Below are 42,645 nucleotides of genomic sequence, written 5' to 3' on the forward strand. Positions count from 1 at the left end.
TTAAAATTATAATTAAAAAAATTATACAGTTTTATTAAGTAGGTTTTAAAAAGTATATTAATAAAAAATAAACTCAATATAAAGAGAGTCACTCTTTTATATTGAGTTTTTTTAATTATAAAAAATTATAGTAAATAAAATTAAAGTCTTACTATATCTCTAGTTATTTCTTTTAAGCTGTGAACACCGCACATAGTCATAGCATCTTCAAGTTCTGCACCTAATTGAGCTGCATAAGATTTAACACCTTCTTCTCCTCCGCCGTAAGCAGCTATTACAAATGTTCTAGCTATAACAACACCATCAGCACCTAAAGCAATAGCTTTTAATATATCAGTACCATTTCTAATACCGCCGTCTACTAATATTTTTATTTTTCCTTTAACAGCATCAGCAATTTCAGGCAAAACTTCAGCAGTAGAAGGACATTGATCAAGTACGCGTCCTCCATGATTTGATACTATTATTGCATCAGCTCCAGCTTCAACAGCTTTTTTAGCACCTTTTACAGTCATTATTCCTTTTATAATGAAAGGTCTTTGAGCGATTTCTTTTATTTGTTTTAATTCATCTACAGTTTTGCTTCCTGCTTTTGGAGTAAGATTTTTTAAGAAAGGAAGTCCTGCAGCATCAACATCCATAGCAACAGCAAAAGCATTTGAATCTGCTACTAATTTCATTTTTTCTTTTATAACATCTATATTCCAAGGCTTAACTGTTGGTACTCCTATGCCGTTTTGTTTTTTTATCATAGTAGTTGCTGCTATCATTACATTTGGATTAGTACCGTCGCCAGTGAAAGCTGCAATTCCTGCTTCCGCACAAGATTTTACTAATATATCATTGTATTCTTCTTCTGTGTATTTATCGCCATAGTGAAGCTGAACAGCACCTACAGGGCCAGCAAATATAGGATATTTAAATTTTTTACCGAATAACTCAAAAGAAGTGTCAACATCTTCATTAGAACATATTGTGTCCATATTAAGTCTTATCTCTCTCCATTTGTCATAATTTCTAATGGCAACATCTCCTATGCCTTTTGCACCAGGTCCAGGCATACTATTTTTACATACTTTACCATTACATATTGGGCATGCTTTACAAAATCCCATACAGTCTTTTGCAACTTCTATAATTTCTTTATATGTCATAAAATTCCTCCGATATTTAATAATTAAACTGTGATAATAATTTACCGCAATAATAATACTAAATATAAAAAATAAAACAAGCAGATTATTAATATACTTTGGTTTTATAAAAATATGTTGTTTATGTAATAATTTATTATATACCTAAACAACTATATTTTGTCAGAAATAATTTTTTAAATTTTAAATATCTGCAGGGCTTTGCCCCGCACCCCACTTCTTTTGGTGGCCCAAAGAAGCAAAAGGACTATATTTTAGCTTAAATTAATAACCTATCTTACATGTAAAACAATTTTAGTATGATTTAGTACTAATTTTATACTTGCACTTTTTGGTTCTTTTTGCGGCGGGAAAAAGAACAAGAAAAAATTGACAAAGTTAAAAATTTTCAGTATATACTAAAAATTTTAGAGTTTGTCAAAAAATACAATTTTAAATTTAGGTTATTTGTGGGGACTAGCCCCCACACCCCCAGTTCTTTTGCGACCGAAGGGAGTGCCTGCGGTATTGGCACAAAGAACCAAAAAGACTGCATTTTTGACACAAATCTTGGTTTTACTTCACATTTCAAACAAAACTTAATAATATTTTATACTATTAATAAAGAAAAATTACATTTACGAAAAAGTAAAAATTGACAAAATATAATTATTTAAGTATATATTAAAATTATAATAAAAAATACAATAACCTTATATATAATTTTGTTATGTAGTTTTTAAACAAGTATGTTTTTTAATTAATTGTTTTCAAGCATTTTTATTATATTAGAATTACCTGACTCTAAAGCATAGTCTAATGCTGTAAAACCAGATATATCTGTATACTTGTATCAGCATTATGTTTTAATAATATATTTACTATTTCTTCATACCCTTTTTGAGAAGCTCTTATTAAAGCAGTACGTCCGTCATAACTTTTAACATTTATATCAGCATTATGAGCTAATAAAATATTAACTATTTCTGTGTGTCCACTTACAGAAGCCTCTATCAAAGCAGTACGGTCATTATCACATTTAATATTTACATCAGCATTGTTGTCTAATAACATATTAACTATTTCAGTATTTCCTTTTGATGAGGCAAGCATTAAAGCAGTTTGTCCGTCATAATTCTGAATATTCACATCTGCATTATGTTCTAATAAAGTATTAACTATTTTTGTGTAGCCTTTTGATGATGCCTCCATTAAAGCAGTGTAGCCGTATTCATTATCTTTCATATTTATATCAGCATTTAATTTCAATAATATATTTACTATACTTTTATGTCCTTTTTCTGAAGAAACAATTAATGCATAAGACGATGCTTCTTTATAAAAAGAACAGCTTACCAATATAAACAATAATGCTGATAAAATTAATAATAACTTTTTCATATAATACCTTTATTATTTTTATATCATCATAAAAAATAAAAATCAATATAAAATTATTATAGATATTTCATAATCTGACAATTAAAAAAGTTAATCGATAAATAATTATAAAGATATTAACAAACATCAATACGTTTTAATATTAAATTAATAAATCATATCATTTTTTTCCTATAACAGAATATATAAATCCTTTTAATTGTTTTTTCTCTATTATTTCAAATCCATTTTTAATCATTCTTTTTGATATACCTTCTTTATTTTCTGTATGACAATCACCGCTTTTCATCAAAGGAAATAAAATATTATTATCTACCCAAGCAGCTATTCCTCCTACTCCTGTATCGGATAATATATAAATACCGCCTTTTTTAAGAATACGGTGAACCTCTTTCATAGCTTCATTTGGATAAGGATAATGATGAAAACTTTGTATGCATGTTACTACATCAAAACTATTGTCATCAAATGGAAGTTTATCTGCACTGCCCAAAATAAATTCAGCATTTCTTATATTTTTAGATTTTGCCATTTTTAGCATTTCCTCTGATAAATCAAGCCCGTAAAATAATGTATTATCTTTATATTGAAGTAAATTTATTAAATACCCTGTTCCGCATCCTACATCTAAAAGTTTATGATAATCAATATTTTTTAAATATTCTGATACATAATTGCAGCTTATCTTTCCAAATTTTGAATAATATACTGTATCTTTTTCATCATAAATACTTGCTTGTTTATTAAAATGTTCTTTAGATAATCTTTCATAGTCTTTCATAACATACTCCAATCAATAGTATTTGTTAGATTATTCTAACATTTAAAATAATAAAATCAATAAATATTACAATAAATAAAATTAACTGTTATACTTGAAATAAAACTATCTGATAAAAATACAATTTTAAAGAGAATATAACATGGAAATAATTAATTTATTTGATGATACTATAATAAAGTTTGCTAATAACCTGCATACAAATTACAAGGCATTAGACTTTTTCTTTTCTGCTATAACAAATTTAGGCGAAGCATTGCCTTTAATGATTATAACTATAATATTAATATTCATAAAAAGAACAAGATTCTGCGGTATAAATATGGCAATCAGTTTATTTGTATCTATATCAATAGGAGCATTTATATTAAAGCCTCTAATAGCAAGAGAAAGACCTTTTATGGATCCAATTTATAATGAATATTGGATAGCCGTTGGAAAGCATTTAGAAACTTCTTTTTCCTGTCCTTCATCGCATACTACAGCATCTTTTGCCGCTTTATTCCCATTATTTTTAAACTTCAACAAAAAATATAGTTTTATATTTATATTGATAGCTTCATTAATAGGTTTCTCAAGAGTTTATTTAGTAGTTCATTATCCAAGCGATGTATTACTTGGAGCATTGCTTGGAATAACTGTTTCCACTATTACTTATATAGTTTTAAACAAATTGGAAGTAAAAGATAGATTAAAAAGTTTAAATATTTAAAGTTATTATAAATATATTACTGACAATTTTTAAATTTGTAAATGTATTATCAACTTTTTTGCCGCACACGCTCTGCGGACTTCGTCAAAGTTGCAAAAAGTGCAAGGATAGAATTAGTACTAAATCATACTAAAATTGTATTACATGTGAAATAATTTATTAAATTAAATCACAAATGTAGCCTTTTGCGAAGCATATACGAGTTTATCAAGGATATAGGTTCTCGCCGAAGGCGGGCTGTGCCTTATACCAATACTTTACAGTACTTCCTTCGGTCGTAAAAGAACTGGTGTTTTGCGTAAGCACGCAGAGCGGTGGGCAAAGCCCCAGATATAAAAACAAAAATATAAATTTATTTTGACAAAATATAGTTATTTAGGTATATATTAGAATTATATTTAAAATTATAAAATATCTTCTACTTCTATTACTTCACTTGATTCCATAAAATTATTAATAGTTAATAGTTTTACAGAAGAAGAACCATCATTCGATAATGCTTTTGCCACAAAAGAATAATTAACACCTTTTACAACCTGACTTGCTACATAAAGTTCTTGAGTGTATTTTATATCTTTAACAGCATTTTGAAATATTTTTATTAAATCTTTAGCTTCTTTTGAATTTGAAATATTAATCTTTGCCTCATCAGAAGAAGTACATACTATACCGCCTACTTCGCTTTGACTGCTTTCTATAATTTTATCAAGTTTAACTATAGATATTTCATTGTCAGTTGATACATTACAAATTATAATTTCATAATATGGAAGTGCTGAAGGATACACAACAGTACTTCTGCATATAAAAGCATGATTTATACCATTAACAACCTGACTTCCAAGATAAAGCATTAATTCTCTTTTTACGCCTAACAATTGTTTTGCAGCAATTGAAAAAACATCTTTTATATTATCATCTATAGAATTAGCTTGTTTCGGATTAATATCCCAAGCTCCTACCTTTACTTCAGTTTTTACATTTTCTTTCAAATTATTATTATCCGATTTTTTAGAACATGATATTAAAGATAAAATTAACATTAATAATATTATTATTTTACTCATATTTGTTTCCTTAAAATTAGTAATATATAAAACAGTTTATACAAAAAATAGAAATAAAAACAATCAAAAAAAGTTTATGAAATTATGTATTTTTTGATTATTTAATATTATTTTATCAATATATATGTATTTTATATAATAGTCAAATATGTATCGTAAAATAATAACATTATCATTAATTATTATTGCTTTCTTATATCAGTGAATGAACCGCCTAAGAAACTTGACCAAACTCCAGCATCTAAAGTATCTGCATTAGGTAGTATTAAAGTTTTAAGTTTAGTACATTCTATAAATACATCTCCTTTATGATTTATATTACTAGGGTTTGTACCTAAATAAGTTAGAGCAGTTAATTGCTGAGAAAATGCGAATGCCATACTGCCTATTGATGTTACAGAAGCAGGTATTGTAAGTTCTATAATATTACTAGAATCAAAAGCGTAATCTCCTATTGATACTAATGAAGAAGATAATTTTAATGTTTCTATTTTTGGTCCACTGAATGCCCCCATTCCTATTGATTTTACAGAATCTGGTATTATTACTTCTTTCAAGTTATGAACATACATAAATGCAAAGTCGCCTATTTCTTGTAAACCATTCCCCAATGTTAATTTTTCTATACTTTGAGAATTCTGAAACGCATTTTCTTTTATTGTGATTATAGAATTAGGCAGTCTAATTTCTTTTGTATTTCTAAAAAACTAAAAGAATCTGATTCTATAGTTTTTATCTTATTTTCTGGAAATTGAAAACTTATAACTATATTTTTATTGTCATTAGGTTCTCCAGAAAACATACGAGTTTTTACAGCACCGTCTTGAAAATCAATATTTTTTATATCCAACTCTATATTCATAGAAGAACCAATTTTTAATGCTGCTTTTAAAACTAAAGTATATAAAGACTCATTAACATCTTGAGTATAATCTTTAGGAGTTCCTGTTAATATTACTCTATATGATTTCTTTTCAGCAAAATAAGCTTTTAAATTTTCTTATATTTTTTGACTTATTACTGCATCGTCCTGACTTATATCTATGCCGTATTTTTTTACTAATTCTTCCTCTTCCTTATCTATAGCAGGAGGAGTAACTCCTGAATTATCACCGTTATTACTGCTATCAGGCGATGTAGTCTTATTTGAACATGAAGCAAATACCAAAACTGATACCAATACTAATAAAATTTTTTTAATCATCTCTATTTCAATCCTTAAATATAAATATTGTTTTAAACATAAGAAAAATTTTTCAAAATTAAAATATTTTAAATTATTTAGCTTACTATATAATTATCATAAAAATATATTTGAATAATTTTTGATAAATATTACTATTTTCTTACCTCGTTAAAACTACCGCCTAAAAAAGTCTTCCAAGCAGGATCAGCCGGATCTTCGGCATTAGGAATTATTAAAGTTGTAAGATTGACACAATCTTCAAATACATCTTTATTATTCATTATAGTATTAGGCTTCGTTCCCAAATAAGTAACAGTGGTTAAAGAACTTCCAAATGGTTTTCTGCCTAAAGAAGTAACAGATGCTGGTATTACTATTTCATTTACTTTTGCATAGGAAAAAGCATAATCTCCTATATATTCAAGTTTGCTATTTTCACTAATTGTTATTTTCTCCAATGCCTCAGATTTCTGGAAAGCAGCGGCATCAATACCAATAACAGAATCGGGTATAGTTACTTCTTTCAAATTATTATGAAGTCCATGAAAAGCAAAAGTTCTTATAGTCTTTATTTTATTTTGAGGAAATATAAAATTTAATACTGTTATTTTATTGTCAGGATTGCCTGTAAACATAGATGCTGGTATAGCTTCATTCTGGAAATCAACATCGCTTATATCTACAATAACATTTTGTGCTGAAATTTTACTGGCTTCATTAAGTACCATACCTTATACAGAAGTTGATTGAGAATAATTTTGTTTTGGAATACCTATAAATACAAGTTTATAATACCCATTATCTTTATAAGATTGTTCTAAATGTTCTTTTATTTGTGCTATTATAGCAGAATCTTCCTGTCCTACATCTATACCATATTTATTTATTTTTTCACTAATATTTGGAGATGTAATAGGTGCTGAACATGATGCAAGTAAAAATAATGGTATAAAAAATAATAAAATTTTTTTATGCATATATATACCTTAAATTAATAATCTCTTTCTATTACTTCGCTTATTGCATCATTAGTATAAGGCAAATCAAAGAAATCAACTACTTCTGAAGTTATATTATCATATACTATTATATTAACTCCATTTGTAGTTTTTCTCAAATTGCTTCTGCTTATCATTATTCTGCTTCCGCTGTCAACTACTAAATCATTATATTTATTGAGTTCCTTATGATAAAGATAATTAGTTTCACCCATTGAAGAAAATACTAATTTATTTTTATCTATAACATAAGAAACATTATTAGTATACATTTCATTAGTTATATTAAAATTAGAGTATAATCCTTTTACAACATTATCATTTGTAGAATATTCACCAAGCATATTTATAACTATAGTATAATCATTAAGATTTGTTATTTTTGTAATATAATCATGAATATTATCTACATCTCTTAAATTCATATCATAAACTTTATTATACTCATATAAAGCATTTTTCTCCCAAGTATCATAATTTGTATCGCCCCTTCTGTCAGGCAAATCAAAATTATCTTTTAAATATTTACCCAAAAAAGAAGTATATTTCTGAACTCCTTTATAATTTAAATGTCCTGAATCATTATAATCAGTCCAAAAATCTAAATCATAATCATCATAATAATGATTGAAATTCATAAAAGGAACATCATATTCTTTTGCAATCTCACCTACCCTATTAAAGTGCCTTGCCTCATCATCAGTCATAGGAAATGGAGAAGCTATTACAACAATAGGAATATTATTTGTCTTAGCTAATTCTAATATTTTTCTATAATAAGTTTCCTGCTCATCAAGTAAAGGCAAACTGTCTTTAATATTTTCTATATCCGGTCTTTGTACTGGGAATGTTTTATTATGAAAAGAATATCCCTTAAAATATTTATAATGATTATAATTATTTGCATAAGGTATAAAATCTTCATCTTTTAAATCTTTGTATCTGTTATGATATCTATACATAGGATTAATAAATTCATCAAATCTTTCTGCAGCTGTTACTTTTAGAGATTCAACTCTATTTTTTGACCATTTTAATGAATAAGTAGCTGCCACAATTTGATAATCTACAACATTAGTTCTGCTTGCTGCAACAATATAAGACTCTAATGCAATTAATTTAGGCTTTTGATATTTTAATACTTCTACTAAATGATGATAAGTACTCCAGATAGGCTGACTTCCTGAAGTAAAATTATAAGCTGCTATACCATATTCATTATATAAAATAGCAGGATTAATATTATAATGAACATGGCTGCTTCCCATAAACATAACATCTATACTGTTAGTTTTCTGTTCATAAAAACTGTCGCCTTGATATATGCCATTTTCATTTTTGAATCTTAAAACTCTGACTGAACACCAAAGTAATGTAATAAATATCACTATAAAACAAATAATTTTTATCGTATTTCTTATCATATTATAAACAGCCTATTATTAAATTATTAAACTTAATTAAAATACTCTTTACTCAATATAGAATAAATTGCAGCATCAACAAGTCCTGTATTATCCCTATAAACACTTCTTAATACACCTTATTTTTTTAATCCGCATTTTAGCATTACTTTACCAGAATTTATATTATCAACATTATGAGCAGCTTCTATTCTATTGGCTTTAACTTCTTCAAAAAAGAATTTTATTATCATTGAAAAAGCCTCCGATGTAATGCCTTTATGCCAATATTTCCTTGATATGCAATATCCTACTCTAATACAATCTATATTATCATTTGCATCAACTACTCCTATACTTCCAAGCAAAAAATTATTCTCTTTTAGTACAATAGCCCATTGATAAAAATCTTTATAACAGTATTGACTAGTCCATTCAGTTAAAATTATTCTGCTTTCCTCAACATTTTTATGAGTTCTCCAAATTAAATATTTAGTAACTTCATCATCGCTAGCCCAATTATTATACATGTCTTCTGCATCTTCTATTTTAAATCTTCTAAGTAATAATCTTTCACTTTCTAATTGTATTGTTCCTTTATAGTTCATAATTTTCTTCACAAAAAATATTTTTTATAAAATTTTTTTTATTATTTATTAAGTAATCAACCACATTATAATAATTATAAAAAACTGCATTCAAATAAAAACATATCACATTTATCATTAACTGCAATTTCCTTTTCAAAAGAAGAAAATGTTTTAACTTGAGTAAATCCAACTTCTTTTAAATACTGCTCCATTTCACCATATTTATAAAGGTGCGTCTGAAAATCCATAAACTCACTTTGAAGTAATTCAGTATTATTATACATTTCATAAATTGATGGCGAAAACTGAGTTTGATTTTGTTCTTCATAATAATTTTTTGATTTAAGCACTATTTCAAAATTTTCTCTTGTTTTAACGGATACAGCAATATTATAATCATTATCATCTATACATCTATTTTTTATTGTATCAACTGCAAAAACAAATTTACCAGTCTTTAAAAGCCAGTTCTTTATTCTTATTAGAATTTGTTTGCAAATATCAATATCTGTAAACAATGATACTGAACCTGAACTGATAAATATATAATCAAATTTTTCTTTCGGATCATATTTCATAATATCAGTATGAACTGTTTTTGCATCAGGAAATTTTAATTTTAGTTTTTGCAGCATTTCATTAGACATATCTATTCCTGTTATGTCAAACCCTCTTTCTATAAATGGAATAAGAAATCTTCCGCTTCCGCATAAAGGTTCTAAAATCTTTTTACCTTTTTCAGCATAGGATAGATAAAAGTTTAATTCATCTTCAGGTGCTCTTTCATGTAGTATCTCATACATTTCAGTACAAAGACTGCCATAATAATTTTTTCTAACTTCACTCATTCTTATAACTCCTAAAATTGGAAATATATAAACTGCTTAGGGTCAAAACCTGCACCATATTTTCCATATATTATAATAAAGAATAACAAGAAAAATATTACTGCCCATCTAAAATATAAACATTGATTTTTCAAAAATACATAAATAGTTTCCTTCTTTATATATTTTAATAAATCAACTAAAAACAGCACTATCAAAGATATTATAAGTATATTCATTTCAAAACGATCTAATCCTAGTTTGTATAATGAACCGTCAAATATACGCCATAAATCTACTTTAGTAAACATTCTCTGTATATAGTAAAAAGCATCATGTATAGTTTCTGCTCTGAAAAATATCCAGGCTAAATCTACTATTATAAAAGTACAAATTACTTCCAAAAATTTAAAGCTGAAACTTTGTACCTTTACACCTAGTTTATTTAAAATATTATTTTTGAATTTTAAAGTAAGATCTTCTATTATATGGCATATTCCATGTATGGCACCCCAAGCTATAAAAGTAAAATTAGCTCCATGCCATAATCCGCTCACTAAAAAAGTCACTAATATATTAAAACTCTTTCTAAACTTTGAGCATCTATTTCCGCCCAAAGGTATATAAAGATAATCTCTAAACCAAGTAGATAATGATATATGCCATCTCCCCCAGAATTCTTTTATGCTTCTTGCAAAATATGGAGTATTGAAGTTTTCCATTAAATCTATACCCATAACTTTTGCAGTTCCTATGGCTATAAGAGAATAGCTAGCAAAATCACAATATATTTGAACTGCAAAAAGCATTGCTGATAATACTAATTCGCTTGTATTATAAATATAATATCTATTAAATACAGTATCTACTAATATAGAAGCTCTATCTGCTATTACCATTTTTTGAAAATAACCGAAAAGCATTAAAATAAGCCCTTCTGTTATTCTTTGATAATCGAATCTTTTTATTTTATCCATATTCTGTATTTGACCAAGCAAATGCTTTGAACGCTCTATAGGGCCAGCTACCAATTGAGGGAAGAATGATACAAACAATGCATACTTAATTATATTTTTTTCAGACTTTATCTCTCCTCTATAAACATCTATAGTATAGCTTAATGCTTGGAATGTATAAAAAGATATTCCTACAGGCAGCACTATATCAAAAGGCTTTTCTATTAATTGTATATGGAATGCTGATAAAAGCATATTTATATTTAATAGAAGAAAATCGAAATATTTAAAAAATATCAGTATTGTAATATTTATTATAAAACTAAATGCCACTACTATCCTTTTATATTTTAATTTTTCTATTAAAATTCCGCTTAAAAAGGTTACAACAGTAGAAGTAGCCATTAATAAGGCATATTTAGGGTTCCAAAACATATAAAAGATATAACTTGCTATAAAAAGACAAATATATCTTAGTTTCTTTGGAAATATCCAATATAAAATAAGTGTTATAGGAAAAAATATTAAAAAATCCGTAGAATTAAACAACATTTACATAACTCATAATCATACTAAAATATAAATTTATAACTCATAAAATTCATAATTGTAATATGAATTATACAAAACTTTATAATTTTTAATAGATAGTTTTAGGTATTTTAATGAAAATAAAACTAATTATACTAAAATTAACTTTATTGTTGCAAATAAAAAAATTATAAACAATTATTAATTAATATACAAGCAAGAGTACTATTGAACATATAAAACATTGTTTAATTTTTTTATCCTATATAATATAATATTAATAAAATTTAATTATTTATATAACAAATATAAAATAAAATTAGTATCATTAATATATATATTAATTTTTAAGAAAACATTCTAAATATAATATCTTTAATAATACTATTTAGATATAATCTAAAAAATTAATAAATTGTATTTATTTAAAGGTATGATAAAAAATAAATTATGTTTACTTTAAAAGATAAAAAATATATCTTTATTATAATATTTATAATAATATCACTTATTTCATGTAAAAAAATAAATATACTTTCACCTAACAAAATTCCTCCGCCTACTGATTTTAGAATACCTGATAAATTAAAACCTACAGAGATAACCGTATCAGAAAATAATAATGATGAATCTGTAGTATTTGGAGGATTTCAAAAGAAATTCTTTTTCAGAGGAAAATGGTATATATTAGCTCAATATTCATATACCTATGATAAAAACATGAAACAATTTAATTATAAAGATCATACATTAATTTTAGAATTAGATAATGATGGTAAAATAAACATTGTAGCAAAAAATTTAGGAACTGCAGAAACTAGTCCTTGGAATTATTTATATCAAGCAAATGTTATAAATGATAATGAAATTATATTTGAGCCTTATAATTATGGAGAATTACAGTGTTCTAAAGAAACATATAAATATTTTGATAAAGCTTTAAATAAAGATGTAAATATAGAATATACCTAAACAACTATACTTTGTCAAAAGTAAAGTTATATTTTTGTTTTGATATCTGGGGCTTTGCCCCATACCCCACTTCTTTTGCGACTGAAAGGAGTGCCTGTGGTGTTGCCACAAAGAAGCCTATATCCTCGATAAACTCGGATACGCTTTGCGAAGGGCTATATTTTAGCTTAAATTAATAGTTTATATTACATGTAAAACAATTTTAGTATGATTTAGTACTAATTCTATCCTTGCACTTTTTGCAACTTTTTGCGGCGGGAAAAAGTTGACTAAAAAAATGACAAACTCTAAAATTTTTAGTATATTATAAGGAATTAATATATTCAGATATTTATTATAAAGCTACTGACTTATTAAATTGGCAGAAATATGGTCAATATCATACATATATGAATCTTCCTTCACCTACACAATTAGACAGTTCTAAACCAAAAAGCTGGCAAGGAAGATTTGGATTAGAAAGTTTAAAAATGGCATTAGTAGGTGATTATATTTATTTATATGATCTTAGAGAAACATTTTATGAAGAAAATCCAGATGGCTCAAGAATTTTACCTGATTATACTGTAAGCAAAGACAAATATTATAGAATACATAGAGATAAAGATATGTCCGATCCAAATAATTGGGAGGAAGTAGGAAAAACTCCTTGGGGAAATGTTTCTGATTTTGAGGCTAAATATAATGATGGAAAATTTTATTTGGAAAATGGAAAGCAATATATGTATCAAAAGGTTAATAATGTATGGACTCTAACATCAATAAAAAATGATGATAAATGGGTTACAGAAAATTTTATAGATTGGCAAAAATTTATAGGAGAAACTCCTAAAGATATTGACTCATATATAGATGATTTCTATGGAGATTTAGAAGTAGTTAAAAAAAGAGATAAAACTCCTACGCCTCCTAACTGGGTAGAATATTACAATAAGGTATATTATCAAACTTATAATACTTATATGGTAACATACGATTTTTACAGATACTTTCTACCTATCCCTCCTATAAATGAAATAAAAGCAGCTTTTGATAGAGGAGAAACCGACTTTGTAATAAAACCTGAACATGTAAAAAATGCTGGCAAAAATCTATTTATGGTTACAGATGTTGATCCTAGATATGCTAAAGAAAGTGATTGGAGTTTATTAACACCTATAAATTATGATGAAAAATCTATAATATGGCATTCTGGAAAAGATACTATGCTCTTTAATATTAATAATAAAATAATACAATTAGTTGATTATACTGCAATTAAATCAAGAATACAAAATTATACTATATATAATCAAGTAATAAATGAATTAATGATGTATCATCGTAATTACTATCGTAATGGTGATTATTATGAATCTATGTATTATAAGGCACAAGCTGATATGCTTCAAATGATGATGAAAAATCCTGAAACATATTTATTGCCTGATGAACCGGTAGAATCATATATAATATAGTTTAAATACCATTTTGATAAATAAAACTATAAAGCTAGCTATAAAAATTGTAGAGTTTGAAAGTTTATTTGGCATAGCCTTTTAAGTTATACACAATATAGAGCAAATAATTTTTATTATCGCTTTAAAACTTAACAATATCATTATATAAATTTTATTGATAATATTATTTAGGCGACATAGAAAAGCGGACTTCGTAGATAAGCATAACAATAATAAATAATAATAATTTTTAAATATTAGAATTAAAATATAAAAAGCGAGTCGTAGCCAGCTAGTGAGTTTACTCACTAGCTTATTGTAGGCGTAGACGAGCATAACAATAATAAAAAATAATAATTTTTAAATATTGTAAATCTAATTATAAAAATTGTGAGCCTCTGGCAAGTTTACTTGACAGAGCCTTAGAGCGAACAATTTTTATTAGCAATAATAAAAAATAATAATTTATTATTGAAAAAAATAAAATATATTATATCATTTTTTCAACTTGGGGAGCTTGAAAAGGCTGAGAGGAAGTTTGTATAATTTTATAAAACTTCGACCCTTATAACCTGTTTGGGTAATGCCAGCGTAGGGAATTATCTCTTTTATTATTTTTTATTTATACATTTAATAAAATGAGACCTTTTCTAAAGTTGGTCTTGTTTTATTAAATATCTTAATCTAAAATAAATAAACAAGACTAAAATACAATTCAATAAAACAAGACAAACGGCGTTATAAAAATCTCGCTTTTATATTTAATAATTTAAGGAGCTTTTTATGACTTCAAAACTAAAATTTATTGTTCTATTATTTTTGTTTATATTAATTATATCTTGTAAAAAAGAAATAAAAAATATCAAAGATGAAATTACTGTGAATTTAGGATATGAACTTAATACTATAGACCCAGCTTTAAATGATGAAACTTATGGATTTATTTATATCAATCATGCTTTTGAAGGACTTCTTGATAAAGATATAAACGGAAACATTGTAGGAGGTGTTGCCGACAAATGGGAAATAAGCGATGACAGCCTTACATATACATTTCATTTAAGAGATAACGCCAAATGGAGCGATGGAAAAAAAGTTACTGCAGATGATTTTGTATATTCTTATAGAAGAGCAGTTGATCCGAAAACTGCATCACCTATAAGTTATTTAATGGAATATATAAAAAATGCTAAAGATATAATAAGAGGAAAACAGCCAGTAGAAAATCTTGGAGTAAATGCTATAGATGAAAATACTCTTACAATAGAACTTGAAGCACCTACCCTATACTTTACTGATATATTAGCTTCCGGAGGAGTTTATATGCCGGTAAGAAAAGATATAATAGAAAAATACGGTGATGATTGGACTTGGAAGTCTGAAACTTATATTGGTAACGGTGCATACAAAATGGTAGAAAGAAAGCCAGATGAATTATTAGCTTTTGAAATAAATACTAATTATTGGAATTATACTAATCAAGTAGCTAAAAAAATTAATTTTGTTTTGATAGCTGATGAATATATATCACTTAATGCAGTTAGAACAGGAGATGTTGATTTTTCTATAAATGCCCCTCCTATTGGTGAAATAGAAAATTTAATAAAAGATAATTTAATGGCTGTAAGCGATATTATAGGAGTTTATTATTTGGATTTAAATAATAAAGATAAAACATTATCAGATAAAAGAGTAAGAAAAGCATTATCTCTTGCAATAGACAGAAATTACATAGTATCAAATATAGGATACGGAAAACTAATAGCTGCAGAAGCATTCGTTCCGCCTGTAGTAAAGGGACTTGAAAAATCTTTCAGAGAAGAAAGCAGTAATTATATAATAGCAAACAATTATAGTAATAATGTAGAAGAAGCGAAAAGATTATTAGCTGAAGCAGGATACCCTAATGGTGAAAATTTCCCTATACTTGAAGTAAAAGTTTCATCTGGTTTTTATACTACAGTTTTGGAAGCAATTCAGCAAATGTGGAAAAATACTCTTAATATTGATGTAATGGTTAGAACAGAAGAATCAAAAATTACTTTGCCTTTCAGAGAATCAGGAAATTACCAAATGGCTAGAACAAGCTGGACTGGCGATTATAATGACCCGCTTACAATGCTTCAAATTATGACTAGCTACAGCGATATAAATTACGGAGGATTTTCTAATGCTAGATATGATTCTTTAATAGAGTTTGCTACAACTGCAACAAATGCACAAAAAAGAATGGAGGCTTTGAAAGAAGCTGAATCAATACTTTTTGATGAAGTTCCTATTATACCTTTTATATATAGAACTGATTTCTTGATAGTGAATCCTAAATTAAAAAATTATATTGATGAGCCTTTGGGAAGATATAAATTTAACTATGCATATATAGAAGAATGATATACTGAAAATTTTTAAGTTTGTCAACCGATGCACTTTATATAGAATTATCAACTTTTTTGCCGCACAAAAAAGTTGCTGCCTACGGCACGCTTCGCGAAAACGCAATTGCTAGAACTTTATATTTTAAGAATATACATTAAATATAGTGTAATACCCTAGTTTTAGGTCAAAAATGCAGTCTTTCGCGAAGCGTATCCGAGCCTGTCGAGGATATAGGTTCTTTTATACCAATACTTACAGTACTTCCTTCGGTCGTAAAAGAACTGGGGTGTTACGAAGTACGCAGAGTGGTGGGCAAAGCCCCAGATATAAAAAAGAAACTATAATTTTATTTTTGACAAAATATAGTTGTTTAGGTATATATTATAAAAATTATGTATTTAAAAAGATATAATAGAAAAGTATAAAACAAAAAATAAATAATATAAAATTATTTCATATAAAAAATTCATATTCTTATATCATCAAAGTGAATACTTGATAATACCGATATCAAGTATTCACTTTTTTATATTGACATTTTTTTAATATATTGTATGCTATATAATCTAAAATAAGGTAGGACTTATATATTTTTTTTAGTATAAGATTTCCGATAAACTTCGATAATATCATTTACAAAAAATAAATACGAAGGCTGGCAGACATAATGGAAACAGCGAAATATTAGTAAAACAAGCTTTAACAGCAGTTAAAGATGCAGGAGCAGAGGCAATACTTATTAATCTATTTGATTATAATATAAAACCTTGTTCCGGTTGTGAATCTTGTACTATAGCTATGGGAAAAATATTCAAAGAAGGCGGAGAATATAAGGGCTGTATTTACAAAGAAAAAGATGATATGGATAAAATAGTAAATGTTATGAATGAATGTCATGGCATAATAATAGGCTGCCCTACTTATGACTTACTACCTTCATCTTTGTATTTATCATTTGCTCAAAGATTTTTAGCCTATGAATTGTCATTCAGACTTCAAATAGGACAAGTAAAAGAAGATCCTCATACAGTTGCAGGACTTATTGGAGTTGGAGGATCAAAACATGATTGGCAGACAATGTCTTTAGAAGGTTTGGCTGCTACAATGTTTACTCAATCTATGACTGTTGTAGATATGTATTTAGCTGAAAGTGTGGGAAGACCAGGAAATGTTTTACTTCATAAAGATTATTTGGACAGAGCATATCAAATGGGTAAAAATATTGTTGAGGCTATAAATACACCAGTTGAAGAAAGAAAATGGCTTGGAGATCCTAATTTAGGTTTATGTCCTAGATGTCATTCTTCTTTAATATATCCAGGCGAAGAACATTGGGACGGAGTAAAATTTAATTTTGAATGTGCAGTTTGCGGTGCAGGCGGTGATTTGCTAAAAGGAGAAGATGGAAAATATAAATTCGTACTTGCAGAAAACGGACTTATAAGAGACAGAAATATCAATGAAGCTAGGGCAGTACATTTACAAGAAATAATTCATACAAGAGATAATTTTATGTCAAGAAAACATGAAATAGAAGATGAATATAAAAAATTTAGAGAGATGAAATTCGAAACTATAAAATAGCCGTTAATAAAACTTTTTATAAATAAAAAACAGCACTATGATAATGTATTTCTATTATCATAGTGCTTTTTTATAACTTATATTAGGTTTACAAATTATTTTGTATATTTATCATTAGCCTCATAATTAGTATGTAAGAAGTGATGAGATCTTTCACCAAGAGGTTTTCCTAAAAACTCATCATAAAGTTTTTTCACATTTTCATTTTCATGAGAGCATCTATGTTTTGTAACTTTTTTATCCTCATCATATAAGCCTTTAGCTCTTTCTGTTCTAACTTCATTAGTAGGCCCATAAGGCTGACCGCCTCCTCCAACACAGCCGCCAGGACAAGCCATAACTTCTACAAAATGATAAGGAGGATTTTCGCCTTTTTCTTTAGCAGCTCTAATTTCCTGCATTACAGGATCAACATTATGAAGTCCATTAACAACAGCTATTTTTACTTCTTTATCCAATACTTTTACAGTAGCTCTTTTTACTCCTTCCAATCCTCTCACTTCTTCAAAATCAACATTTTCAAGATTAGTACCTGCTATAATATTGTAAGCAGTTCTTAAAGCAGCCTCCATAACTCCGCCGGTAGCACCGAATATAGTACCAGCTCCGGTATATTCTCCTAATATGCTGTCAGCTTCTTCAGGTTCTATTCCTGCCAAATCTATACCATAGTGTTTAATCATTCTTGCAAACTCTCTAGTAGTAAGAACAACATCAACATCTTTATATCCGCTTGAATACATAGATTCATTTTTTCTAATCTCATTCTTCTTAGCTGTACAAGGCATAATAGATACATTGAATATGCTGAAAGGATCCACATGAGCTTTATCTGAATAATATGTTTTAGTCATAGGTGCCAACATCATATGAGGTGATTTAGCTGTTGAAATATTATCAAGTAAATCTGGATAATATTCTTCTGCATATTTTACCCAGGCAGGACAGCAAGATGTAGTCATACAAGCAGTGCCGTTGCTTTCTGTAAATCTTTTAACAAATTCATTAGCTTCTTCCATAATAGTCAAATCAGCACCAAAATTAGTATCAAATATTGCATTAAATCCAATCAAACGCATAGCAGCATAAATTTTTCCTGTAATATTATCGCCTGGCTTTAATCCGAAATATTCTCCTAAAGCAACTCTTACTGCAGGAGCCATTTGAACTGTAACATAAGTATCAGCATCGTCTATAGCGTCTTCAACTTCTTTAGTTTGGTCTTTTTCATATATAGCAGCCACTGGGCAGTGAGCAGCACATTGTCCGCAGTCTACACAAGGAGAATCTTTTAATGATACTGCACTAGGAGCAAAATAAGTTTCAAATCCTCTATTTACAAATCCTAAAGCATGTACATTTTGCATTTGCTGACAAACTACAACACATCTTCCGCATTTAATACATTTTTCAGGATTAAGCACTATACTTCCTGCAGATTCATCTCTAGGGTGATTTTGTTTTATATTATCATATTTAGAATTTCTAACACCAAAATCAGCAGCAGCAACTTGAAGTTCGCATTCTCCGTTTCTTATACAGTTCAAACAATCATTAGGGTGTGCTGATAATACTAATTCTAATACCCCTTTTCTTACAGTATTAATTTCTGCATCATGAGTGATGATATCCATTCCTTCTTCTACAATCATAGAACATGATCTGACATATTTATTTCCTTGATTAGCTAATTTTACAACACATATTCCGCATGCAGATGTTGGAGGAATATCAGGGTGATAGCATAATGAAGGAATTTTGATGCCTAACTTTTTAGCTGCTTTTAATATAGTAAGACCTTCTTCTACTTCTATTTCTTTTCCATTTATTTTTATTTTAACCATAATTTATACACTCCTTAAATTTACTCTCATTAATTCTTTTTAGGAACAGGCGGAGTAAATATGCCAGCTCTGTATTCTTCTTCAAAATGTTTAAGTGTAGACATTACAGGATTTGCTGCTGTTGAACCTAAAGCACATAATGAAGCTTTTTTCATTGTTAAAGCAATGTCTTTTAATTTTTGTATATCCTCTTCTTTGGCTCTTTTTTTAGTAAACTTTTCTAATATTTTTAGCATTTGCATACCGCCGACTCTGCAAGGAACACATTTACCGCAGCTTTCATCAACACAGAAACCAAGATAGAATTTAGCAAAATCAACCATATTATTATCTTCATCAATAACTATCATACCGCCTGACCCCATCATAGAACCTAATTGAACTAAATTATCAAAGTCTATGTGAGTACCAAATAATGATTCAGGTATTATACCTCCGGAAGGGCCTCCAGTTTGAACACCTTTTACGAATTTATCATTAGGTATACCGCCTCCTATATCGAATACTATCTCTCTTATAGTTGTTCCCATAGGCACTTCAACAAGTCCTGAAACATTAATATTTCCAGTTAAAGCGAATACCTTAGTACCTTTTGAATTTTCTGTGCCAATAGATGCAAACCATTCAGCACCATTGTTGATAATAGCTGTAATATTAGCGAAAGTCTCTACGTTATTTATAACTGTAGGATGTTCAAATAAACCTTTTATAGCAGGGAAAGGAGGTCTTGGTCTTGGTGTACCTCTGTTTCCTTCTATAGAAGCTAAAAGTGCAGTTTCTTCACCGCATACAAAAGCACCGGCACCAAGTCTTATATCCAAATCAAATGAGAAATCGCTTCCTAATATTTTTTCACCTAATAATCCATATTCATAAGCCTGTTTCAAAGCTATTTTTACTCTTTCAACTGCAAGTCCGTATTCTGCTCTTATATACAAATAACCTTTGCTTGCTCCTATTGTATATCCTGCAATAGTCATAGCCTCTATTACAGAATGAGGATCTCCTTCAAGTATACTTCTATCCATATAAGCACCAGGGTCGCCTTCATCAGCATTGCATACTATATATTTCTGTTCAGATTGTACATCTTTTGTGAAGCTCCATTTTTTCCAAGTAGGGAATCCTGCTCCTCCGCGTCCTCTAAGTCCTGATATCTTCATTTCTTTAATAACATCATCTGGAGTCATTTCAAATAATACTTTAGATAAAGCTTTATAACCATCATTGCCTATATATTCATCAATATTTTCCGGGTCTATCATACCGCAGTTTTTTAATACAATTCTTCTTTGTTTTTGATAAAAATTAATTTCTTTTGAAAAATCTCTATGTTCTCTTTGCTCTTTATAAAGTATTCTTAATAACAACTCATCTTTCATAACATGTTTTTCTATTATATCTTTAGCATGTTCAGGCTGAACATGAGTATAGAAAACTCTTCCAGGCATAATTTTTACAACTGGACCCTGACTGCAAAAACCAAAACAGCCTGTTTTTACAACAAGTACTTGATCTGAAATACCATTTTTCTCAGCATACTCTCTTAAAAGTCTTACTATTTCATCACTTTTATTTGATTCACATGCAGTACCGCCGCATACAAGTATATGATATTTGTATGATGAATCTTTATTAATACCTTTTCTTAAACCTATTTCTTTAGCTTTATTAAGCCTATGTTCTTCTAATTTTTGTCTATCCAATTTTTCAACCATTTTTTGACTCCATTACTCTTTTTTATCTTCACTATTATTGATGAACTTAGCGATATCATCAACAACAACCCTTCCGGAAACTTCTCCATTAAATGTAATAACTGGAGCTAAACCGCAGCAGCCTATACATCTTACTTCTTCAAGTTTGTATTTCCTGTCAGCAGAATATTTTTGATCTCCTTTAAGGTTAAGTTTTCTTTTTACTTCTTCTACTAATTGTCCGCCGCCTTTCAAATAGCAAGCAGTACCCATACAAACAGATATATTATTCTCTGCTGGCGGCTCCATTGTGAAATAATTATAAAATGTGAGAATTTCGTATATCCTTGCAAGCGGGATATTAATTTTTTCGGATACATATTTAGCGACATTTCTAGGTACATAGCCATAATGCTTTTGAATTCCATGGAAAATCATTATAAGATTTCCTTCAGCATCTTTCCAATTATCAACCAATTCTTTTATTTCATCAGCTATTTCTTCTTCTGTTAATAAAGAAACATCTTCACTCATTATTTACCTCCATTCTTATATTTATACGATATAAATTTTTATGTAAACTGTATGGTTTTAGTATAGGAAAAAATGATTCCAAATTCAATAAATTTATAATTTTTATATTAAGAAATATAATTATTTTTGATTTTTTATTAATGAAATAATGTTCATTATTTGGTAAATAAACTGTATAATTATTTTTTATAAATTAGTTTGTTTTGTTTTCTTCTCTTTTACCAGAAGCGTATTCTAATGTATTAATATCCAAAATTTCTCTATGGGGTTTAAGTAAAGATTTCTCATATTGACATTTCCATTGAACATTTTCAAATATACTTTGTATAGTATCGCCGCTTTTTATTATGTCGCCTTTATCAAATATATATGCAGCAATATTTAACGCATGCGATATAATTTCATTAACATTTAAATCATGAAAATGGTATTGTATATCCGGCAAACCTATAGCATACATTCCTAAAGTATCAACTATAACATCTTTAGAATCTTGTACATTGAAAAGTCTTATATTAACACCTGAAAGTAAAAATCTAAAATCTTTAGGATAATTATTATTTAATATTTGCTCAGGAAGTAAAAGTTTTCCGCTTTGTTCATTATAAACTGCTACACAATTATTAAAAAGCTGTAATGATATATAAAGCCAATTATTAAGCAATGTTGTTCTTTCTTTATAATCAAGTCCTGCTGCCATAAAATCACTAAGCATTATTTCATAATTGCAATTTTTTATTAATTCTTTTGGCTCTTTTATATCCCACATTTGACTGTAATAATAATCACTTATAGAAGTATAATCAAATTCCATTGCATCAGGCATAAGTATTTGAGCTGGCACTTCTTTTTCATCTTGATACTTTACTTTTAATTCATTAATAGCAATACTGTAAATTCCATTATCAGATGATACTACATCAATATCATCATAAAATTTTCTAATCTTTTGTTTAACTAATTCTATATTAGGTAAAGTAGGTTTTTCTTCAAATAATAGTTTATAAAAATATACATGAGAAAAATTAGCTTCATCATGATTTGTGCTTTTATGATTAGGATTTGGATTAACTTCTTTTTTATCTTTCATAATTCTTACTCCTATAATATAGAATATACTGAAATTATTTTTGTGTTATAATTGTTTCATTTAATATCATTTTATAAATATTAAATAATACTTAATTACTTTATTAATTACAAATCTTTTTTCAGTATATTACTATATTTTACAATAAAAGCAATTTATTATTTTTTTACAGGAACTAAATATGTAAAGTCAAATTGCAATGTTTGATCGTATCTTATACCTATTTGATTTTTTTCATTAAGGAATAATCCATTAACAAAACCAAGTCCCAAAACTATTCCATTATCAAATACAAAGTCTTTCTTTATATTAAGTCCGAAATAGAAAGGCACTCTATAGAAAGGATCACCTTCAACACTTATAAATTTATGATTTTTATTTATATACCAGCCAGAAACAAATATTATAGGTTCTATTTCAAACCAAGTTTTAACAGGTATTGTTCCTCTCAAGAAAATACCATGTCCAAATACTCCAGGCTCATTGTCTCTGTCTGCTAAATTATAAGAAGCCATATAAAGTATAGTTAAATAATAACTATTAAGACCTATAGCACCTACATAGTTTTCAGTAATAGCTGGTGTTCCTGGTACAAATGGGTATTCATGTCCTCCATTATGCCAATAGTGAACAGCTGCATAAGGTGTTGCTATATCATGAACAAAATCCATAGCATAAGTAACACCTACATCAAATCTTTCTCTATGTTTTGCATTATGCTGTATTTGCCAATTCATATATACTTCACCTTTACCGCCTTTAAACCATTCAAAAGAAGCACCATATTCATAATAACCATGAGTAAAAGGGTCATTATATTTATATTCTTCAGGGCCTTTTGCTATTAATGTATTATCAGGTGTAGCACGAACAACTGGAGTCATATCCATTAAAGGGTCTCTTATTGGAGATGGTAAATTATGTCCGCCTGTCATTGTACCTATTCTTAAAGATATATATTCATTTGATAATTGTGTAGTTACTATAGGAAATACTCGTATACCTTGAGGAAATTCAAATGTAAATGGGAAAAATACTGAAGCTCCAACTCTCAAAGTAATAAGATCATTGAATTTTATATCGAAAGCTCCTTCTGTAAAGTTTTCAAAATATGTTAATGTTGTTCTTGTATCCTGCCATAAAGTATTTTCTGCATTATATGCATAAGAACTTGTAAATAATCTAAAGTCTACAGTTACAGCAGAATATAAGTTAAAAGATATTATTATAAAAGATATAATAAAAAATTTAATGAACGGTTTCATAATAAGCCTCTAATTATTATTGAATAATTTTTATTGAATAAAATAATATGAAGATTCATTTTAACATAGTTAACATAAAATTACAATTATGATAACTTTCATATATAATAATTGCGAAATAAAAGTTATCATAATTATGCAATGCTATAAAACTTAATAAGTAAAATTTACGGAGCTTTATTTTTTATTTGAAAAAATAAAGTTTTTATATTTAACGATTTAAATTATTTTCATCTAAGTTTAAAATATGCTATAGACTTAACTAATTCATTAGCCTCACTAAGCAAGGACTCAGAAGCAGAGGCTACCTCAGTTACTAAAGAAGCATTTTGCTGAACAGCACTATCCATATTATTAATAGCTGTATTTACCTGCTCAATTCCTTTTTCCTGCTCTTGTGCTGCTATATTAATTTTATCCATTAATTGAGAAGCATTATCCATTTGATTGGTAATATCTGTAAATATATTTTGAGATTCTTTTACACTTTCAGCAGCCAAATGTATTTTTTTGTAACTATCGGTAATTAATGCGGTAATATTTTTCACAGATTCCTGAGTATTTTGAGCTAAATTTCTAACCTCACTTGCAACAACAGCAAATCCTCTTCCCTGTTCTCCAGCACGTGCTGCCTCTACTGAAGCATTAAGTGCAAGTATATTAGTTTGAAAGGCAATGCCTTCTATAAGCTTAGTAATATCCATAATTTTAGCACTCGCCTCATATACATCATCCATTTTTTGTACGCTTTCTTCTATTATTTCTCCAGCTTTTGATATTTTATTTTTTGTATCATTAACAACATCAGCACTATTAGAAACATTTTCAGCAGATTCTTTTATGGTGCTTGCTATCTCATTCATAGAAGCTGAAGTTTCTTCTAAACTAGCTGCCTGAGATTCTGTTCTGCTGGATAAATCAGTATTACCCTCTAAAACACTATTGGCTGCATCTGAAACTCTTCCAGCAGAATTTTTTACAGTGTTTATAATGCTGTTGAAATTATCCATAGCTTTTTCCCAGCCTCTTGCTATATCTCCCCATTCATCTGTTCTTTTTGAAAATCCATTGAGAGATGATATAGTTAAATCCCCATTAGCCATATTTGACATATCCTTTGCTAATTCTCCTATAATATTAGATACTCTCATCCTAATTATAATAGGAGTAATAATAGAAGCTATAACTATTATGAATACTGATATTATAACAACAATCTTTTGAAGCATATTGCTGTCTCTATATATTGAATTATTAGAGCCTATAATTTCAAGCATCCAATGTTGACCTTCTACTATTTCTAAAGGAACAAACAAATATGAAGCATATCCCTTATAATACTCACTATAGCTCTCAAAATAAACAATATTTCCTTTTGTAACTTCTTCCGTTACATTATATTTTTTATATTGAGGGTATAAATCATATACATTTATACCTATATTGTCTAAATTACTGACGTCATAAAGTAAGTTGCCATAATTATCAAATAATAATCCCATAGAATCTGTAAATGGATTTATTGCTTTCATTGTAGGCATTAAAGTATCCACTAAAACATCGCCTGTAATAACACCAATTACCTTATTTGAAGAAATTATAGGAACAGACCAAGTATACATTTTTACCATATTATTATTTCCTAAATCAAAATCATATACCCCTGATAAATAAGTTTTAGATGTTTTTATTGGAACTGTATAATAATCTGATTTTAAATCTTCTGATGTTATAACTACCTGACTGTCTTGACCATTCACTCTTGCCATATAGTAAGTTTGCTGTCCTTTTGTATAAGGATATTCATTTATATAATTACTGTCATTTCCTATTGTGTTAGGTTCAAAAGCAAGCATAACACCTACAACAGTTTTTGGAAGATTATACAAATATTCTGCTATTATATTATCATAAGCAATTCTATCTCTGATATTATTATTATACATATTTTCTATCACGTATTTTAATGTTGTTACTGAATAATACTCCTCTTTTACTACAGATTTTAATTTATTTACTTCGCTGTTTGAAGCTTCTTCCAAAACCTTATATGACAGATCCCCGCTTATTTTTTTGACATTTATTATTGTTACAATATTTGATATTACAATCATTATTAAAATAGGAATTAATATTGAAGCAGTTATTTTCACATGAAGTCTGACTTTTTTAAACATTAATAACTCCTTTATAAACACTAATTAGAATTTTAATCAACTTTTTTTATTAAAATATAATAATCATTAATTTAAAAAAGTCAATTATAATTTATATATAAATTTAACTTTACAATAAATTCCTTTATATTATAATGAGTGAATTATTAATTAGTTTTATTAGGAGTTTATAAATGATAAAAAGAGCATTGATATCTGTATTTTATAAAGACGGAATATTAGACTTTGCTAAATTCTTGACTTCAAAAAATGTGGAAATAGTTTCTACAGGCGGAACTTATAAATATTTGAAAGAAAATAATATACCAGTTATAGAGGTTGCTGAAGTTACAGGAGCTAAAGAAATGCTTGACGGCAGAGTAAAAACTTTAGACCCAAAAATACATGGAGCAATACTTGCTATAAGAGATAACCCTACTCATATGGAAACTATTAAGGAAAGAGGTATAACTCCTATTGATATGGTTATAGTTAATCTTTATCCTTTCTTTGAAAAAGTACAAGATGATAATTTGAAATTTGAAGAAAAGATTGAATTTATTGATATAGGCGGCCCTACTATGCTTCGTTCTGCTGCTAAGTCTTTCAAAGATGTTGTTGTTATAAGCGATGTTAAAGATTATGATTTAGTAAAAAGTGAAATGGAAAAAGGCGAAGTTAGTTTTGAAACAAAAAAATATTTAGCTTCTAAAGTATTTAATTTGACTTCTGCTTATGATGCTGCAGTGTCAGAGTTTATGTTTAATTCATTAGAAAATAAAGAAGGCAAACAACTTAATTATTTAAATATGTCTTATGCATTAAAAGAAGAATTAAGATATGGGGAAAATCCTCATCAAGGCGCAAGCTATTATGTTTCTACTACAGATAAAGGCTCTATGAAAGATTTTGAACAATTAAACGGAAAAGAACTTTCATTTAATAATATCAGAGATATGGATATAGCTTTAAAAATAGTATTAGAATTTGATGAGTCTAAAAAAGAGTATGCTTGTTCTGCTATAAAACATTCTACTCCTTGCGGTGCTGCTTTGGGTTCTAATGTATTAGAGGCTTATAATAGAACTTATGAATGCGATCCTACTTCTATATTCGGAGGAATAGTTGCTTTCAATAGTACAGTAGATGAAGCAACTGCAAAAGAACTTATAAAAATATTCTTAGAAATTGTTATTGCTAAAGACTTTACTCCTGAAGCTTTGGAAGTATTAAAAACTAAAAAGAATTTAAGAGTTATAAAATATAAAACTAATACTAATGATAAAATCAATCTTGTTAAAATTGACGGCGGATTACTTGTACAAGATGAAGACACTACTTTAATAGAAGACTATAAAGTTGTAACAGAGAAAAAGCCTACAGAAGAAGAAATGAAGAATTTAATATTTGGAATGAAGGTTGTAAAATATGCTAAATCAAATGCTATAGTAGTAATAAAAGACTTTATGGCTAAAGGTATAGGAAGCGGACAAACTAACAGAATATGGGCTTGCGAAGATGCTTTAGAGCGTGCAGGCGATGGAGTTGTAATGGCATCTGATGCATTCTTCCCATTCAGAGATGTTGTTGATGCTTGTGCTAAATACAATATTAAAGCTATAATTCAGCCCGGCGGATCTATAAGAGATCAGGAATCAATAGATGCTTGTAATGAACATGGCATTGCTATGGTATTTACTGGTATAAGACATTTTAAACATTAATTATTTTTATAATTTATAATTAAAATAAAAGTGAAGTTAATTTTTATTAGCTTCACTTTTTTATTTAATATATACTGAAAATTTTTAACTTTGTCAATTTTTTTATTGTTCTTTTTCCCGCCGCAAAAAGAACCAAAAAGTGCAAGGATAAAATTAGTACTAAATCATACTAAAATTGTTTTACATGTAAGACAGGTTATTAATTTGAGCAAAAATATAGCATTTCGCGAAGCGTATCCGAGCCTGTCGAGGATATAGCTTCTTTGAATCACCACCAAGTAGGTGCCTAATCGGCAAAAGAAGTAGGGGTGTGGGGGCTAGTCCCCACAAATAACGTAAATTCAAAATTGTATTTTTTGACAAACTTAAAAATTTTAAGTATATAATATTTTAAGGATTTACTATGCATAAAAAGTTCAAACCAAATAATACAAAAGAATTAAAATTATTAGTTGATGATGAAAGTATTGATTTAAATGATATTGATACAAGCCTTATCACTAATATGACAGATTTATTTAAATGTTCTCATAGAAAAAATTATGATGGTATTGAAAATTGGGATACTTCAAATGTAGAGAATATGCATGGTTTATTTTCATTTAATAGTTATTTTAATAATGATATAAGTAAATGGAATGTTTCAAAAGTTAAAATTATGTCTGATATGTTTCATTTTGCTTTATGTTTTAATAAGCCTTTGAATGATTGGAATGTCAGCAATGTTGAAAGTATGAATATGATGTTTAATTCTGCTAAAGAGTTTAATCAAAGTTTGTATAAGTGGAATGTTTCTAAAGTAAAAAATATGAGAGGAATGTTTACTGATGCCTTGAAATTCGATAATGATATTAATAATTGGAATGTAAGCCATGTAGAAGCAATGGATGATATGTTTAATGGAGCATTGGAATTTAATAAGCCTTTAAATAAATGGAATGTTTCTAATGTTGAAAGTATGAATAAAATGTTTGCAAATACTAATAAATTTGATCAGGATTTAGATTCTTGGGATATTAAAAATCTTTATTCAATGAATTCTATGTTTGAAAATTCTTTTATGTATAAGAATAATAAAATTTCATTGAAGTTTAAAATTTATTTATACTGTTTAGAAAATAATAATGAATATGATTTGTCAGAGCTTTTAAAAAATAATGATATAAAAAAAATATATTACAGCATTAATACAAGCAACAATAAGAAAATAATGCTTTTCCGTAAAAGATTAGAAAATGATTATTATAATGAATTAAAAGAAACTTCTAATAATTTCAAAATAATAGAAGAAGCAGAAAATTATATAGAAAATAATTACAATAAAAAAGATGAAAAGAAAGTTAAGTTTATAGATGATTTAAATATCGAAGAAGTATTCACTAAAGATAAAACAAAAACAGTTAATATCAAAGTTATAAAGTACATATACTTATCTTATTTAGCATTAAAAAGAGATGTTTTTAAAATAGCATTAATAGATAATATTATAAATCTATTAGACAGAGAATCATTTATAAAAGCTTTAAGACAAATATATATATCTTCAAAAAAAGAAACTTCAGCTATAATTTATGGAATATATGGAGGAGATGAAGCAGTAAAAGAAATATATGAAGAAGAAAAATATTCTAAACTTTTACTTATAATATTATCATTTCATAAAGAAAGCGATTATGCTATGAATCTATTATGCAATGTATTTAGATATAATGAAAGAGATGATATACAGAAAATGGCTGATGATATATTGCATGAAGCTGCTTTAATGAGAAATTTAAATGAAGATGAAATAATATTTAAACTTATACCTAATTTTGGATTTGATAAAAACGGTGAAAAAATTATAGAAGATAATAAATATAAATTAATTATTAAAGATGATGAGGCAGAACTTTTTGATATTGAAAAAAATAAAATATTAAAATCATATCCTAAAAATATGTCATCTGATTTGAAGGAAAAAATTAAATATATAAAAAAAGAAATTTCATTTACTATAAAAAATCAGAATTTTAATTTAATAAAACTTTTAATGAGCGGTAAAAAATATCATTACAGATTTTTTAAAGAAATTTTTATTGATAATGTTTTAATGAATAAATTTGCTATTAATTTAATTTGGAATATGCATAGTGAAAATAAAGTTTATACTTTCAGATACTCCGGCGACGGAAGTTACAGCAATGAAAATGATGAAAGTATTATTATTGATGAAAACAGTTATATAAGTTTGGCAAGTCCTTTTGAAATGGAAAAAGAAACTATATCAAAATGGAAAAATCAGCTTAATGATTATGAATTGTATCAGCCAATAATGCAGTTTAGCACTATCAATATAGATGATTTGAATGAAACTCTTAATAAATTAAAAGTAATAGAAACAAATTATGGACTTTTAAAAAGATTCGTTCATAAATATGAAATGAAAACCAATTTTCTTAATACCAATACAATTAATAAATATTCTTTTTATAATTCTATGAATAAAGAGTATTTTTGCATTGATACTAATATATCATATTATGCCTTAACTGATGATAAAGTTACTATTAAACCTTATTTTATTAAAGATAATAATTCAGAATTAAGTGAAAGATTTATTTATACTTGGCTTATATTTTTAATATGGGAATTAAATTTGCAGTATATGTTTTGATAACTATACTTTTTAATCAATTATATAATTATAAAATTATATAAACTTAATCATTTTATTATCTATTGATATTTACTCTCTATATGATATAATAAAACCATATACATATAGAGGGTATAATATGAATAATACTTTAACATTAATAATAAGACTTATACTAACTTTTATAATACTAAGTACGGTAAGAAAAATTATATTTAATATAAGAAGCAAAGGTAAATTTAAAAACATAAATATTAATGATGCAGTTTCACTTTATAAAAATAATAAAAATATTGGTTTAATAGATGTAAGAAGTTATGCAGAAGTTCAGCAAAGCGGATATATAAAAAACAGCATAAACATTGCATTAGATGATTATAAATTTGAAGAAAAAATCTCAAAATTAGATAAAAATAAAGAATATATAGTTTACTGTGCAAGCGGCAGCCGTTCCGGCATGGCATCTATGCGTATGTATAAACTAGGCTTTACTAATATTAATAATCTTAAAAATGCCGGCTATTTTCAGCTTTCATCAGCTTTGAAATAAAATACTTTTTGACAATTAACAGTTATCTAGTATAATTTATATATCTTTATATAAATCAAAACTTTAAGGGGAATAATATGGAAAATAATATCAAAATAGAAATATGCGTTGATTCTGTAGAGTCATGCATTAATGCCGAAAAAGGCGGAGCTGACAGACTTGAGCTTTGCGGAAATATGTTTGAAGGCGGAACTACCCCTAGTTTTGGAGTTTTGGAATTAGCAAGAGAAAAAGTTAATAAGCCAATATATGCGATGGTGCGTCCTAGAGGCGGAGATTTCTGCTATAATGATATTGAATTTGAAATAATGAAAAAAGAAATAAAATTAATGAAAGATTTAAAAATTGACGGAATAGTATTCGGCATACTTACAAAAGAAGGAAAAGTTGATAAAGAAAGATGTTCTAAGTTGCTAGATTTATGGTCAAGCAGTAAAGTAACTTTCCATAGAGCTATAGATGTAAGTATTGATTTAAATGAAGCATGCGAGGATATTATATCACTTGGTTTTGAGAGAATACTCACTTCAGGCGGCGAAGCTAATGTCATGAGCGGTATAATAAAATTAAAAGAATTGGTTGAAAAATATAATGATAAAATAATAATAATGCCTGGAAGCGGAATAAATGAAAGAAATATTGAATATATAAAAGATACTGTAAAAGCTAATGAATATCATATGACAGCAAATAAAACAGTTAATAGCATAATGGAATACAGAAATGAAAATGTATTTATGGGTGCCGCTTTAAGACCTCCGGAGTTCAGCATAAAATATACTGATGAAAATAAAGTAAAAAATATAAAATCAAAAATTTAATATTTAAGGTACAATAATGTCATTAAATGATAAAAAAATAGGAATTGCTTTATCTGGAGGCGGAATAAGAGCAGCTATATTTCATCTTGGAATATTTAAATGGCTTGCAGAAGAAAATGCCTTAGAAAATATAGAACATATATCAACCGTATCTGGTGCCAGTATATGTGTTGGTTTATTATATTCTTATAATAACAATAAATTCCCAACAAGCAAAGAATATAATGAAGTATTAGAAAAAGTAAAAAATGCTATATTAAATAACAATATACAAAAACATCTTATATTTACTACATTAAAACAAGTAAATAACTTTTTTAATAAACCAAAAATATTATCAAAACTGATGAAAAAACATTGGAATATGACGGCTAAATTTTCTGATTTAGAAAAAATTCCAAGATGGTCTATAAATGCCACTACAATAGAAACAGGAAAAAGATTTTCATTTTCTCAGAAACATATAGGAGATTATAAATTAGGATATATAAAAGATTTAAATTATGATATATCTATGGCCGTTGCTATGTCAGCAGCATTTCCTTTTTTAATAGGTAAACAGTATTTCAAAATAGAATCCAAAGAATGGTTTGATCATAATGATAAACCAATAAAAAATATACCAAAATCAATACATTTATGGGACGGCGGTGTTTATGATAATTTGGGATTGGAAGCAATATATAAAATGGATAAAGGCGGATACTGTAAAGATGATTTGAATTTTCTAATAGTAGCCAATGCTGCACAAAGTTTAAATACTAACTATAAAATGAAAAAATTTGGATTAAGAAGAATTTTAGATATATCTATGAGTCAGGTTCATTTTTTAAGAGTGAGAAGCTATATTGATTTTATTAATAGAAATAAAAATGGACTATATATAAATATAGGAAATCATGCTTCAAATATACTAATGAGAGCTAAAATACCTTCAAAAGAAAAATTGAATATCATAAACTCATATGATACAAAACAAAATTGTTATAAAATCAAAAATTATAAAACAACATTAGAAAGTCCTACAAAAGAAGATTTTGAAATGATATTAAGGCATGGATATGAAAATGCTAAATATAGTTATGTAAGATATTTATTTAATTAATATCTATTGACATAAATATTTTTTTGATTATCTTATTTCTAAAAATTTATTTAAAATTTTTTATTATAATGCCTACATTTATAGGTTTAAATAATTTTTATAAATATAAAAAACTTAAAAAAAGAAATTTTATATAAATAGTAAAAAATATTATGAATACTAAAAAACGAGAAATCATATCATCTTTAAAATATGCATTTCCTTATACTATACCTGTTCTTGTAGGATATATATTTTTGGGTATGGCTTATGGTGTTTTAATGAAAGCTAAAGGTCTTGATACTTGGCTTGCAGTTTTTTTAAGTTTATTTGCATATTGCGGAAGCATGCAGTATACAGCCATTAATTATTTATTTTTAGCACCTTTTAATCCTCTATACGCTTTTATACTTACATTAATAGTTAATTCAAGAGTAGGTTTTTATGGTATATCTCTCATATCAAAATTTCAAAATACAGGTATTATAAAGCCTTATTTGATATATACTTTAAGTGATGAAACTTTTTCAATACTATGCTCCGCAGATATACCAGAAAATATCAATAAAAATGCATTTCTTTTCTTTGTAGCTTTTATAAATCATATATATTGGAATATAGGTACATTGTTAGGCTGTTTAATCGGCTCTTTTATAACTTTCAATACTAAAGGACTTGATTTTGTATTAACTGCCTTATTCGTTGTTATATTCGTAGAACAATGGCTTGATAATAAAGATCATAGAGGTGCCGTAATAGGTCTTATTTGTTCAATACCTATTTTAATATTTAAAACTAATATATTTATAATACTTGCTATGGTATTAATATTTATATCTATAAGCGTAATGTACAAATATGATAAAACAGAAACTATAAATGGATAAAATTATGACAAATAAAGAAATATTAATAACTGCTTTAATGATAGTAATTGGAACTGCATTTCTTAGATTCCTGCCTTTTTTGATAATAAATAAATCATTATCTGAAAATAAATATATACAGTTTTTAGGTAAAATACTGCCTTATTCTATGATAGCATTGCTTGTTGTATATTGTTTGAAAGATATAAATATAATAAAATTTCCTTATGCATTACCTCAATTAATATCTATAGCCGTTATAATCATATTGCATATAATAAAAAGAAATGTATTAATAAGCATAGGTGTAGGAACAGCACTTTACATGTTTTTAGTACAGGTAGTATTTGTAAGTTAATAATATTTAAGAATATAATAGATTAGCTTCTCTTATTATAAATTCTTTTTTAATTCTATAAATGCATTCATAACATCATCTGGTATATCAACATGAACAATAAAATCTTTACCGTTAGGGCCGTAACCATTGGCATCATCATTAAGCCTGTATATTTCTCCCATTAAAAGATTTATATATCTATTTATATTCCACATTCCTAAAATATCTTTATCATAAACAAGTTCATTATCTTTACATATAACATTAACTTTATAAACAGCATAATTTATAATCAATATATCTTTAGGAACATATTTTCTTAATGCTGCCTCCATACGGTACTGCATAGTAGAATCTTGAGAAATAATTATGCTTTTAAAATCTATATTATTTTCTTTTAATAATTTAAGCAAATATGTTATATTATTGCCGCAATTAGTTGATTCTAATTCTAAAAGATCAGCCTTTAAACCATACTTTGTATTTATATAATTATTAAATATTTCTGCTTCTTTTAAATTATTTAAATCAATATTAGGAAGCTCATTACTCATTTTATTTCTTAATGTTTCTGTAGTATGACCGGCACCGCCTACTATAATATATTTTTCTGCTATATTGTTTTTTATTGCCTCAGCTAATATATCGCCTCCGCATATAATACTTCCGCCGAATAAAACCATCACATCAGCTTTATCAATATTATATTTATTATAAAGTTCTTCCTTTGTTAAGGATTCAATATCTCTTTTACCGCAAAAATTTGATAATATATTAATATAATCTGCTATATTATTAAGCATCATAAAATACCCAAAATTATTTATTGTGATGAAATATATTACTGAATAACTGGAATCTGCTTTTAGGGCTAAATATAAGTATTACCTGCCCTTTTATACTATCTTTATCTATGAATCCGAAATATCTGCTGTCTTCACTGACCTCTATATTATCGCCTAAAACAAAATATTGATCGCTTCCTACTATATAAAGTCCGTCATCTTTATCAGAAAAAATATAATATTCATGCTCTATAAGCTCATCATTCAAATATAAGCCGCCGTCTTTTATTTCTACTTTATCGCCTTCTATTCCTATAACCCTTTTAACTAAATTACTTCCCTCATGATTAAAAACTATAACGTCAAAATTCTTAACACGATTAAAAATAAAGCTCTTTTTAAGAAGAAGTATTTCATCTCCTTCAAAAAAAGTAGGCTCCATAGATTTATTAGTAACTATGTAAGTATCAAAGAAAAATAACCTAATAAAAGCTGCTAAAAAGATAGCAGTAAATGATGCTAATATAATCTCTGCAATCTGTTTTTTACTCGTCATAGTTGAAATAATTATATTTATTTGATATTTTGAATATAGTATAGTAAAGCCTCTTTAGCTGATTCAAATGCTATATTATCTATATTTATATCATCTCTTTTTAAAAATATAACATTAGAAGCATCGTCATTAGCCTTTATATTTGGAGTATAATCTAATTTAGAATAAAAGAATATATCAGACGTTACATACATTAAACCGTCATATACATATTCATTAGATCCGCTTATAAGAAAATCTATTTTTTCTAATTTTATGCTTGTTTCTTCCAAAATTTCTCTTTTGGCAGCATCTTCAACCCTTTCATAAGGCTCACAGAACCCGCCAGGCATATCTATAAATCCTTTTTTAGGTTCAATTCCTCTTTCAACAAATACTATGCCAGATGGAGTTTCTATTATAACACCAACAGCAGATGCAGGATTAATAAAATAAGTTCTGCCGCATTTTGAACATGTGAATATCTTTATATTATTAAAAGATAAAGAATCCTTTTCCCCGCAATAAGGACAATATTTAAATTGATATTTAATATGTTCTTTTATTTTTAAAGCTTTTTCAAATCTATAATCAATATGTTCTTGCATAGTTTTTATTAATATAATATGATGCTATATTTTTTACATTACAAATATATACATCAGACTGTGCCCAAATACCAAAAGGAGCATGTTCAAATGAAATATTATGAGTATCTATAACATTAACACTTTCATAGCTGTAATTTTTAGGATCAACATTATAAAAATCATAAATATAATAATAATCAACATTCATATCTTTCATTCTTTCATCTATAAGAGTTTCCATTTCTTCTATAGTGTTTGCAACCATATAATAAGTAGATACAAAAGTTCTCCTTTGGCATTTACCTAAACCCTTAACAGTAACATTCCACCATTTTGGAGGCTTTATTAGCATGTTTGGTTCATTTAAATTAACAGTAGTAAAGCCGTATATATGCTTAAGATTATTTATAATATCATAATAATCAAAAACATATTCATCTGTTTCAGAACAGCCTTCATCTGCAACTATAGAAGACAAAGAATAATGCAAATGCTCATAATCACATATAAATGAAACATCATCATTCAAAAGTCTGTATGATTCAAGAATATGGTTAATTTTATTTATATTTTTATATGAAGTATGAATTTCTATTTCTTTATCCAAATTTATAAAAATTTCAAACTCTGTAAGCTCGTCTATAACTCCGAATCCAACATATCCGCATTCAATCCAAAGTTCATTATACTTTTTGAACACTTTCCTAATTTCATTTAATGAAACATCAGGATCGCTCATAAGTACATCATAATCCCTATTAACATCTTCACTAATACGCTCTATAACTATTGTACCATAAGACGGAAACAGTTTTAAAAGCTTCAAATATAATGAAGAAATCTTCTCCGATGATACTGAGATTCTATAATTGTATAAATCTCCATTATCAGTGTTTTTTAATTCTATTTTAGTCCCTTCCTTGGGATAGGCATATTCGCTTAGTACTATGCCAAGCGGAATATGAAATTTATCAATAATAATCCTTTTTGATTTTATATTGTTTAAGATCCTTCTTCTCCTCTCGCTCTTTTCAAAATAATTAATCACAATATTTCCTCAAACAAAATTGATTTCACTATAATAATAAAAAAACGAATTTTGTCAAGTAATAAATAACTAAAATAAATCGAAATAAATTCATATATTTTTTAGTTTTTTTACTATAATTACTTGACTTTTTTTTAAATATTTTTATATTTATGCATATTTATTTATAGGTATAATCTGTATTTTTTGCTATATATATCCGATTAATATATAGATATTATTGCTTGAGTTTATTGTGGATAACTTATTTATTGAAAAATTAAACAATCTATTATCAAGAGTATCTCTTATTGATATATTAAGGGATCGATATAAAGTTGTACCAAGAGGCGGAAATAAATACACTGTTCAATGTCCTTTTCACAAAGATGGTCAGGAAACTAATCCTTCTATGTCTGTTGATGATGATAAATGTGTGTATAAATGTTTTACCTGCGGTGCAAAGGGAAATGTTATAACCTATTTAAAAGAAAAAGAAAATATGTCCTTTAAGGATGCAGTTAAATATCTTGGTAATAGATTCTCAATAGATGTTACCGATTTCTTTTCTGCAAAATCCTCTCAAAAAGAGAAAATATACTTAGAAAGCAGAAGAATAAACAGAATAGCCTGTAATTTTTTTGGAAAAAGCCTGCTTTTAAAAGATAAAAACGGAAATTATTTCTATAAAGAAGCAGTACAATATTTAAAAAACAGAAAAATACCTTTTAGTATAATAAAAGAATTTAAAATTGGATATGCTCCGCCTAGTTGGAATGCACTTATTAATGCTTTAAGCGATAATAAAATTACTGTAAATAACATGAATATACTAGGTTTAGCTAGTGTAAGTAAAAATAATCCTAGCCATTATTATGATACATTTGTTAATAGAGTAATGTTTCCTATTATAAATGAAAGAGAAGAAGTAATAGGTTTTGGAGGAAGAAGTATAGACGGTAAAGAACCTAAATACTTAAATTCCAAAGAAAGCCTTATTTTTAAGAAAAAATCTTCATTATATGGCATAAATATAGCTAAATCCTATATAATGAAGCAAGATGAAGTTATTCTTGTTGAAGGATACATGGATACAATAGCATGCCATAAAATGGGCATAAAAAATGTAGTAGGAACATTAGGCACAGCTATTACAGAAGAACATGCTAGAGAGATAAAAAAGTATACAAGCAATGTAGTTTTAGCTTTAGATAGTGATGAAGCAGGTCAGAAAGCTTCTAAAATGGCTATATTGACACTATTGAAGTTTGACTTAAAATTGACTATACTTTCTATACAAGAAACTAAGGATTTAGATGAATTTTTTACAGTTTATAAAAAAGAACGGTTTGATATACTATATAATAATAGATTAAATTGGTATGATTTTATTGTAGAGAATAGAATAAAGAAAGATATTTCTTCTATATCTATAGAGGAAAAATTAGATGTTATTAATGATTTTTATAAGTATTTAGATGTTGTAAAAAGCGAAACAGAGAAGCAAATGATTATAGCACATATAGCTTCTAAACTTTCTATAGATAGGGAGGCTTTTAACAAGGATTATTTACGCATACAGAAAACAAATCAGTATATTTCAAACGCAAATAACAATAATAATAAAATTAAAAATACAAATAACAAATTTTACTATGAAAATAGTTTAATATATTTACTTGCTCTAAATCCTTCTTTGATTAAAGAGGCTGAAAGAGAAATTAGTGTTGATCTTATTAAGAAAGATATAACAAGGGAATTTTATATAAGACTCTTAACTCTTAATAAAGAAGCTAGCGTTGAAGATGCTCTTAATGTATTGGGAAATGAGCATATAGCTAATCAGATTTTAAGCAAGAAAAAACTATATAGTGAAAATATATATGAAAAGTTGGAGGAGCTTATTATTAGAATTAAAAGCGGCTACATAGACTCTAAAAGGCAAGAGGTTTTAGATAATAATACGGCATTAAACAACACTCTTGAAAGTAATGATGGATTTGAGGCTATTTGTGCAAAGGCTCGCGAAATACATTTACTTAATAAGCAAAAAGAAAAATTACATCAAGGAAGTGATTTATGATGAAAGAAGAGGATTGCGATCTTTTAATTAAAAATAATGAAAAGATTCGAAAATTGCTTGAAAAAGGTAATACTAATAAATATCTTACTTTCAAAGAGATTAATGGTGCCATAGATAATATGGATACTGACGTAATGGACATACTTTTTCAGTTATTAACTGCTAGAAAGATTGCCATTGTTGAAGATAAGAGAGAATTTGAAAGCCTTTCTAAAAATCAAAATAAAATTGATGATACTACAGCTAAATTTATACATGTAGAAGATAAAGTTGGAAACAATGATGACCCTATAAGACTTTATCTTAAAGAAATCGGAAAGGTTAATTTGCTTACCCACGAAGATGAAGTGGATTATTCTAAAAAGATAGAATCTGGTGAAACTGATATAGAAAATATTATATTAAATACACATCTTGTTGTAGGTGAAGTACTTAATACAATAAAAAATGTACAGGTTGGAAAGGTTTCTATACATGAAATATTAGAACCTCCTAGAATCTATAATGTTTCTACTCAGGAAAAAAGAAAATTAGAAAGAAAGTATAAAAACTTTGAAAAAGAATATGTAGCATTAGCTGAAAAATATCTTGCTTTAGATAAAAGAATCAAAAAAATAACTACACAAAAAACAATAAAATCTCTTACTAAAGAACAAGAAGAAGTTAAAGAGAATATAGTTAAGCTTTTGAGTAAAGTAAGATTAAATAGAATGGAAATAGACAGAATAGCTGAAAAACTAAAATTCTATTTACACAGAATCAATCAAATAGAAGAATACTTTGAAAAACTCAAAAAAAGATACTATAAAGAAATATCAGACTTTGAAAATTATTATAAAGAAATAGAATCAGGAAATAAAGATATTTACATACGTCTTGTAGATGAATTTAATATCACTCCTGAAGCTATAGAGGCTGTTATAACAAGTTTCCATAAAGCTCAAGTTCGTATGGCTAATATATACGATGAAGTTCGTGTAGACAAAGAAACTTTAGTTGAATGGGTACGTAAAATAGATTCTTCAAGAAGAAAAATTGCTCAAGCTAAAGACCATATAGTTAAAGCTAATTTAAGACTTGTTATTGCTATAGCTAAAAAGTATGTTAACAGAGGCCTTCATTTCTTCGATTTGGTTCAGGAAGGTAATATTGGTCTTATCAAGGCAGTAGATAAATTTGAATACAAAAAAGGTTATAAATTTTCTACTTATGCTACTTGGTGGATACGTCAGGCTATTACACGTTCTATAAGCGATCAGGCTAGAACAATAAGGGTTCCTGTTCACATGATAGAACAAATAAACAAGGTTCAAAGAGTATTAAGACAGTACATGCAGCAGCATGGCAGAGAGCCTTCTATTCAAGAGATAGCTAAAGCATTGAGCTGGCCTGAAAGCAGAGTTAAAAGCGTAAGAAATGTAGCTAAAGACCCTGTATCTTTGAATGCTCCTATAGGTGATGAAGAAGACACTATTTTAGGAGAACTTATAGAAGATAAAGAATTTGAAAGTCCTCAAAATATAACTACTTTCAAAATCTTAAGAAAACAAATTGATTCTATATTAGACAGTTTGCCAGATAGAGAACAAAAAGTAATAAGAATGCGTTTCGGTCTTATTGACGGATACAGCCATACTTTAGAAGAAGTTGGATATGTATTCAAAGTTACAAGAGAGCGTATACGTCAGATAGAGGCTAAAGCTATAAGAAGATTAAGGGCTCAATCAAAGAAAAAAGAATTAAAAGATTTTCTTGATTCTTAATATTTAAAATTTACAATCTACAAAGGAAGCAGGAAACTGCTTCCTTTTTTGTATATACTAAAAATTTTAGAGTTTGTCAATTTTTTTGTTGTTCTTTTTCCTGCCGCAAAAAGAACCTTATATCCTCGATAAACTCGGATACGCTTCGCGAAAGTGCAAGGATAAAATTAGTACTAAATCATACTAAAATTGTTTTACATGTAAGATAAATTATTAATTTTGTACAATAATAAGTAATCAACCGCACATATAGTGGGCATTTGATAAGATCAAACAGTGCCGTGCGGAAAGGTGCCGCAGCTCGCGGTTGACAAAGTTAAAAATTTTCAGTATGTTTTTTATATTCATACAGATACAAAATAAATATAAACATATTCTTAGTTTTTACACCGCACGAAGAATAAAATTATAAATATAAACAAAATCATCAATTCAACTTCAATTACATATAAAATTTAGTTAACCGTGCGTTAAATAAATATTCAAATTTAATAAACGATTGGGCGGGCATGCTTTTTCTGTGTGAGTATAAAAGATAAACAAAATTAAAAGTTCAAATATAACTAAAAAGAATAAAGGGCGGGGAATGTAAATAGATTTAAAATTACATATAATATTGTTTTTTCTTTACATAGTAATATAATATAAAATATTAACTTTTGATAAAACTAAATTAAAGGAAATTGTATGAAAAAAATAGTGTTATCTGCTTTAATATTCATTTCAATATTTACTAAATCAGCATTTACAGAATTTGAAGCTAGTATATATGTGCCTCTAGGTATTACTTCCACATTTCCTAATATAGCGGATCCTAAACGTAATTTTGTCAGAAATATTTATTTAAATACAACTAAATCAGATATAAGTTTTAATGTTGGGGTTACTGGAAATTTTGGGTATAGATTTAATATAAATGAAAATAATGGAATAAGTATATTAACTGAAATTGGATATTCAAGGCTTAATTTTGCATCTACATTTAAAGCTCAAACTGATAATAATTATGGAAACAACAAAATATATAATGCAAATTAAAATTTAGTTTTTCATACGCTCAATATAGGATTAATGCCTAAATATGCTGTTAATCTTACATCTTTACTAAAAAAGATTAATCCAAACTATGATGGTAAAATGGAGCTTAATATAGGTATAGGTTTCGGAATGAAAATAGCATTGGCTGGTGAATATTATAATACAATGAATAATGATGCTGATGAAAATTATAAAAGTCATTTGGCAGAAAAATATTCATTCAAAGATATACCTAAACAACTATATTTTGTCAATTTTC

The 42,645-nt window shown here is 27.2% G+C and carries 38 protein-coding genes, 1 pseudogene and 1 riboswitch; of the genes and pseudogenes, 16 read left to right on the forward strand and 23 right to left on the reverse strand.

Annotated features, from left to right (window positions below; genetic code table 11):
- Window positions 1-140: 140 nt before the first annotated feature.
- The 3 genes from R4K56_RS07215 to R4K56_RS07225 all read right to left on the reverse strand — a co-directional run bounded on the left by R4K56_RS07215 (window position 141) and on the right by R4K56_RS07225 (window position 3,315).
- Complete coding sequence (locus R4K56_RS07215; protein ID WP_335758888.1) at window positions 141-1,154, reverse strand: alpha-hydroxy-acid oxidizing protein; 1,014 nt, start codon at window positions 1,152-1,154, stop codon at window positions 141-143.
- Between the two features lie 795 nt (window positions 1,155-1,949).
- Complete coding sequence (locus tag R4K56_RS07220) at window positions 1,950-2,534, reverse strand: ankyrin repeat domain-containing protein (protein ID WP_335772266.1); 585 nt, start codon at window positions 2,532-2,534, stop codon at window positions 1,950-1,952.
- A 160-nt stretch (window positions 2,535-2,694) separates the two neighbouring features.
- Window positions 2,695-3,315, reverse strand: coding sequence for a class I SAM-dependent methyltransferase (locus R4K56_RS07225; protein ID WP_335772267.1), 621 nt, complete (start codon window positions 3,313-3,315; stop codon window positions 2,695-2,697).
- Window positions 3,316-3,457: 142 nt separating this feature from the next.
- On the opposite strand from R4K56_RS07225, the gene R4K56_RS07230 reads away from it, so the two are divergent.
- Window positions 3,458-4,027 (forward strand): phosphatase PAP2 family protein, encoded by a 570-nt coding sequence (locus tag R4K56_RS07230; RefSeq protein WP_335761056.1) that lies wholly within the window; start codon window positions 3,458-3,460, stop codon window positions 4,025-4,027.
- A 404-nt stretch (window positions 4,028-4,431) separates the two neighbouring features.
- Here the strand turns inward: R4K56_RS07230 and R4K56_RS07235 are convergent, their stop codons facing one another.
- The 10 genes from R4K56_RS07235 to R4K56_RS07280 all read right to left on the reverse strand — a co-directional run bounded on the left by R4K56_RS07235 (window position 4,432) and on the right by R4K56_RS07280 (window position 11,606).
- Window positions 4,432-5,094, reverse strand: a complete 663-nt coding sequence (locus R4K56_RS07235; protein ID WP_335772268.1) for a hypothetical protein — start codon at window positions 5,092-5,094, stop codon at window positions 4,432-4,434.
- Window positions 5,095-5,276: 182 nt separating this feature from the next.
- Window positions 5,277-5,780 carry a leucine-rich repeat domain-containing protein gene (locus R4K56_RS07240; RefSeq protein ID WP_335772292.1) on the reverse strand — a complete coding sequence of 168 codons (504 nt, stop codon included), beginning with the start codon at window positions 5,778-5,780 and terminating at the stop codon, window positions 5,277-5,279.
- Window positions 5,759-5,956, reverse strand: coding sequence for a hypothetical protein (locus R4K56_RS07245; RefSeq protein WP_335772269.1), 198 nt, complete (start codon window positions 5,954-5,956; stop codon window positions 5,759-5,761). The genes R4K56_RS07240 and R4K56_RS07245 overlap by 22 nt, the downstream gene beginning before the upstream one ends.
- Before the next feature lie 138 nt (window positions 5,957-6,094).
- The gene (locus R4K56_RS07250; RefSeq protein ID WP_335772270.1) at window positions 6,095-6,298 is read right to left on the reverse strand and encodes a hypothetical protein; all 204 of its coding nucleotides are present in this window, start codon (window positions 6,296-6,298) and stop codon (window positions 6,095-6,097) included.
- 134 nt (window positions 6,299-6,432) lie between these two features.
- Entirely contained in the window at window positions 6,433-7,008 is a 576-nt protein-coding gene (locus tag R4K56_RS07255) for a leucine-rich repeat domain-containing protein (RefSeq protein WP_335772271.1), read from the reverse strand.
- A gap of 3 nt (window positions 7,009-7,011) precedes the next feature.
- The gene (locus R4K56_RS07260; RefSeq protein WP_335772272.1) at window positions 7,012-7,257 is read right to left on the reverse strand and encodes a hypothetical protein; all 246 of its coding nucleotides are present in this window, start codon (window positions 7,255-7,257) and stop codon (window positions 7,012-7,014) included.
- 14 nt (window positions 7,258-7,271) lie between these two features.
- Window positions 7,272-8,702 carry an SGNH/GDSL hydrolase family protein gene (locus tag R4K56_RS07265; protein ID WP_335772273.1) on the reverse strand — a complete coding sequence of 477 codons (1,431 nt, stop codon included), beginning with the start codon at window positions 8,700-8,702 and terminating at the stop codon, window positions 7,272-7,274.
- A 119-nt stretch (window positions 8,703-8,821) separates the two neighbouring features.
- Window positions 8,822-9,289, reverse strand: a complete 468-nt coding sequence (locus R4K56_RS07270) for a GNAT family N-acetyltransferase (RefSeq protein ID WP_335772274.1) — start codon at window positions 9,287-9,289, stop codon at window positions 8,822-8,824.
- Window positions 9,290-9,363: 74 nt separating this feature from the next.
- Window positions 9,364-10,119: a class I SAM-dependent methyltransferase gene (locus R4K56_RS07275; RefSeq protein ID WP_335772275.1), complete on the reverse strand. Its 756-nt coding sequence runs from the start codon at window positions 10,117-10,119 to the stop codon at window positions 9,364-9,366.
- Between the two features lie 11 nt (window positions 10,120-10,130).
- Complete coding sequence (locus R4K56_RS07280) at window positions 10,131-11,606, reverse strand: MBOAT family O-acyltransferase (protein WP_335772276.1); 1,476 nt, start codon at window positions 11,604-11,606, stop codon at window positions 10,131-10,133.
- Between the two features lie 429 nt (window positions 11,607-12,035).
- On the opposite strand from R4K56_RS07280, the gene R4K56_RS07285 reads away from it, so the two are divergent.
- From R4K56_RS07285 to R4K56_RS07300, 4 genes are all read left to right on the forward strand, one after another.
- Window positions 12,036-12,557: a hypothetical protein gene (locus R4K56_RS07285; RefSeq protein ID WP_335772277.1), complete on the forward strand. Its 522-nt coding sequence runs from the start codon at window positions 12,036-12,038 to the stop codon at window positions 12,555-12,557.
- A gap of 389 nt (window positions 12,558-12,946) precedes the next feature.
- Window positions 12,947-14,014 carry a hypothetical protein gene (locus tag R4K56_RS07290; protein ID WP_335772278.1) on the forward strand — a complete coding sequence of 356 codons (1,068 nt, stop codon included), beginning with the start codon at window positions 12,947-12,949 and terminating at the stop codon, window positions 14,012-14,014.
- 481 nt (window positions 14,015-14,495) lie between these two features.
- Window positions 14,496-14,611, forward strand: a riboswitch (TPP riboswitch).
- A gap of 168 nt (window positions 14,612-14,779) precedes the next feature.
- Window positions 14,780-16,387: a peptide ABC transporter substrate-binding protein gene (locus R4K56_RS07295; protein ID WP_335772279.1), complete on the forward strand. Its 1,608-nt coding sequence runs from the start codon at window positions 14,780-14,782 to the stop codon at window positions 16,385-16,387.
- A gap of 627 nt (window positions 16,388-17,014) precedes the next feature.
- Window positions 17,015-17,956 carry a flavodoxin family protein gene (locus R4K56_RS07300; protein ID WP_335772293.1) on the forward strand — a complete coding sequence of 314 codons (942 nt, stop codon included), beginning with the start codon at window positions 17,015-17,017 and terminating at the stop codon, window positions 17,954-17,956.
- A 95-nt stretch (window positions 17,957-18,051) separates the two neighbouring features.
- Here the strand turns inward: R4K56_RS07300 and R4K56_RS07305 are convergent, their stop codons facing one another.
- The 6 genes from R4K56_RS07305 to R4K56_RS07330 all read right to left on the reverse strand — a co-directional run bounded on the left by R4K56_RS07305 (window position 18,052) and on the right by R4K56_RS07330 (window position 26,563).
- Window positions 18,052-19,800, reverse strand: a complete 1,749-nt coding sequence (locus tag R4K56_RS07305; RefSeq protein WP_335760852.1) for an NADH-dependent [FeFe] hydrogenase, group A6 — start codon at window positions 19,798-19,800, stop codon at window positions 18,052-18,054.
- A 29-nt stretch (window positions 19,801-19,829) separates the two neighbouring features.
- Window positions 19,830-21,518, reverse strand: coding sequence for a NuoF family protein (locus R4K56_RS07310; protein ID WP_335772280.1), 1,689 nt, complete (start codon window positions 21,516-21,518; stop codon window positions 19,830-19,832).
- 12 nt (window positions 21,519-21,530) lie between these two features.
- Window positions 21,531-22,031 (reverse strand): NADH-quinone oxidoreductase subunit NuoE family protein, encoded by a 501-nt coding sequence (locus R4K56_RS07315; RefSeq protein ID WP_297296873.1) that lies wholly within the window; start codon window positions 22,029-22,031, stop codon window positions 21,531-21,533.
- Window positions 22,032-22,224: 193 nt separating this feature from the next.
- On the reverse strand, window positions 22,225-23,121 hold the full coding sequence (locus R4K56_RS07320) for a DUF4261 domain-containing protein (RefSeq protein WP_335772281.1): 897 nt from the start codon (window positions 23,119-23,121) through the stop codon (window positions 22,225-22,227).
- A gap of 158 nt (window positions 23,122-23,279) precedes the next feature.
- Complete coding sequence (locus tag R4K56_RS07325; RefSeq protein WP_335772282.1) at window positions 23,280-24,386, reverse strand: hypothetical protein; 1,107 nt, start codon at window positions 24,384-24,386, stop codon at window positions 23,280-23,282.
- 230 nt (window positions 24,387-24,616) lie between these two features.
- Complete coding sequence (locus tag R4K56_RS07330) at window positions 24,617-26,563, reverse strand: methyl-accepting chemotaxis protein (RefSeq protein ID WP_335758478.1); 1,947 nt, start codon at window positions 26,561-26,563, stop codon at window positions 24,617-24,619.
- A gap of 173 nt (window positions 26,564-26,736) precedes the next feature.
- On the opposite strand from R4K56_RS07330, the gene purH reads away from it, so the two are divergent.
- From purH to R4K56_RS07365, 7 genes are all read left to right on the forward strand, one after another.
- On the forward strand, window positions 26,737-28,266 hold the full coding sequence (purH, locus tag R4K56_RS07335; RefSeq protein WP_335772283.1) for a bifunctional phosphoribosylaminoimidazolecarboxamide formyltransferase/IMP cyclohydrolase: 1,530 nt from the start codon (window positions 26,737-26,739) through the stop codon (window positions 28,264-28,266).
- A 403-nt stretch (window positions 28,267-28,669) separates the two neighbouring features.
- Window positions 28,670-30,922, forward strand: a complete 2,253-nt coding sequence (locus R4K56_RS07340; RefSeq protein WP_335772284.1) for a BspA family leucine-rich repeat surface protein — start codon at window positions 28,670-28,672, stop codon at window positions 30,920-30,922.
- Between the two features lie 121 nt (window positions 30,923-31,043).
- The gene (locus R4K56_RS07345) at window positions 31,044-31,454 is read left to right on the forward strand and encodes a rhodanese-like domain-containing protein (protein WP_335772285.1); all 411 of its coding nucleotides are present in this window, start codon (window positions 31,044-31,046) and stop codon (window positions 31,452-31,454) included.
- Between the two features lie 77 nt (window positions 31,455-31,531).
- Complete coding sequence (locus tag R4K56_RS07350) at window positions 31,532-32,275, forward strand: copper homeostasis protein CutC (protein WP_335772286.1); 744 nt, start codon at window positions 31,532-31,534, stop codon at window positions 32,273-32,275.
- Window positions 32,276-32,291: 16 nt separating this feature from the next.
- Window positions 32,292-33,380, forward strand: coding sequence for a patatin-like phospholipase family protein (locus tag R4K56_RS07355; protein WP_335758454.1), 1,089 nt, complete (start codon window positions 32,292-32,294; stop codon window positions 33,378-33,380).
- Window positions 33,381-33,532: 152 nt separating this feature from the next.
- Entirely contained in the window at window positions 33,533-34,246 is a 714-nt protein-coding gene (locus tag R4K56_RS07360) for an AzlC family ABC transporter permease (protein WP_335772287.1), read from the forward strand.
- 4 nt (window positions 34,247-34,250) lie between these two features.
- Entirely contained in the window at window positions 34,251-34,583 is a 333-nt protein-coding gene (locus R4K56_RS07365) for a branched-chain amino acid transporter permease (protein WP_335758453.1), read from the forward strand.
- A 35-nt stretch (window positions 34,584-34,618) separates the two neighbouring features.
- Here the strand turns inward: R4K56_RS07365 and R4K56_RS07370 are convergent, their stop codons facing one another.
- The 4 genes from R4K56_RS07370 to R4K56_RS07385 are packed head-to-tail and all read right to left on the reverse strand — an operon-like array spanning window position 34,619 to window position 37,523.
- A complete protein-coding gene (locus R4K56_RS07370; RefSeq protein WP_335772288.1) occupies window positions 34,619-35,371 on the reverse strand; it encodes a YdcF family protein in 753 nt (250 codons plus the stop codon).
- 13 nt (window positions 35,372-35,384) lie between these two features.
- Window positions 35,385-35,906 (reverse strand): signal peptidase I, encoded by a 522-nt coding sequence (gene lepB / locus R4K56_RS07375; protein ID WP_335758451.1) that lies wholly within the window; start codon window positions 35,904-35,906, stop codon window positions 35,385-35,387.
- 17 nt (window positions 35,907-35,923) lie between these two features.
- Window positions 35,924-36,493 carry an NUDIX hydrolase gene (locus tag R4K56_RS07380; protein ID WP_335772289.1) on the reverse strand — a complete coding sequence of 190 codons (570 nt, stop codon included), beginning with the start codon at window positions 36,491-36,493 and terminating at the stop codon, window positions 35,924-35,926.
- Window positions 36,477-37,523, reverse strand: a complete 1,047-nt coding sequence (locus R4K56_RS07385) for a hypothetical protein (protein ID WP_335760814.1) — start codon at window positions 37,521-37,523, stop codon at window positions 36,477-36,479. The genes R4K56_RS07380 and R4K56_RS07385 overlap by 17 nt, the downstream gene beginning before the upstream one ends.
- A gap of 235 nt (window positions 37,524-37,758) precedes the next feature.
- Here R4K56_RS07385 and dnaG point away from each other — a divergent pair, with 235 nt between their 5' ends.
- From dnaG to R4K56_RS07405, 4 genes and pseudogenes are all read left to right on the forward strand, one after another.
- Entirely contained in the window at window positions 37,759-39,585 is a 1,827-nt protein-coding gene (gene dnaG, locus R4K56_RS07390; protein ID WP_335772290.1) for a DNA primase, read from the forward strand.
- The gene (gene rpoD, locus R4K56_RS07395; RefSeq protein ID WP_335758447.1) at window positions 39,582-41,348 is read left to right on the forward strand and encodes an RNA polymerase sigma factor RpoD; all 1,767 of its coding nucleotides are present in this window, start codon (window positions 39,582-39,584) and stop codon (window positions 41,346-41,348) included. The genes dnaG and rpoD overlap by 4 nt, the downstream gene beginning before the upstream one ends.
- 687 nt (window positions 41,349-42,035) lie before the next feature.
- Window positions 42,036-42,386, forward strand: a complete 351-nt coding sequence (locus R4K56_RS07400) for a hypothetical protein (protein ID WP_335772291.1) — start codon at window positions 42,036-42,038, stop codon at window positions 42,384-42,386.
- Window positions 42,387-42,419: 33 nt separating this feature from the next.
- A pseudogene (locus tag R4K56_RS07405) lies at window positions 42,420-42,645 on the forward strand (hypothetical protein); the annotation flags it as partial.

This window comes from Brachyspira pulli (genome assembly GCF_036997785.1).
Classification (GTDB): Bacteria; Spirochaetota; Brachyspiria; order Brachyspirales; family Brachyspiraceae; genus Brachyspira; species Brachyspira pulli.

What these genes read in the sequence shown, in the direction of transcription:
- R4K56_RS07215 (WP_335758888.1), bottom strand. Translation starts at nt 1,154, where the DNA reads ATGACATATAAAGAAATTATAGAAGTTGCAAAAGACTGTATGGGATTT.
- R4K56_RS07220 (WP_335772266.1), bottom strand. Translation starts at nt 2,534, where the DNA reads ATGAAAAAGTTATTATTAATTTTATCAGCATTATTGTTTATATTGGTA.
- R4K56_RS07225 (WP_335772267.1), bottom strand. Translation starts at nt 3,315, where the DNA reads ATGAAAGACTATGAAAGATTATCTAAAGAACATTTTAATAAACAAGCA.
- R4K56_RS07230 (WP_335761056.1), top strand. Translation starts at nt 3,458, where the DNA reads ATGGAAATAATTAATTTATTTGATGATACTATAATAAAGTTTGCTAAT.
- R4K56_RS07235 (WP_335772268.1), bottom strand. Translation starts at nt 5,094, where the DNA reads ATGAGTAAAATAATAATATTATTAATGTTAATTTTATCTTTAATATCA.
- R4K56_RS07245 (WP_335772269.1), bottom strand. Translation starts at nt 5,956, where the DNA reads ATGAATATAGAGTTGGATATAAAAAATATTGATTTTCAAGACGGTGCT.
- R4K56_RS07250 (WP_335772270.1), bottom strand. Translation starts at nt 6,298, where the DNA reads ATGATTAAAAAAATTTTATTAGTATTGGTATCAGTTTTGGTATTTGCT.
- R4K56_RS07255 (WP_335772271.1), bottom strand. Translation starts at nt 7,008, where the DNA reads ATGGTACTTAATGAAGCCAGTAAAATTTCAGCACAAAATGTTATTGTA.
- R4K56_RS07260 (WP_335772272.1), bottom strand. Translation starts at nt 7,257, where the DNA reads ATGCATAAAAAAATTTTATTATTTTTTATACCATTATTTTTACTTGCA.
- R4K56_RS07265 (WP_335772273.1), bottom strand. Translation starts at nt 8,702, where the DNA reads ATGATAAGAAATACGATAAAAATTATTTGTTTTATAGTGATATTTATT.
- R4K56_RS07270 (WP_335772274.1), bottom strand. Translation starts at nt 9,289, where the DNA reads ATGAACTATAAAGGAACAATACAATTAGAAAGTGAAAGATTATTACTT.
- R4K56_RS07275 (WP_335772275.1), bottom strand. Translation starts at nt 10,119, where the DNA reads ATGAGTGAAGTTAGAAAAAATTATTATGGCAGTCTTTGTACTGAAATG.
- R4K56_RS07280 (WP_335772276.1), bottom strand. Translation starts at nt 11,606, where the DNA reads ATGTTGTTTAATTCTACGGATTTTTTAATATTTTTTCCTATAACACTT.
- R4K56_RS07285 (WP_335772277.1), top strand. Translation starts at nt 12,036, where the DNA reads ATGTTTACTTTAAAAGATAAAAAATATATCTTTATTATAATATTTATA.
- R4K56_RS07290 (WP_335772278.1), top strand. Translation starts at nt 12,947, where the DNA reads ATGAATCTTCCTTCACCTACACAATTAGACAGTTCTAAACCAAAAAGC.
- R4K56_RS07295 (WP_335772279.1), top strand. Translation starts at nt 14,780, where the DNA reads ATGACTTCAAAACTAAAATTTATTGTTCTATTATTTTTGTTTATATTA.
- R4K56_RS07305 (WP_335760852.1), bottom strand. Translation starts at nt 19,800, where the DNA reads ATGGTTAAAATAAAAATAAATGGAAAAGAAATAGAAGTAGAAGAAGGT.
- R4K56_RS07310 (WP_335772280.1), bottom strand. Translation starts at nt 21,518, where the DNA reads ATGGTTGAAAAATTGGATAGACAAAAATTAGAAGAACATAGGCTTAAT.
- R4K56_RS07315 (WP_297296873.1), bottom strand. Translation starts at nt 22,031, where the DNA reads ATGAGTGAAGATGTTTCTTTATTAACAGAAGAAGAAATAGCTGATGAA.
- R4K56_RS07320 (WP_335772281.1), bottom strand. Translation starts at nt 23,121, where the DNA reads ATGAAAGATAAAAAAGAAGTTAATCCAAATCCTAATCATAAAAGCACA.
- R4K56_RS07325 (WP_335772282.1), bottom strand. Translation starts at nt 24,386, where the DNA reads ATGAAACCGTTCATTAAATTTTTTATTATATCTTTTATAATAATATCT.
- R4K56_RS07330 (WP_335758478.1), bottom strand. Translation starts at nt 26,563, where the DNA reads ATGTTTAAAAAAGTCAGACTTCATGTGAAAATAACTGCTTCAATATTA.
- purH (WP_335772283.1), top strand. Translation starts at nt 26,737, where the DNA reads ATGATAAAAAGAGCATTGATATCTGTATTTTATAAAGACGGAATATTA.
- R4K56_RS07340 (WP_335772284.1), top strand. Translation starts at nt 28,670, where the DNA reads ATGCATAAAAAGTTCAAACCAAATAATACAAAAGAATTAAAATTATTA.
- R4K56_RS07345 (WP_335772285.1), top strand. Translation starts at nt 31,044, where the DNA reads ATGAATAATACTTTAACATTAATAATAAGACTTATACTAACTTTTATA.
- R4K56_RS07350 (WP_335772286.1), top strand. Translation starts at nt 31,532, where the DNA reads ATGGAAAATAATATCAAAATAGAAATATGCGTTGATTCTGTAGAGTCA.
- R4K56_RS07355 (WP_335758454.1), top strand. Translation starts at nt 32,292, where the DNA reads ATGTCATTAAATGATAAAAAAATAGGAATTGCTTTATCTGGAGGCGGA.
- R4K56_RS07360 (WP_335772287.1), top strand. Translation starts at nt 33,533, where the DNA reads ATGAATACTAAAAAACGAGAAATCATATCATCTTTAAAATATGCATTT.
- R4K56_RS07365 (WP_335758453.1), top strand. Translation starts at nt 34,251, where the DNA reads ATGACAAATAAAGAAATATTAATAACTGCTTTAATGATAGTAATTGGA.
- R4K56_RS07370 (WP_335772288.1), bottom strand. Translation starts at nt 35,371, where the DNA reads ATGATGCTTAATAATATAGCAGATTATATTAATATATTATCAAATTTT.
- lepB (WP_335758451.1), bottom strand. Translation starts at nt 35,906, where the DNA reads ATGACGAGTAAAAAACAGATTGCAGAGATTATATTAGCATCATTTACT.
- R4K56_RS07380 (WP_335772289.1), bottom strand. Translation starts at nt 36,493, where the DNA reads ATGCAAGAACATATTGATTATAGATTTGAAAAAGCTTTAAAAATAAAA.
- rpoD (WP_335758447.1), top strand. Translation starts at nt 39,582, where the DNA reads ATGATGAAAGAAGAGGATTGCGATCTTTTAATTAAAAATAATGAAAAG.
- R4K56_RS07400 (WP_335772291.1), top strand. Translation starts at nt 42,036, where the DNA reads ATGAAAAAAATAGTGTTATCTGCTTTAATATTCATTTCAATATTTACT.